The sequence below is a fragment of the Sinobaca sp. SA16-1 genome (assembly GCF_059510515.1).
This window is the reverse complement of sequence record NZ_JCAKFL010000007.1, coordinates 1-56,346: the sequence shown is the minus strand read 5'-3', so window position 1 is coordinate 56,346 and position 56,346 is coordinate 1. Positions and strand designations below refer to the sequence as shown.

Annotated in this window: 71 protein-coding genes and 2 other annotated features (1 of these 73 only partly in view); all 71 genes read left to right on the top strand. The window is 44.4% G+C overall.

Annotation, left to right across the window (positions count from 1 at the left end; translation table 11 throughout):
• Positions 1-1,583, top strand: partial view of an ATP-dependent protease ATP-binding subunit ClpC gene (clpC, locus tag AC5W2J_RS16870; protein ID WP_496060626.1) — the 3' portion only. Its footprint begins 868 nt before the window's first position; the window shows 1,583 of its 2,451 coding nt (coding positions 869-2,451); its start codon lies beyond the left edge, outside the window; the stop codon is at positions 1,581-1,583.
• Positions 1,584-1,701: 118 nt separating this feature from the next.
• A complete protein-coding gene (radA, locus tag AC5W2J_RS16865) occupies positions 1,702-3,075 on the top strand; it encodes a DNA repair protein RadA (protein ID WP_496060625.1) in 1,374 nt (457 codons plus the stop codon).
• A gap of 27 nt (positions 3,076-3,102) precedes the next feature.
• Positions 3,103-4,188 carry a DNA integrity scanning diadenylate cyclase DisA gene (gene disA / locus AC5W2J_RS16860; protein ID WP_496060624.1) on the top strand — a complete coding sequence of 362 codons (1,086 nt, stop codon included), beginning with the start codon at positions 3,103-3,105 and terminating at the stop codon, positions 4,186-4,188.
• A gap of 58 nt (positions 4,189-4,246) precedes the next feature.
• Positions 4,247-5,341, top strand: a complete 1,095-nt coding sequence (locus AC5W2J_RS16855) for a PIN/TRAM domain-containing protein (protein WP_496060623.1) — start codon at positions 4,247-4,249, stop codon at positions 5,339-5,341.
• Between the two features lie 191 nt (positions 5,342-5,532).
• The gene (gene ispD / locus AC5W2J_RS16850; RefSeq protein ID WP_496060622.1) at positions 5,533-6,219 is read left to right on the top strand and encodes a 2-C-methyl-D-erythritol 4-phosphate cytidylyltransferase; all 687 of its coding nucleotides are present in this window, start codon (positions 5,533-5,535) and stop codon (positions 6,217-6,219) included.
• A 3-nt stretch (positions 6,220-6,222) separates the two neighbouring features.
• Positions 6,223-6,699, top strand: a complete 477-nt coding sequence (gene ispF / locus AC5W2J_RS16845) for a 2-C-methyl-D-erythritol 2,4-cyclodiphosphate synthase (protein ID WP_496060621.1) — start codon at positions 6,223-6,225, stop codon at positions 6,697-6,699.
• 19 nt (positions 6,700-6,718) lie between these two features.
• Positions 6,719-8,182, top strand: a complete 1,464-nt coding sequence (gene gltX, locus AC5W2J_RS16840; RefSeq protein WP_496060620.1) for a glutamate--tRNA ligase — start codon at positions 6,719-6,721, stop codon at positions 8,180-8,182.
• Positions 8,183-8,301: 119 nt separating this feature from the next.
• Positions 8,302-8,519: a binding site (T-box leader), on the top strand.
• A gap of 65 nt (positions 8,520-8,584) precedes the next feature.
• Positions 8,585-9,259, top strand: a complete 675-nt coding sequence (gene cysE, locus AC5W2J_RS16835) for a serine O-acetyltransferase (RefSeq protein ID WP_496060619.1) — start codon at positions 8,585-8,587, stop codon at positions 9,257-9,259.
• Complete coding sequence (gene cysS / locus AC5W2J_RS16830; RefSeq protein WP_496060618.1) at positions 9,259-10,656, top strand: cysteine--tRNA ligase; 1,398 nt, start codon at positions 9,259-9,261, stop codon at positions 10,654-10,656. Before cysE ends, cysS begins: the two co-directional genes overlap by 1 nt.
• 4 nt (positions 10,657-10,660) lie before the next feature.
• On the top strand, positions 10,661-11,086 hold the full coding sequence (locus tag AC5W2J_RS16825; RefSeq protein ID WP_496060617.1) for a Mini-ribonuclease 3: 426 nt from the start codon (positions 10,661-10,663) through the stop codon (positions 11,084-11,086).
• Complete coding sequence (rlmB, locus tag AC5W2J_RS16820; RefSeq protein WP_496060616.1) at positions 11,086-11,838, top strand: 23S rRNA (guanosine(2251)-2'-O)-methyltransferase RlmB; 753 nt, start codon at positions 11,086-11,088, stop codon at positions 11,836-11,838. The genes AC5W2J_RS16825 and rlmB overlap by 1 nt, the downstream gene beginning before the upstream one ends.
• Positions 11,835-12,347, top strand: coding sequence for an NYN domain-containing protein (locus AC5W2J_RS16815; protein ID WP_496060615.1), 513 nt, complete (start codon positions 11,835-11,837; stop codon positions 12,345-12,347). Before rlmB ends, AC5W2J_RS16815 begins: the two co-directional genes overlap by 4 nt.
• A 225-nt stretch (positions 12,348-12,572) precedes the next feature.
• Positions 12,573-13,244 (top strand): RNA polymerase sporulation sigma factor SigH, encoded by a 672-nt coding sequence (gene sigH / locus AC5W2J_RS16810; protein ID WP_496060614.1) that lies wholly within the window; start codon positions 12,573-12,575, stop codon positions 13,242-13,244.
• A gap of 200 nt (positions 13,245-13,444) precedes the next feature.
• Entirely contained in the window at positions 13,445-14,272 is an 828-nt protein-coding gene (locus AC5W2J_RS16805; protein WP_496060613.1) for an MIP/aquaporin family protein, read from the top strand.
• An 18-nt stretch (positions 14,273-14,290) separates the two neighbouring features.
• Positions 14,291-15,787, top strand: a complete 1,497-nt coding sequence (gene glpK, locus AC5W2J_RS16800; RefSeq protein WP_496060612.1) for a glycerol kinase GlpK — start codon at positions 14,291-14,293, stop codon at positions 15,785-15,787.
• A 171-nt stretch (positions 15,788-15,958) separates the two neighbouring features.
• Positions 15,959-16,108, top strand: coding sequence for a 50S ribosomal protein L33 (gene rpmG, locus AC5W2J_RS16795; RefSeq protein WP_120194569.1), 150 nt, complete (start codon positions 15,959-15,961; stop codon positions 16,106-16,108).
• A gap of 111 nt (positions 16,109-16,219) precedes the next feature.
• Positions 16,220-16,411, top strand: a complete 192-nt coding sequence (gene secE / locus AC5W2J_RS16790) for a preprotein translocase subunit SecE (RefSeq protein WP_496060611.1) — start codon at positions 16,220-16,222, stop codon at positions 16,409-16,411.
• A 56-nt stretch (positions 16,412-16,467) separates the two neighbouring features.
• Positions 16,468-17,001, top strand: a complete 534-nt coding sequence (gene nusG / locus AC5W2J_RS16785; RefSeq protein WP_120194571.1) for a transcription termination/antitermination protein NusG — start codon at positions 16,468-16,470, stop codon at positions 16,999-17,001.
• A gap of 153 nt (positions 17,002-17,154) precedes the next feature.
• On the top strand, positions 17,155-17,580 hold the full coding sequence (gene rplK, locus AC5W2J_RS16780) for a 50S ribosomal protein L11 (RefSeq protein WP_147419369.1): 426 nt from the start codon (positions 17,155-17,157) through the stop codon (positions 17,578-17,580).
• Positions 17,581-17,700: 120 nt separating this feature from the next.
• Entirely contained in the window at positions 17,701-18,402 is a 702-nt protein-coding gene (rplA, locus tag AC5W2J_RS16775) for a 50S ribosomal protein L1 (RefSeq protein ID WP_496060610.1), read from the top strand.
• A gap of 43 nt (positions 18,403-18,445) precedes the next feature.
• Positions 18,446-18,598 (top strand) — a sequence feature (ribosomal protein L10 leader region).
• 60 nt (positions 18,599-18,658) lie between these two features.
• Positions 18,659-19,159 carry a 50S ribosomal protein L10 gene (rplJ, locus tag AC5W2J_RS16770; RefSeq protein WP_496060609.1) on the top strand — a complete coding sequence of 167 codons (501 nt, stop codon included), beginning with the start codon at positions 18,659-18,661 and terminating at the stop codon, positions 19,157-19,159.
• 53 nt (positions 19,160-19,212) lie between these two features.
• On the top strand, positions 19,213-19,572 hold the full coding sequence (gene rplL / locus AC5W2J_RS16765; RefSeq protein WP_496060608.1) for a 50S ribosomal protein L7/L12: 360 nt from the start codon (positions 19,213-19,215) through the stop codon (positions 19,570-19,572).
• Between the two features lie 168 nt (positions 19,573-19,740).
• A complete protein-coding gene (locus tag AC5W2J_RS16760) occupies positions 19,741-20,340 on the top strand; it encodes a class I SAM-dependent methyltransferase (protein WP_496060607.1) in 600 nt (199 codons plus the stop codon).
• A gap of 380 nt (positions 20,341-20,720) precedes the next feature.
• Positions 20,721-24,260: a DNA-directed RNA polymerase subunit beta gene (gene rpoB, locus AC5W2J_RS16755; RefSeq protein ID WP_496060606.1), complete on the top strand. Its 3,540-nt coding sequence runs from the start codon at positions 20,721-20,723 to the stop codon at positions 24,258-24,260.
• A gap of 108 nt (positions 24,261-24,368) precedes the next feature.
• Positions 24,369-27,983 (top strand): DNA-directed RNA polymerase subunit beta', encoded by a 3,615-nt coding sequence (rpoC, locus tag AC5W2J_RS16750; RefSeq protein WP_496060605.1) that lies wholly within the window; start codon positions 24,369-24,371, stop codon positions 27,981-27,983.
• A 74-nt stretch (positions 27,984-28,057) separates the two neighbouring features.
• Positions 28,058-28,306, top strand: coding sequence for a 50S ribosomal protein L7ae-like protein (locus AC5W2J_RS16745; RefSeq protein ID WP_496060604.1), 249 nt, complete (start codon positions 28,058-28,060; stop codon positions 28,304-28,306).
• A gap of 109 nt (positions 28,307-28,415) precedes the next feature.
• Positions 28,416-28,826, top strand: coding sequence for a 30S ribosomal protein S12 (rpsL, locus tag AC5W2J_RS16740; protein WP_120194580.1), 411 nt, complete (start codon positions 28,416-28,418; stop codon positions 28,824-28,826).
• 42 nt (positions 28,827-28,868) lie between these two features.
• Positions 28,869-29,339, top strand: coding sequence for a 30S ribosomal protein S7 (gene rpsG / locus AC5W2J_RS16735; protein WP_120194581.1), 471 nt, complete (start codon positions 28,869-28,871; stop codon positions 29,337-29,339).
• A 98-nt stretch (positions 29,340-29,437) separates the two neighbouring features.
• Positions 29,438-31,513 (top strand): elongation factor G, encoded by a 2,076-nt coding sequence (gene fusA / locus AC5W2J_RS16730; RefSeq protein WP_496060603.1) that lies wholly within the window; start codon positions 29,438-29,440, stop codon positions 31,511-31,513.
• A gap of 120 nt (positions 31,514-31,633) precedes the next feature.
• Positions 31,634-32,824 (top strand): elongation factor Tu, encoded by a 1,191-nt coding sequence (gene tuf, locus AC5W2J_RS16725; protein WP_496060602.1) that lies wholly within the window; start codon positions 31,634-31,636, stop codon positions 32,822-32,824.
• A 609-nt stretch (positions 32,825-33,433) separates the two neighbouring features.
• A complete protein-coding gene (gene rpsJ, locus AC5W2J_RS16720) occupies positions 33,434-33,742 on the top strand; it encodes a 30S ribosomal protein S10 (RefSeq protein WP_120194585.1) in 309 nt (102 codons plus the stop codon).
• Between the two features lie 40 nt (positions 33,743-33,782).
• Positions 33,783-34,415 carry a 50S ribosomal protein L3 gene (gene rplC / locus AC5W2J_RS16715; protein ID WP_496060601.1) on the top strand — a complete coding sequence of 211 codons (633 nt, stop codon included), beginning with the start codon at positions 33,783-33,785 and terminating at the stop codon, positions 34,413-34,415.
• 26 nt (positions 34,416-34,441) lie between these two features.
• A complete protein-coding gene (rplD, locus tag AC5W2J_RS16710; RefSeq protein WP_496060600.1) occupies positions 34,442-35,065 on the top strand; it encodes a 50S ribosomal protein L4 in 624 nt (207 codons plus the stop codon).
• Positions 35,062-35,352, top strand: a complete 291-nt coding sequence (gene rplW, locus AC5W2J_RS16705) for a 50S ribosomal protein L23 (protein ID WP_496060632.1) — start codon at positions 35,062-35,064, stop codon at positions 35,350-35,352. Before rplD ends, rplW begins: the two co-directional genes overlap by 4 nt.
• Before the next feature lie 26 nt (positions 35,353-35,378).
• Positions 35,379-36,215, top strand: coding sequence for a 50S ribosomal protein L2 (rplB, locus tag AC5W2J_RS16700; protein WP_496060599.1), 837 nt, complete (start codon positions 35,379-35,381; stop codon positions 36,213-36,215).
• 57 nt (positions 36,216-36,272) lie between these two features.
• On the top strand, positions 36,273-36,551 hold the full coding sequence (gene rpsS / locus AC5W2J_RS16695; RefSeq protein ID WP_496060598.1) for a 30S ribosomal protein S19: 279 nt from the start codon (positions 36,273-36,275) through the stop codon (positions 36,549-36,551).
• 20 nt (positions 36,552-36,571) lie between these two features.
• Positions 36,572-36,913 carry a 50S ribosomal protein L22 gene (gene rplV, locus AC5W2J_RS16690; protein ID WP_496060597.1) on the top strand — a complete coding sequence of 114 codons (342 nt, stop codon included), beginning with the start codon at positions 36,572-36,574 and terminating at the stop codon, positions 36,911-36,913.
• 3 nt (positions 36,914-36,916) lie between these two features.
• Positions 36,917-37,576: a 30S ribosomal protein S3 gene (gene rpsC / locus AC5W2J_RS16685; protein ID WP_120194592.1), complete on the top strand. Its 660-nt coding sequence runs from the start codon at positions 36,917-36,919 to the stop codon at positions 37,574-37,576.
• 2 nt (positions 37,577-37,578) lie between these two features.
• Positions 37,579-38,013 (top strand): 50S ribosomal protein L16, encoded by a 435-nt coding sequence (gene rplP / locus AC5W2J_RS16680; protein ID WP_496060596.1) that lies wholly within the window; start codon positions 37,579-37,581, stop codon positions 38,011-38,013.
• Complete coding sequence (rpmC, locus tag AC5W2J_RS16675; RefSeq protein WP_120194594.1) at positions 38,003-38,206, top strand: 50S ribosomal protein L29; 204 nt, start codon at positions 38,003-38,005, stop codon at positions 38,204-38,206. Before rplP ends, rpmC begins: the two co-directional genes overlap by 11 nt.
• Positions 38,207-38,232: 26 nt before the next feature.
• Complete coding sequence (gene rpsQ / locus AC5W2J_RS16670) at positions 38,233-38,496, top strand: 30S ribosomal protein S17 (RefSeq protein ID WP_496060595.1); 264 nt, start codon at positions 38,233-38,235, stop codon at positions 38,494-38,496.
• 33 nt (positions 38,497-38,529) lie between these two features.
• Entirely contained in the window at positions 38,530-38,898 is a 369-nt protein-coding gene (rplN, locus tag AC5W2J_RS16665) for a 50S ribosomal protein L14 (protein ID WP_496060594.1), read from the top strand.
• Between the two features lie 43 nt (positions 38,899-38,941).
• Positions 38,942-39,268: a 50S ribosomal protein L24 gene (gene rplX / locus AC5W2J_RS16660; protein ID WP_496060593.1), complete on the top strand. Its 327-nt coding sequence runs from the start codon at positions 38,942-38,944 to the stop codon at positions 39,266-39,268.
• A 27-nt stretch (positions 39,269-39,295) separates the two neighbouring features.
• Complete coding sequence (rplE, locus tag AC5W2J_RS16655; protein ID WP_496060592.1) at positions 39,296-39,835, top strand: 50S ribosomal protein L5; 540 nt, start codon at positions 39,296-39,298, stop codon at positions 39,833-39,835.
• Between the two features lie 33 nt (positions 39,836-39,868).
• On the top strand, positions 39,869-40,054 hold the full coding sequence (locus tag AC5W2J_RS16650) for a type Z 30S ribosomal protein S14 (RefSeq protein WP_120194599.1): 186 nt from the start codon (positions 39,869-39,871) through the stop codon (positions 40,052-40,054).
• Positions 40,055-40,084: 30 nt separating this feature from the next.
• Positions 40,085-40,483 carry a 30S ribosomal protein S8 gene (gene rpsH, locus AC5W2J_RS16645; RefSeq protein ID WP_120194600.1) on the top strand — a complete coding sequence of 133 codons (399 nt, stop codon included), beginning with the start codon at positions 40,085-40,087 and terminating at the stop codon, positions 40,481-40,483.
• A 31-nt stretch (positions 40,484-40,514) separates the two neighbouring features.
• Positions 40,515-41,051 carry a 50S ribosomal protein L6 gene (gene rplF / locus AC5W2J_RS16640; protein WP_496060591.1) on the top strand — a complete coding sequence of 179 codons (537 nt, stop codon included), beginning with the start codon at positions 40,515-40,517 and terminating at the stop codon, positions 41,049-41,051.
• A 35-nt stretch (positions 41,052-41,086) separates the two neighbouring features.
• On the top strand, positions 41,087-41,449 hold the full coding sequence (gene rplR / locus AC5W2J_RS16635; RefSeq protein ID WP_496060590.1) for a 50S ribosomal protein L18: 363 nt from the start codon (positions 41,087-41,089) through the stop codon (positions 41,447-41,449).
• Between the two features lie 18 nt (positions 41,450-41,467).
• The gene (gene rpsE, locus AC5W2J_RS16630) at positions 41,468-41,965 is read left to right on the top strand and encodes a 30S ribosomal protein S5 (protein WP_120194603.1); all 498 of its coding nucleotides are present in this window, start codon (positions 41,468-41,470) and stop codon (positions 41,963-41,965) included.
• A gap of 13 nt (positions 41,966-41,978) precedes the next feature.
• Complete coding sequence (gene rpmD / locus AC5W2J_RS16625; protein ID WP_496060589.1) at positions 41,979-42,167, top strand: 50S ribosomal protein L30; 189 nt, start codon at positions 41,979-41,981, stop codon at positions 42,165-42,167.
• Positions 42,168-42,198: 31 nt separating this feature from the next.
• On the top strand, positions 42,199-42,639 hold the full coding sequence (gene rplO, locus AC5W2J_RS16620) for a 50S ribosomal protein L15 (RefSeq protein WP_496060588.1): 441 nt from the start codon (positions 42,199-42,201) through the stop codon (positions 42,637-42,639).
• Positions 42,639-43,931 (top strand): preprotein translocase subunit SecY, encoded by a 1,293-nt coding sequence (gene secY / locus AC5W2J_RS16615; RefSeq protein WP_496060587.1) that lies wholly within the window; start codon positions 42,639-42,641, stop codon positions 43,929-43,931. The genes rplO and secY overlap by 1 nt, the downstream gene beginning before the upstream one ends.
• A gap of 74 nt (positions 43,932-44,005) precedes the next feature.
• Positions 44,006-44,659 carry an adenylate kinase gene (locus tag AC5W2J_RS16610; RefSeq protein ID WP_496060586.1) on the top strand — a complete coding sequence of 218 codons (654 nt, stop codon included), beginning with the start codon at positions 44,006-44,008 and terminating at the stop codon, positions 44,657-44,659.
• Complete coding sequence (gene map / locus AC5W2J_RS16605) at positions 44,656-45,402, top strand: type I methionyl aminopeptidase (protein ID WP_496060585.1); 747 nt, start codon at positions 44,656-44,658, stop codon at positions 45,400-45,402. The genes AC5W2J_RS16610 and map overlap by 4 nt, the downstream gene beginning before the upstream one ends.
• A 22-nt stretch (positions 45,403-45,424) precedes the next feature.
• Entirely contained in the window at positions 45,425-45,754 is a 330-nt protein-coding gene (locus tag AC5W2J_RS16600) for a KOW domain-containing RNA-binding protein (protein WP_496060584.1), read from the top strand.
• Positions 45,741-45,959, top strand: a complete 219-nt coding sequence (gene infA, locus AC5W2J_RS16595) for a translation initiation factor IF-1 (protein ID WP_091663629.1) — start codon at positions 45,741-45,743, stop codon at positions 45,957-45,959. The genes AC5W2J_RS16600 and infA overlap by 14 nt, the downstream gene beginning before the upstream one ends.
• 70 nt (positions 45,960-46,029) lie before the next feature.
• On the top strand, positions 46,030-46,143 hold the full coding sequence (rpmJ, locus tag AC5W2J_RS16590; protein WP_120194610.1) for a 50S ribosomal protein L36: 114 nt from the start codon (positions 46,030-46,032) through the stop codon (positions 46,141-46,143).
• A gap of 19 nt (positions 46,144-46,162) precedes the next feature.
• A complete protein-coding gene (gene rpsM, locus AC5W2J_RS16585; RefSeq protein ID WP_496060583.1) occupies positions 46,163-46,528 on the top strand; it encodes a 30S ribosomal protein S13 in 366 nt (121 codons plus the stop codon).
• 28 nt (positions 46,529-46,556) lie between these two features.
• The gene (gene rpsK, locus AC5W2J_RS16580) at positions 46,557-46,949 is read left to right on the top strand and encodes a 30S ribosomal protein S11 (protein WP_120194612.1); all 393 of its coding nucleotides are present in this window, start codon (positions 46,557-46,559) and stop codon (positions 46,947-46,949) included.
• A 185-nt stretch (positions 46,950-47,134) separates the two neighbouring features.
• Positions 47,135-48,079 carry a DNA-directed RNA polymerase subunit alpha gene (locus AC5W2J_RS16575; RefSeq protein WP_496060582.1) on the top strand — a complete coding sequence of 315 codons (945 nt, stop codon included), beginning with the start codon at positions 47,135-47,137 and terminating at the stop codon, positions 48,077-48,079.
• 36 nt (positions 48,080-48,115) lie between these two features.
• On the top strand, positions 48,116-48,481 hold the full coding sequence (rplQ, locus tag AC5W2J_RS16570) for a 50S ribosomal protein L17 (protein ID WP_496060581.1): 366 nt from the start codon (positions 48,116-48,118) through the stop codon (positions 48,479-48,481).
• 229 nt (positions 48,482-48,710) lie between these two features.
• Positions 48,711-49,523 carry an energy-coupling factor transporter ATPase gene (locus AC5W2J_RS16565; protein WP_496060580.1) on the top strand — a complete coding sequence of 271 codons (813 nt, stop codon included), beginning with the start codon at positions 48,711-48,713 and terminating at the stop codon, positions 49,521-49,523.
• Positions 49,520-50,398, top strand: a complete 879-nt coding sequence (locus tag AC5W2J_RS16560) for an energy-coupling factor transporter ATPase (RefSeq protein WP_496060579.1) — start codon at positions 49,520-49,522, stop codon at positions 50,396-50,398. Before AC5W2J_RS16565 ends, AC5W2J_RS16560 begins: the two co-directional genes overlap by 4 nt.
• Entirely contained in the window at positions 50,391-51,188 is a 798-nt protein-coding gene (locus AC5W2J_RS16555; RefSeq protein WP_496060578.1) for an energy-coupling factor transporter transmembrane component T family protein, read from the top strand. The genes AC5W2J_RS16560 and AC5W2J_RS16555 overlap by 8 nt, the downstream gene beginning before the upstream one ends.
• A 7-nt stretch (positions 51,189-51,195) precedes the next feature.
• Positions 51,196-51,951: a tRNA pseudouridine(38-40) synthase TruA gene (gene truA / locus AC5W2J_RS16550; RefSeq protein WP_496060577.1), complete on the top strand. Its 756-nt coding sequence runs from the start codon at positions 51,196-51,198 to the stop codon at positions 51,949-51,951.
• Positions 51,952-52,148: 197 nt separating this feature from the next.
• A complete protein-coding gene (gene rplM / locus AC5W2J_RS16545) occupies positions 52,149-52,586 on the top strand; it encodes a 50S ribosomal protein L13 (RefSeq protein WP_496060576.1) in 438 nt (145 codons plus the stop codon).
• A 23-nt stretch (positions 52,587-52,609) separates the two neighbouring features.
• The gene (rpsI, locus tag AC5W2J_RS16540) at positions 52,610-53,002 is read left to right on the top strand and encodes a 30S ribosomal protein S9 (RefSeq protein WP_120194620.1); all 393 of its coding nucleotides are present in this window, start codon (positions 52,610-52,612) and stop codon (positions 53,000-53,002) included.
• A 124-nt stretch (positions 53,003-53,126) separates the two neighbouring features.
• Positions 53,127-53,441 carry a hypothetical protein gene (locus tag AC5W2J_RS16535; RefSeq protein ID WP_496060575.1) on the top strand — a complete coding sequence of 105 codons (315 nt, stop codon included), beginning with the start codon at positions 53,127-53,129 and terminating at the stop codon, positions 53,439-53,441.
• Positions 53,442-53,643: 202 nt separating this feature from the next.
• Complete coding sequence (locus AC5W2J_RS16530; RefSeq protein ID WP_496060574.1) at positions 53,644-54,033, top strand: PilZ domain-containing protein; 390 nt, start codon at positions 53,644-53,646, stop codon at positions 54,031-54,033.
• Positions 54,034-54,134: 101 nt separating this feature from the next.
• Positions 54,135-55,181, top strand: coding sequence for an Mrp/NBP35 family ATP-binding protein (locus AC5W2J_RS16525; protein WP_496060631.1), 1,047 nt, complete (start codon positions 54,135-54,137; stop codon positions 55,179-55,181).
• A 152-nt stretch (positions 55,182-55,333) separates the two neighbouring features.
• Entirely contained in the window at positions 55,334-55,957 is a 624-nt protein-coding gene (locus tag AC5W2J_RS16520) for a KinB-signaling pathway activation protein (protein ID WP_496060573.1), read from the top strand.
• Positions 55,958-56,346: the final 389 nt, after the last annotated feature.

The following is a 56,346-nucleotide window of genomic DNA, read 5'->3' as shown; positions in this document are numbered from 1 at the left end:
GTGCCGGTGGAGCGGAAGGTGCTATTGATGCATCGAACATCTTAAAGCCTTCTCTTGCACGTGGAGAACTGCAGTGTATCGGTGCAACCACTTTAGATGAATATAGAAAGTATATTGAAAAAGATGCGGCACTTGAACGTCGTTTCCAGCCTATTCAAGTAAATGAGCCGACTACAGACGAGTCCGTTCAGATCCTTGCCGGACTGCGCGACCGTTACGAAGCTCATCACCGCGTAAAAATCACCGATGATGCGATTGCAGAAGCTGTAAAGCTGTCTGACCGCTATATTCCGGATCGCTTCCTGCCGGACAAAGCGATCGACCTGATTGATGAAGCAGCTTCAAGAGTGAGGCTTCGCTCCTATACAGCTCCTCCAAACCTTAAAGAGCTGGAGCAGAACCTTGAAGAAACAAGAAAAGAAAAAGATGCGGCTGTCCAGAGCCAGGAGTTCGAAAAGGCAGCATCTCTTCGTGACAGCGAACAGCGCCTGCGTGAAGAAGTAGAAGACATGAAAAACAAATGGAAAGAAAAGCAGGGCCAGGAAAACACGGAAGTAACGACAGAAGATATTGCACAAATCGTTGCAAGCTGGACTGGTATTCCTGTTTCGAAAGTGGCAGAAGAAGAAACCGACCGCCTCTTAAGAATGGAAGAAATCCTCCACGGCCGTGTCATTGGCCAGGATGAAGCAGTAAAAGCTGTTTCCAAAGCGGTCAGAAGAGCAAGAGCCGGACTGAAAGATCCGAAACGCCCAATTGGTTCCTTTATTTTCCTTGGCCCTACCGGTGTTGGTAAAACTGAACTGGCCCGTGCCGTTTCTGAAACACTGTTCGGCGACGAGGAATCCGTTATTCGGATAGACATGTCCGAGTACATGGAACGCCACTCCACTTCACGTTTGGTCGGTTCTCCTCCAGGCTATGTAGGATATGAAGACGGCGGACAGCTTACAGAGAAAGTACGCCGCAATCCATACTCTGTTATCCTGCTGGATGAAATTGAGAAAGCCCACCCTGAAGTATTTAATATTCTGCTGCAGGTGCTTGAAGATGGTTTTCTTACCGATTCCAAGGGTCGCAGAGTCGATTTTAGAAACACGGCTATTATCATGACATCAAACGTCGGTGCGAGCATGCTGAAGAAGAACAAGTACGTTGGTTTTACTACGCACACAGATGAAAACAAAGATTATAATAATATGCGTGATAAGGTTATGGGAGAATTAAAAAATACATTCCGCCCGGAATTCTTAAACCGTATTGATGAAATTATTGTGTTCCACAGCCTGGAAAAAGAGCACATTGAAAAAATTATTGTCCTCATGGCTGCTGAACTGAAAAAGCGTGTTGCTGAACAAGGCATTGTTTTTGATCTTACTCAAAGCGCTCAGCAGAAAATTGCAGACGAAGGGTACGATCCGGAGTACGGAGCAAGACCACTGCGCCGCTCGCTTCAAAAGAACGTTGAAGACCGCCTCTCAGAGGAGCTTCTGCGTGGAACGATTGAAAAAGGAAGCACCGTTGTTATTGACGTACAAGACGGAGAATTCATCGTGGATACAAAATCAGGAGCGAAAGCATAAAACAGTTTTCCTGGAACAACTGTCCGGAAGTGCGTGTTCGCACTACGGACAGTTTTTTTCATCACAAAGCATGCTTAAGGTTATAAAAACGTACACCTAAGAGAACGGGAGAGTATATATGGCCAAAACAAAAACAAAATTCGTCTGTCAGGAATGTGGATACGAAACGACCAAATGGATGGGACGCTGTCCTTCTTGCAATCAATGGAATACGCTCGTGGAAGAAATGGAGACTCCTTCTGCCGGCAAGGGAGAGCGTCGGTCATTTAATGAAAACAATAACCAGCAGCCTCAATCCATTACCAAAATAGCAGGAGATCAGGAGCCTCGTATTAAAACGTCCATGGAAGAATTAAACCGGGTGCTTGGAGGCGGAATTGTTCCAGGCTCGCTTGTGCTGGTAGGGGGAGATCCGGGTATTGGTAAATCGACCCTGCTGCTGCAGGTTTCTGCCATTTTGGCAGCCAGGCAGAAAAAAGTACTGTACATTTCAGGGGAAGAATCGATCAAACAGACAAAGCTCCGGGCTGACAGGCTTCACGTGACGTCAGATACGCTGTACGTTTACGCGGAGACCGACATGGATTATATCGAAAAAGCGATAGATAATATCAAACCGGATCTGGTTATTATTGATTCCATTCAAACGGTTCACCAGCCGGCCGTCACCTCAGCACCGGGGAGTGTGGCCCAGGTCAGAGAATCAACCTCTGCCTTTATGAGAATTGCCAAAAGCCGTAATATTGCGATATTTATTGTCGGACACGTTACAAAACAAGGTTCCATTGCCGGACCAAAGCTGCTTGAACACATGGTGGATTCGGTGTTGTATTTTGAAGGAGAACGGCATCATACGTTTCGGATTCTCCGGGCCGTAAAAAATAGATTTGGCTCTACAAATGAGATTGGTATTTTTGAAATGAAAGAAGCCGGGCTGGAAGAAGTGAAAAATCCGTCGGAGATTTTCCTGGAAGAACGCACGAATGGGATGGCAGGATCTGTCGTTGTTGCTTCGTTGGAAGGCACCCGGCCGATTCTAGTGGAAATGCAGGCTTTGATCGCGCCGTCGAGTTTTGCTTACCCAAGGCGTACCGCAACAGGCGTGGATCAGAATCGTATTGCTCTCTTAATGGCGGTGCTTGAAAAACGCCTCGGCATGCTGCTTCAAAATCAGGATGCATATATAAATGTTGCCGGCGGAGTAAAGCTGGACGAACCCGCAGTTGATCTCGGAATTGCGGTCAGCATTGCGTCGAGTTTTCGAAATCACGCTACGTATCCGGGAGATATTGTTATCGGCGAAATTGGCTTAACGGGTGAAATTCGTCGGGTATCGAGAATTGAAGAAAGAGTGCGGGAAGCCGCTAAGCTTGGTTTCACGAGAGCTATTATCCCCAAAAAAAATATGGACGGCTGGACGCCTCCTGCTAAAATAAAAGTCATAGGTGTCACGACATTAGAAGAAGCACTGGATACAGCCATATCCAGGTAATGTCTGCAGAAAAGGAAGAAACAGATCATGGAGGTCATAGAAATGGAAGAAAGCCGTCATACATTTATGAGAGAGGTGCTGCGCTATATTGCTCCAGGGACTGAATTAAGGCGTGGTATAGACAATGTGCTTAGAGCCAACACAGGAGGGCTTATAGTTTTAGGATATACAGATCAGCTGAAAGAAATGGTAGATGGCGGCTTTTACATTAACTGCGCGTTTTCCCCTGCGTATTTATATGAGCTTTCCAAAATGGACGGCGCGATTATTTTAACAGCGGACGGTGCTAAAATTTTATATGCCAATACTCAGCTTGTTCCCAATAATGATATCCCTTCGAGTGAAACCGGTATCCGCCACCGGACAGCCCAGCGTGTGGCAAAGCAGACCGGCAGCCTGGTCGTTTCCGTATCGCAGAGACGAAGGGTTATTACTCTTTATAAAGGGGAACACCGCTATTCCCTGCGCGAAATGGAAATGATTTTAACAAAAGCCAACCAGGGCATTCAAACCCTTGATAAATACAAATCGGCTTTGGATCAAAGCATCATTAATCTCGGGGCACTGGAATTTGAAGAAACTGTTTCGTTTCAGGATATCGCCCAGGTGCTCCACCGTGCAGAACTTGTGTTGCGCATTAAAGAGGAAATTCTTAATTATGTGCTCGAACTAGGTACGGAAGGTCGTCTGATTACAATGCAGCTTGATGAACTGCTGGCCGGTATGGAACAGGAAACAAATGACCTTATCAAAGATTATGTTAGAGATCCCCATACCAGTCCGGAAGCGGTATTAAAAGGACTTTCCAAATTGAACCGAAACGAACTGCTCAACGATAACGTAATAATGAGAGTACTAGGACACCCAGAGGCAGCTACTATACAAGATCAGTCGATATCCCCGCGCGGCTATCGCATTTTAAATAAAATTAAGCGCCTTCCTCCATATATTATTGAAAATGTCGTGCAGGGATATGGAAGCCTCTCGCTGATTACCGAATCAACCATTGAGGAACTGGACGAAATTGAAGGAATTGGAAGTGCCAGGGCGAAGAAGATTAAAGAGGGCCTGCAGCAGATCCAGGAACAGTTATTTTTAGAAAGGCATGTATAAACTAGTAGTAAAACAAAGAAATTAGGGTATTTATTCTAATAAGGAGGTGGATGGCACGGTGTTACGACTTATTGTACAGCTTTTTTTGATTTTGGCTGGGGCTACGCTGGGATTTATTTTTATTCCTGATATTATATTTTTATTTAATCTTACATCGATTCCTACGTGGCTGGCCAGCCCGTATATTGGTGGTATAGTAGGGGCGGTTATTTTCTTTGGAGCTACTTTTTGGCTTGCGGACTACATTGTAAAATGGATGAAGCGGTTGGAAGAAGCTATCTTACGTGCGCCTATTACAGATGTTTTATTTGGAACACTTGGGCTGGTTTTTGGCTTATTTATTGCGTTTTTGGTTACGATTCAGCTAAACACCCTTCAGATTCCTGTAGTAAATTCGGTACTGCCTGGATTTATCAGCTTTTTTCTCGGGTATTTCGGCTTTCAGCTTGGATTTAAGAAAAAAGATGAGCTGATGGGTCTTTTTACTTCCACCCGTAACGCAGAGAAGGATAAAGAAAAACCGGAAGTTGCTGCTGGCTGGGGAAGCAAAGACAAAATTCTCGACACAAGCGTTATTATTGATGGACGAATTGCTGATATCTGCCAGACCGGATTTATTGAAGGGAAAATGGTTATTCCGGAATTTGTGCTCGAAGAGCTGCAGCATATTGCCGATTCTTCGGACGTGTTAAAGCGTAATCGCGGAAGACGCGGTCTTGATATTTTAAACCGCATCCAAAAAGAGCTTGATAATGAAGTGGAAATTTTCGAAGGAGACTTCGAGGACATACAGGAAGTCGACAGCAAGCTCGTGAAGCTGGCTAAAGTAAGAGAAGGCATCGTTGTGACAAATGATTTTAATTTAAATAAAGTCTGCGATCTGCAGGGCGTGGCGGTGCTCAATATTAATGATTTGGCCAACGCTGTAAAACCGGTGCTTCTGCCGGGCGAGGAATTAGCTGTGCAGGTGATTAAAGATGGAAAAGAACATAATCAAGGCGTGGCCTATTTAGACGATGGAACGATGATTGTCGTCGAAGGCGGGCGGGACTATATTGGAAAAACGCTGCAGGTGCTCGTAACCAGCGTGCTTCAAACGAGTGCCGGCCGGATGATTTTTGCAAAACCTAAATTAATAGAAAAAGCGTTATAACGCCCTTTCCTGCCATGCAGCCGCTGCGGCCGCCGGGCAGGATTTTTTTATGCAGGCAGATAAACATACACTCCGTTTGGGCAGAGAGCATAGAGGACGGAGCAGATACACCATTGCTTTCCTGCCGCTAACAAGTGTATTATAATATGGGACTTTACGTAATGATAAAAGCATGTAATTGGAGAGGTTTTATGAAGTATGCGGTAGTAATTCCGGCAGCGGGACAAGGAAAACGAATGGGAGCAGGCCATAATAAGCAATTTTTGATGCTGGAGGACCGACCTCTTATTATTCACACGGTTTCTGTTTTTGAAAAGGATCCGAACTGTGTCAGAATAATTGTTGTAGCTAATCCATCAGAAATTACTGATATGCGCGTGTTATTTGAAAAATGGAACATAAAAAAAGTTACCGATGTGATTGCAGGGGGAAAAGAAAGACAGGACAGCGTCTACGAAGGACTCAAAGTGTTAAAAGATGAAGGCATTGTTCTCGTCCATGACGGGGCCCGTCCGTTCATTGAGGCTTCCCGCCTGAAAGACCTTGTCCAAAAAGCTTCGGAAACCGGTGCTGCCGTTTTAGGTGTACGCATGAAAGATACGGTCAAGCGTGCAGCGAACGGCCTGGTCATTGAAACGATTGACCGCAGCAGCCTCTGGGCTGTCCAGACGCCACAGGCTTTTCACCTTCCTATCGTACTGGAAGCCTACCGGAGAGCAGAGGAGCAGAAGATTGTTGGCACCGACGACACCAGCCTCGTAGAAAAAATGGGGCATCCGGTTCATATCGTGGAAGGGGGCTATGATAATATCAAGCTCACGACACCAGAAGATATGATCACGGCCATCGGCATTTTACAGAAAAGACGAGGGGAATAATACATGAGAATTGGACACGGATTTGATGTACACCAGCTGGATGCGTCTCGTCCACTTATTATAGGGGGCGTAACCGTTCCGCACAGCAAAGGGCTGATCGGGCACTCCGACGCGGACGTGCTGCTTCATGCGGTAACGGATGCTATATTGGGCGCGATTGGAGAAGGAGATATTGGTAAACACTTTCCCGACACCGATCAGGCGTTTAAAGATGCTGATTCTGCCGTACTGCTTGAAAAAGTGATGGAAACCGTCACAGAGCGCGGGTATCAGATTGGAAACATAGATGGCACGATATTAGCTGAAAAACCTAAAATGGCTCCTCATATTCAAAGCATGCGGGAACGGATTGCCCAAATTACAAAAGCAGACGTGTCCCAGGTGAATGTGAAAGCAACTACAACGGAAAAGCTTGGATTTACAGGCAGAGAAGAAGGCATTGCAGCCCATGCGGTAGTGTTGTTAAAAGAACAAGCGTAATAAGAGAGGGGATCATGGCATGAGCAGGGAAGTAAGAGTAAGATTTGCACCAAGCCCTACAGGACATCTTCATATCGGCGGAGCACGTTCGGCTTTATTTAATTATCTATATGCAAAAAGCCAGGGCGGGAAGTTTGTTATTCGGATTGAAGATACCGACCAGGCCCGCAATGTAGAAGATGCTACGGAAAAGTTAATGGAGAGCATGAAATGGCTCGGCATCGAGTGGGATGAAAGTATGGATATCGGCGGCCCGCACGAGCCCTACCGCTCCATGGAACGTTTGGATACGTATGAGAAGCACCTTCAGCAGCTGCTTGACGAAGGAAAAGCATACTATGACTATATGACAGAAGCAGATCTGGAAAAAGAAAGAGAAGCCCAGCTGGCTAAAGGAGAAGCTCCTAAATACAGCGGACGCGACCGCGACTTGACACCGGAACAGCAGAAAGCTTATGAGGACCAGGGCTTAAAGCCGGTTGTCCGTTTTAAAGTACCGCAGGGACGAAACGTAGTAGTAGAAGATGCCGTACGGGGAAATGTAACATTTGAAACGGATGGTATCGGTGATTTTGTTATAGCCAGACGGGACAGAATTCCCACCTACAACTTTGCTGTAGTCATTGATGACTATTTAATGGAAATCAGCCATGTGATCCGGGGAGAAGAGCACTTATCCAATGCTCCGCGCCAGGCATTATTATTTGAAGCTTTCGGCTGGGAAAAGCCGACGTTTGCTCACGCGTCTTTAATCTTAAATCCGGACCGCCAGAAAATGAGCAAGCGGGATGAATCAATCATTCAGTTTGTCGAGCAGTACAAAGATCTGGGATACCTCCCGGAAGCACTGGTAAACTTCCTCGCGCTTCTTGGCTGGTCGCCGGTAGGAGAAGAAGAATTGTTTGACCTGAAGGAACTTGAGAAGCAGTTCACGCTCGACCGTGTTTCCAAGGCGCCTGCCGTTTTTGATAAAGATAAGCTGGCATGGATGAACAATCAGTACGTGAAGAAAGCCGACGTAGATCGGCTGACTGTTCTGGCCCTCCCTCATCTGCAAAAAGCGGGCCGGGTATCGGAAAATCCTTCAAAAGAAGAATACGAATGGATTACGCAGCTCGTTGCTTTATATCAGGAGCAGATGCATTACGCAGCAGAACTGGTTGAGCTGACGGACTTGTTTTTTAAAGAAGAAATTTCGTATAATGAAGAAGCACAGACAGTGCTTAGTGGAGAAGCGGTGCCGGAAGTGCTGAAGCAGTTCTCTGAAGAACTTGAGGCGCTGGACACATTTGAGCCGCAGGAAATCAAAACTGCTATCAAAGCAACGCAGAAAGCAACAGGCCAAAAAGGTAAAAATTTATTTATGCCGATACGCATAGCAGTCACAGGCCAGGCCCACGGACCGGATCTGCCGAATACTATTGCACTGCTCGGAAAAGAAACCGTGCAGAAACGCCTGGAACAGGCGGTTCACGTATCGTAATTTTATAAGTAGAGCATAGATGGGAAAAAGTATGAAACGCTTTTCTATACAGAGAAAACCACACAGGCTGAGAGTGGTTTTGGAAAAAGTTTCTGAACATGCCTCCCGGAGCCTTCTGTTGAATAANATAGATGGGAAAAAGTATGAAACGCTTTTCTATACAGAGAAAACCACACAGGCTGAGAGTGGTTTTGGAAAAAGTTTCTGAACATGCCTCCCGGAGCCTTCTGTTGAATAAAGTAGGCAGAAGCGGCAGCGATGCCGTTATGACATCATGAAGAAGAGCCGAAAACAGTGCTCTTAAAACAGAGTGGAACCACGCGAGAGCGTCTCTGTGCCGAGGGCACAGAGACGCTCTTTTTCATTAGTGGTGCAGCGCAAGAGGAAGGGAGACAGATTAGTATGTGGAGAACGTTTAAAAATGATATTGATGTTGTGTTCGATCAAGACCCGGCTGCAAGAGGCAGAATTGAAGTAGTGCTGACGTATTCCGGCGTCCATGCTATTTGGTTTCACCGAATCGCTCATTGGATGTGGAAGCGCAAGCTGTATTTTCTCGCCCGGCTGCTTTCCCAGTTCAGCCGTTTTATTACAGGAATTGAAATCCATCCGGGGGCAGTTATCGGTCAGCGTTTATTTATTGACCACGGAATGGGTGTAGTGATAGGTGAAACATGCGAAATCGGGGACAATGTGACAATTTATCAGGGAGTGACACTCGGTGGAACGGGAAAAGAAAAAGGAAAACGACATCCCACCATTGAAGATCATGTGTTAATCGCCACTGGAGCAAAAATTCTCGGTTCTATGACCATTGGCCAGCATTCCCGTATCGGTGCAGGGTCCGTTGTCTTAAAAGAAGTGCCGGCCAATTCCACCGTAGTAGGAATACCCGGTCGGGTCGTCGTACAAAATGGAATTAAAGTAGAGCAGGATGGACTTGATCATAGTAACCTTCCGGACCCGGTGGCTGACCGATTTAAAGAATTGGAACAGGAACTGACACAGCTGAAAAAAGAACTAGAAGCATATACGCAGACGGAAACGGTCCGTTCATCACAGGGGAGAGAAAGATAATGGCAATCCATTTATATAATACGCTGTCACGAAAAAAAGAAAAATTTGTTCCGCTCGAGGGGAACACAGTCAAAATGTATGTATGCGGCCCTACTGTATACAACTATATTCATATAGGCAATGCCCGGCCGGCTATTGTGTTTGATATGATCCGTCAGTATTTAACGTATTCCGGCTACGAAGTCCAGTATATGTCTAATTTTACGGATGTAGATGACAAAATTATTCGGGCAGCTAAAGAGCTGGGAGAAGAGGTTCCGGCGCTGGCAGAGAAATTTATTGAAGCGTATCATGAAGATACCGCAGCATTAGGGGTGAAAAAGGCAGATCTTCATCCGAGAGTGATGGACACAATGCCCGAAATCATTACGTTTATTGCCTTGCTGATTGAAAAAGGCTATGCCTACGAATCGCAGGGAGATGTATACTTTCATACACGTTCCTTTAAGAATTACGGCCAGCTTTCGACCCAGTCGATTGAAGACCTGCAGGCGGGAGCCCGTATTGAAGTAGGCGATAAAAAGAAAGATCCACTGGATTTTGCGCTGTGGAAAGCGGCAAAGCCTGATGAGATTTCCTGGAAAAGCCCATGGGGAGAAGGACGTCCCGGCTGGCATATTGAGTGTTCTGCCATGGTAAAGAAATACCTCGGGGATACGATTGATATTCATGCCGGAGGCCAGGATCTTTCTTTCCCCCACCATGAAAATGAACTGGCACAGTCGGAGGCATTGAATGAAAAAAAGATGGCCAACTACTGGATGCACAACGGCTATATTCAGATTGACAACGAAAAAATGTCCAAGTCCCTGGGCAACTTCATTCTGGTTCATGACTTAGTTAAGCACCACAAGCCGGAAGTGATCCGCTTTTTTATTCTGCAGTCTCATTACCGGAGCCCGCTTAATTTCAGTGAATCGCTGCTGGAAAGTGCAAAAAGCGGATTGGAGCGGATTCAGACTACGGTGCGCAACTTAAAGCACCGGATGAAAGAGAGCGCGGATCTGGGAGAAGCAAAGCCGTGGCTTGCGCTGGCTGCAGAAAAGAAGCAGGCTTTTCTTAAAGAGATGGATGATGATTTTAACACAGCCAATGCAGTGAGCGTTCTTTTTGACTTGGCGAAAGCGGCTAATCAGTATCTGCAGGAACCGCATTCTTCCAAGCTGGCTCTTGAAACGTTTATTTCCACCATTACTGAATTAGGAAAGATCCTGAGCGTGCCGATGGAAGCTGAAGAGCAGCTGTTGGATGAAGATATTGAACAATTAATAGAGGAAAGAACAACAGCCAGAAAATCCAAAGATTTCGCAAGAGCGGATGAGATACGGGATCAGTTGAAAAACATGGGGATTATACTGGAAGACACACCTCAGGGTATCCGTTGGAAAAGGGAGTAGGGCTATGCTGGAAACGTTACGCAAAAAAATAGATGCAAAGCAGCTCAATGCCCTCGCTCTTGCTTATATGGGCGATGCTGTTCTGGATTTGTACATTCGTCAGTATTTAATTGCCGAGGGGAAAGTGCGGCCGCACCGTCTTCATTCTCAGGCAGTTTCCTACGTCTCAGCCAACTCCCAGGCAAAAGTAATCCAGGAACTGTGGGACAACGAACAGCTGAGTGAGGAAGAAGACCGGATTTCAAAAAGAGGGAGAAACGCCAAATCGGGAAGTGTTCCTAAAAATGTTGACGTCTCTATCTACAAAAAGAGTACGGCATTTGAGGCGCTTCTCGGCTATTTGTATTTTCAGAATCAAACAGAACGAATGGAAGAAATTATTGCATTTGCTATTGAAATGTCAACAGCAGGTGGAGAGGCGGATAAATAATGGAAGAGTGGATTTCCGGAAAAAATGCAGTGCTGGAAGCTTTAAAAGCCGGCAGGGATATTAATAAAATATGGCTGGCCGAAGGGACGGGAAAAGCCCAGACCCTTGCTGTACAGGAAGCGGCAAAAGAAAAAGGCGTGCTCGTGCAAAGTGCCCCAAGAAAAAAGCTGGATGATCTCAGTGGAAATCAAAAGCATCAGGGAATAGTGGCCTCCGTAGCGGCCTACAGCTATGCAGAAATGGAAGATTTGTTTGCAAAAGCAGATAAAGCCGGAGAAGATCCGTTTTTTCTTATCCTTGATGAGATCGAAGACCCACATAACTTAGGGTCTATTCTGAGGACAGCGGATGCTGCCGGCGTGCACGGGGTGATTATTCCAAAAAGACGGTCGGTCAGCCTCACGCAGACGGTAGCGAAAACATCAACCGGCGCGATTGAACATATCCCCGTAGCGAGAGTAACCAATCTGGTTCGAACGATGAAGGACTTAAAAGACAGAGGTGTATGGATAGCAGGGACCGATGCTTCAGCAAAAGAAGATTACCGGCAGATGCAGGCAGATATGCCGCTTGCTCTTGTGATCGGCAGTGAAGGAAAAGGGATCAGCAGGCTCGTAAAAGAAACGTGTGATTTCTTAGTGGAAATCCCTATGAAAGGGCATGTTACCTCCTTGAATGCCTCCGTGGCAGCCAGTCTTCTTATTTATGAAGTGTACCGAAGCCGCTATCCTAAAGGCAGCTCTGCCCGATGAAAGATATTCTGTTAGTGGACGGCTATAACGTTATCGGAGATTGGCCGGAACTCAAAGAACTGAAAGAATATGATCTGGCAGGAGCCAGAGATAAGCTGATTCAGGACATGGCGGAATATCAGGCATTTAAAGGCTGGACGGTTAAAGTAATCTTTGACGCGCATATGGTACCGGGACTGGGAAAGAAATATCATGACTTTCTTCTTGATATTATTTATACAAAAGAAAAAGAAACCGCTGACGAACGAATTGAACGTCTCGTCAGCGAACTAAAAAATGTGGAAACAAGAGTACATGTGGCTACTTCCGATTATGCCGAGCAGTCCCACATATTTGGAAGCGGAGCCCTCCGCAAGTCATCCAGGGAACTGCGCCTGGAAATGCAGGTCGTAAAAGAAGGAATTGCCAAACGGGTACGGGAACAACGAGAAGAAAATAAGCGGTCGGAACTGCCTTTGTCAGATGAATTGACAAAAATTTTTGATAAATGGCGGCGTGGAGACAGATGAAGTATTGACGCTTTTGTGAACATTACTATATACTGGATTTATATTAAATTTTGATAAGTGCAATTATTTAGAGAATTTCAATTGTCTTTTATGTCATAAGTTACAAGCTTAAAAAAGGAAAAAATTACTTTTTTTAAGCTCCTTTTGTATCACTTCGCTAAACACCAAGTATTGGAAACAAAGGTCCTGTACGGCAGGCCGGCTTTTTCTACACATATTTGATTTATGAAGGGCGGAGGGATTGTATTGGGTGCAGACCTCAAGGAGTTAAAACATCGGTATTTTGAGACAAATGCAGACGAGATGCTGGTAGCGAAAGCAAAAATTGGTGACGTTGTATCCCAGGAACTGCTTATTAATAAGTACAAAGGTTTTGTACGGGCCAAGTCGAAATCCTACTTTCTTATCGGTGGAGATCATGATGATATCGTCCAGGAAGGCATGATTGGCTTATACAAAGCAATCCGGGATTTCAATAGTGAAAAGCTGTCCTCATTCAGGGCATTTGCAGAGCTTTGTGTGACAAGGCAGATTATTACCGCCATCAAGACAGCAACCAGGCAGAAACACGGACCTTTGAATTCGTATATATCACTTGATAAACCATTATACGACGAAGAATCCGAACGGACGCTGTTAGACGTCGTTTGTGTGTCCAAATTCAGCAACCCTGAAGAATTACTCATCAATCAGGAAGCATTTTCTGATATTGAAGAGAAGATTAACGAAATTTTAAGTGATTTTGAACAACGTGTGCTTGCTCTTTATCTGGACGGAAAATCCTATCAGGAAATATCGATGGAGCTTAACCGTCATATAAAGTCAATCGACAATGCGCTTCAGCGGGTGAAGCGGAAAATGGAAAAATATGTTGAAATGAAAAGCCTCATTTGTTGAAAATGGGCTGTTATTATTATTTCCATTGACAGCGCTTTCCTGCGTTGTTAAGATAAACCTACAAGTTAAACAGCGGATGGAGTCCATGATAACCGTACATTTCCTACTTTAGAGGAGTGTGCGGTTTTTTGCTCTATCCAATTTCCAAATTATAGAAACATAAGGCGGAAATGGATGTACGATAAACGAGGAGGCTAACGATGTTCGAATTCGTCGCCGAAGCATTCGGCACAATGATTTTAATTATTTTTGGAGGTGGTGTAGTAGCCAATGTAAACTTGAACAAATCTAAAGCACAGAACGGCGGATGGATAGTAGTCGCTATCGGCTGGGGTCTTGGGGTTATGCTGGCTGTGTACGCGGTTGGGCAGTTTACAGATGCTCACGTAAATCCTGCCGTAACATTAAGTTTCGCTCTGATTGGGGAATTTCCATGGAGTATGGTCGCTACTTATGTAGCCGGACAGCTTCTAGGAGCCTTTTTAGGCGGTGTTGTTGTTTATTTTCACTTTCTACAGCATTTTAAAGCAACGGATGATCCGAATGTGAAACTGGGTGTATTTGCTACAGACCCTGCTATTCCACACCCATTCTCCAACGTACTTAGTGAATTTATTGGAACCGCTGTCTTGATTGTCGGGCTGCTAACGATTGGTGCCAATGAATTCAGTGAGGGTTTAAATCCTTTAATTGTCGGACTTCTGATCGTAGCTATTGGTATTTCACTTGGCGGGCCGACAGGATATGCTATTAATCCGGCGCGTGACCTTGGACCGAGAATTGCTCACTTTCTGCTCCCTATTGAAGGCAAGCGCGATTCGAACTGGCAGTACGCCTGGATACCGATTGTCGGGCCAATAACCGGAGGCATGTTTGGAGCCTGTTTATATCAGGTAATATTTACAGAGGCCGGTACGGCTTTGTTTGTAGGTTATTCTATTTTCACCATCATTTTTCTCGCAGCTGTATACTTTATTGGGGCGCGCGCTCAGCGTTCTCAGCATGGCAATACGAAAACACAAAACTAAACTGAGGGGGACATAGAAATGGCAGACAAGTATATTATGGCAATTGATCAGGGGACGACGAGTTCGAGGGCTATTTTATTTAATAAAAAAGGATTAATTGTAGGAACGTCCCAGCGTGAATTTAAACAATATTTCCCAAAATCCGGCTGGGTGGAACATAACGCTCAGGAAATCTGGAGCTCCGTGCTTGCCTGCGTGGCGCAGGTCCTTTCGGAAAATGATATTTCTGCAGAGCAGGTGGCCGGTATTGGTATTACAAACCAGCGTGAAACAACCGTTGTCTGGGATAAGCATACAGGCAAGCCTGTTTACCACGCTATCGTATGGCAGTCCAGACAGACAATGGACATATGTAATGAGCTTAAAGAGCAGGGGCATAACGAGACCTTCCGCAACAAAACCGGCCTGTTAATTGATGCTTATTTTTCCGGTACGAAAATCAAATGGATTTTGGATAATGTAGAAGGAGCAAGAGAAAAAGCAGAAAACGGTGACCTTCTTTTTGGTACGATGGACACCTGGCTCATTTGGAAGCTGACCGGCGGCAAAGAGCACGTAACAGACTATACAAACGCGTCCAGAACATTAATTTATAACATTTACGATCTGCAGTGGGATGATGAACTATTGAAGATTTTGGACATTCCTAAGCAGATGCTGCCGGAAGTAAAGCCTTCTTCAGAAGTGTATGGCAAAACCATCGACTATCATTTCTTCGGCCAGGAAATTCCAATAGCCGGCGTAGCCGGGGATCAGCAGGCGGCATTATTTGGACAGGCCTGCTTTGAGAAAGGAATGGCGAAGAACACGTACGGCACCGGGTGCTTTATGTTGATGAATACAGGGGAAAAGGCAGTGTCTTCTGATCACGGCCTGCTGACAACGATTGCCTGGGGAATCGATGGAAAAGTCGAATATGCCCTGGAAGGAAGTATTTTCGTAGCAGGTTCCGCTATTCAATGGCTCCGCGATGGCCTTCGTATGTTCAGTGACGCTGCAGCCAGTGAGCGCTATGCAGAGCGGGTGGATTCCACAGAAGGCGTGTATGTTGTACCGGCTTTTGTTGGTCTGGGTACCCCGTATTGGGACAGTGAAATGCGCGGTGCAGTATTTGGCATCACAAGAGGCACGGAAAAAGAACACTTTGTACGAGCTACGCTTGAATCGCTTGCCTACCAGACCAAGGATGTTCTTGCCGCAATGGAAGCAGACTCCAATATTGAAGTAAGGACACTCCGTGTGGATGGAGGCGCTGTAACAAATGAATTCTTAATGCAGTTTCAAAGCGATATTCTTAATGTGCCGGTGGAACGTCCCGGCGTGAACGAAACAACGGCGCTTGGTGCAGCGTACCTTGCTGGACTTGCGATCGGGTTCTGGAAAGATAAGAGCGAAATTGCAGAGCAGTGGAATCAGGATAAACTCTTTAAACCTGCAATGACAACAGAAACTAGAGACAGTCTCTATAAAGGATGGAAGAAAGCGGTAGAAGCCGCCCAGGTATTTAAGCCTTAATGACTCTCCTGGTTAAAATAAGAAGAACCGGCGCGAAATACTTCGACCCGGTTCTTTTTTTATGTCAGGAAAAGAGAGGGGAGGTACCAGGCTGCATTGACAATGGCCTCCTGATATGATAAATTAACTGAGCGTATGCAATCCACGTGAAGAGATTCAAGGAGGCACTTAATGCGGGAGAAGGTAGGCTTAGCGTGTACGACTTGTTTATCTAGAAACCACATAACAGAAAAGAACAAACAAACGCAGACACACCGCATTGAGATGAAGAAGTTTTGCAAACACTGCAATGCGCACACTCTTCATCGAGAGACGAAATAAGCGGTTGTTTTTTTATTGACTAAAAACAGACGTAAACATGAATGTAATGGAAATTATCATATACAAGCAGGATACTTTACATGCTGGTTGAATATACAGGGAGGTGCCACTATGGCAGAAAGTACGAAAAACCCAGTGAAATTTCTAAAAGAAGTCGGCAGCGAGATGAAGCGTGTAACATGGCCGACCCGCAAAGAGCTGACAAAGTACACTATTGTCGTAATTATTACTATTATTTTCTTTGTTATCTTCTTTGCAATCATAGATCTTGGGCTGTCTGAATTGGTGCGTATTTTCCTATAATCACCTGTTACAAAGAGTGAAATGAATTGTTAGAAAAGGAGGTCGTCCGCGACCACATGGAAAAAAGCTGGTTTGTTGTTCATACTTATTCCGGATACGAGAATAAAGTAAAAACCAATTTGGAAAAGCGTGTAGAATCAATGGAGATGACAGACAAAATCTTCAGAGTGCTCGTTCCAGTTGAAGAAGAAACAGAAATAAAAGACGGAAAAAGTAAGTCTGTCACAAGAAAAGTGTTCCCCGGCTATGTTATCGTAGAGATGATTATGACCGACGATTCCTGGTATGTTGTACGAAACACGCCTGGCGTTACCGGATTTGTCGGATCTTCCGGAGCGGGCTCAAAACCAACTCCGCTTTTACCGGATGAAGTAGACCGCATTCTCAAACAAATGGGTGTGGCTGAGCCGAAGTCGGAAATCGACCTTGTGCTTAAAGAAACGGTAAAAGTAAAAGAAGGTCCGTTTGCAGACTTTACAGGAAGCATCGAAGACATTAACATGGAGAAACGCAAAGTGAAAGTCTTTGTAAACATGTTTGGAAGAGAGACTCCTGTAGAGCTTGAGTTTAACCAAGTGGAAAAGATTTAAAATCATCCCTTGCAGTTATTGACTACAGGTGGTAAGATTTTAATGTTTGGTAAGTATTTAAATTAAAATCGGCTGTAAAACAGCTGTTTTTTAAATGAGTGGGAGGACTTAAATGTCCGATGAACCACATCACGGACTAAGGAGGTGTGTCGCGTGGCTAAAAGAGTCGACAGAGTAGTTAAATTGCAAATTCCAGCTGGTAAAGCAAATCCAGCTCCGCCGGTAGGTCCAGCATTGGGTCAAGCAGGTGTGAATATTATGGGATTCTGTAAAGAGTTCAATGCTCGTACTCAGGACGAAGCTGGAATGATTATTCCGGTAGAAATCACTGTATATGAGGATCGTTCCTTTACATTTATTACGAAAACGCCGCCGGCTGCTATTTTGCTTAAAAAAGCAGCAGGAATCGAAAGTGGTTCTGGTGAACCGAATCGCAATAAAGTAGCAACGGTTAAGCGTGATCAAGTACGTGAAATCGCAGAAACGAAAATGCCCGATCTTAATGCTTCTGACGTAGATTCAGCGATGCTCATGATTGAGGGTACAGCTCGCAGCATGGGTATTACTGTAGAAGACTAAGAACTGACGATAGGCCTTGCGAAGGTTGCGACACTGTTGCCGGTATGGGACGGATAATGTTGCAACCTTTCATAGTGGGAGGTATAACCGCTAAAACCACAATCGAGGAGGAAAAATAAATTGGCTAAAAAAGGTAAAAAGTATCAAGACGCCATCAAGCTCGTTGACCGCGATCAGCAGTACAGCGCGGAGGAAGCAATCGAGCTTGTGAAAAAGACGTCCATTGCAAAATTCGATGAGACAGTAGAACTAGCTACTCGTCTTGGTGTAGACCCTCGTAAAAACGATCAGCAGATCCGCGGAGCAGTAGTCCTTCCACACGGAACGGGCAAGACGCAGCGCGTGCTTGTTTTTGCAAAAGGCGAAAAAGCTCAGGAAGCTGAAGCAGCAGGAGCAGATTTCGTTGGAGAAGATGATCTTGTTACTAAGATCCAGCAGGGATGGTTTGATTTTGACGTAGTTGTTGCTACTCCGGACATGATGGCACAGGTTGGTAAATTAGGACGTACGCTTGGACCAAAAGGTCTTATGCCAAACCCTAAAACTGGTACTGTAACAATGGACGTAACAAAAGCTATTGAAGAAATTAAAGCTGGTAAAGTGGAGTATCGCGTTGATAAATCCGGTAACATTCACGCACCAATCGGCAAAGTATCATTTGGTACAGAGCAGTTGGTCGAGAACCTGACTACGATTATTGACACGTTGATCAAAGCAAAGCCGGCAGCATCTAAAGGCACGTACGTAAAGAACGTAGCTGTTGCTTCTACAATGGGACCTGGTGTGAAAATCAGCAGGAGCACATTGAAAAACATCAGATAATGATTGACATTCGTCGTTATTGCCGCTATGCTAAGTAGCGTTATAAATATAACTGTATATGCCGCAGACAGCAGGAGCGATTCATTCGCTTAAAATATCCTGCCGAGGTGTTTTCTTCAATTTCATTCGAAATTGAATTATAGAGAACAAAGCCCTCCAGTCTGTGTTATGACGAAGGGGCTTTTTCTTATGGTATTTCCATAGGAAGTCTGGCTGTCATACATGTACGAAGATGAAAAAGCAGGAGGTGTAGCAGATGAGTAAAATGATTGAAAAGAAAGAAACGGTCGTTAATGAAATCGCTGAAAAGCTTGAAAGCAGTGTTTCAACTATCGTTGTCGATTACCGTGGGTTAAACGTTACGGAGGTTACTGAACTTCGCCAAAAGCTTCGTGAGGCTGGAGTAGATTTCAAAGTCTACAAAAACACGATGACGCGCCGTGCGACTGAAAAAACAAACCTTACTGACCTTGATGAGCATTTACTTGGCCCTACAGCCATTGCCACAAGCAAAGAAGATGTTATTGCACCGGCTAAAGTGTTGAGCAACTTCGCTAAAGATCATAATGCCCTGGAAATCAAAACGGGAATTATCGAAGGCCGTGTTGTTTCTCTTGAAGAAATTACGCAATTGGCTTCTCTTCCTTCCTACGATGGAATGGTATCTATGCTTCTTAGCGTACTTCAGGCTCCAATCCGCAACCTTGCTCTTGCAACAAAAGCAGTGGCAGAGCAAAAGGAAGAAAATGCATCGTAATCACCGAAAGGTGTCGTAACAAAAATACAAATTATATTGAAGGAGGATTAACAATGAGTAAAGAAACAATCATTGAAGAAGTAAAAGGAATGTCCGTTCTAGAACTAAACGACCTTGTAAAAGCAATCGAAGAAGAGTTTGGTGTAACAGCAGCAGCACCGGTAGCAGCAGGTGGCGGAGCAGCTGAAGTTGAAGAAGAGCAGACTGAATTCGACGTAATCCTTGAATCTCCAGGCGCTTCTAAAATCAACGTAATCAAAGTAGTCCGCGGACTTACTGGTCTTGGCTTGAAAGAAGCTAAAGCACTAGTTGATGGTGCTCCAGAAACAATCAAAGAAGGCGTAAGCAAAGAAGACGCTGAAGCAGTTAAAGCTCAGCTTGAAGAAGCTGGCGCAGCTGTAGAAGTTAAGTAATACCCAGAGACAAAGATAAAAGGAGTTTTCTCTGCTTAGCGCAGAGGAGGCTCCTTTTTTAACTTTCTGCTGAAACAGGTAATTAGTTGCCCAAATTCATGTAATTGATTATGATAAACTATACGCTATGTCATAAACCAGAATAAACGATAAAAATGGGGTGCAGCAGTGAGTGATCAATACTTTAAAGATCGGCCGCAGGTAAAAAGTGAAGAAATCACTATTACGAGTTACCTTCGGGGAGAAGAGAAAAAGTGGATCAGCGACCGAGGGGTATTTTCCCGAAAAGAAGTGGACTTCGGCACAAAAACCATGCTTGATGCTTTTGTATGGCCGGAAGCAGAAGGCAATCTGCTTGATATCGGATGCGGCTACGGCGTAGTTGGTATAACGCTTGCCGGGGAAACAGATCAAAACGTGTACCTGACTGATGTAAATGAGCGTGCGCTGGAGCTTGCCCGCAAAAATGCGGATAAGTACAGAGTAAATAATGTGCAGGTCCTGCAGAGTGATTTGTATCAAGAGCTGGAGACTCAGACTTTTGCTGCGATTTTAAGTAACCCTCCCATCCGTGCCGGGAAGAAAATCGTGCATGCGATTATCGAAGGGGGCTACAGCCGCCTAAAGGCCGGCGGTGAAATGTGGGTCGTTATCCAAAAGAAGCAAGGGGCGCCTTCGGCAAAAGAAAAAATGGAAGCTGTGTACGATGAAGTAGAATTAATAAAAAAAACTAAAGGCTATTACGTTCTCAAAGGAAAAAAATATTGACCTCTCTTGCTATTTGTGATATTATCATTTAATGCGTACATCTATATACTATGCTACAATGATCTAACGTAGATCAACTTCAATTTACTTCCACACGAGCCCTAAAAGAATAAAAACGTTAAGCATTCTTCGTTTCCCAGTTAATATAGTGGTTTTCCAAAAGAAACCATTATTTTTTGATGCGTGGAAATAGACACGGGCGCTTTCCATCCATCAGTGCACTACCAAATATTACTTAAACGAGTGATACCATATAAGACCTCTTGCCTTGGAATAGGGAACGGGTCTTCTATGTTTCTATAATATTTATCGCTAACCGACATGGGTCCATCATCTGGACAACCAGATGAACATTATGTGAGATTTGAGGGGTGAAGCAGTTGGCAGGTCAATTAATTCAATTTGGACGTCACCGCCAGAGAAGAAGCTATGCAAGAATCAATGAGGTACTGGAGCTTCCAAACCTTATCGAGATTCAAACTTCTTCCTATCAGTGGTTCCTTGATGTAGGAATCAGAGAGATGTTTCAGGATATCTCTCCAATTGAGGATTTCACTGGAAATCTGATTCTAGAATTCATCGATTACAGCTTAGGAGAACCTAAATATTCAATAGACGAGTCGAAAGAACGCGATGTAACTTACAACGCGCCGCTTCGTGTAAAGGTTCGCTTAATGAATAAAGAAACAGGCGAAGTAAAAGAACAAGAAGTATTTATGGGTGATTTCCCACTCATGACAGATACTGGTACGTTTATTATAAACGGGGCAGAGCGTGTTATTGTATCTCAGCTCGTTCGTTCCCCAAGCGTATATTATAACGAAAAAGTAGACAAAAACGGAAAGCGTGGCTATACGGCAACGGTTATTCCTAACCGCGGAGCATGGCTTGAACTGGAAACAGACGCTAAAGATATTGTCTACGTCCGTATTGACCGTACAAGAAAGATCCCAGTCACGGTTCTTCTTCGTGCGATTGGTTTTGGCTCCGACCAGGAGATTATAGATCTTCTGGGAGAAGACGAATACCTGCGCAACACGCTTGAAAAAGACAACACAGATGGCATTGATAAAGCGCTTTTGGAAATTTACGAGCGTCTTCGTCCTGGTGAGCCGCCTACTGTTGATAGTGCAAAAAGCCTGCTTAACACTCGTTTCTTCGATCCGAAGCGTTATGACCTCGCCAATGTAGGCCGTTATAAAATGAATAAAAAGCTTCACATTCAAAATAGATTATTTAACCAGCGCCTGGCGGAAACGCTGGCAGATCCGGAAACCGGCGAAATTATTGCTGAAGAAGGTGTTCTGCTTGATCGTCGTACGCTTGACCGCATTCTTCCTTACCTTGATAACGGCCTCGGCTTCAAGAAATTTTCTGTTGCCGGCGGTGTAATCGAGGACTCAGAGCTGGATGTGCAGTCCATTAAAATTTACTCTCCAACCGACCAGGAGCAGGAACAGGTAATTAACGTGATCAGCAACGGTAATATTGATACAAGCATTAAAAATATTACACCTGAAGATATCGTTGCTTCTATTAATCACTTCTTTAACCTGCTTCACAGAGTAGGAAGAACAGATGACATTGACCACTTAGGCAACAGACGTCTGCGTTCTGTAGGGGAGCTTCTTCAAAACCAATTCAGAATTGGTTTATCCCGTATGGAAAGAGTAGTACGGGAACGTATGTCTATTCAGGACCCAAGTGCGATTACGCCGCAGGCCCTTATTAACATTCGTCCTGTTATTGCATCCATTAAAGAGTTCTTCGGAAGTTCTCAGCTTTCCCAGTTTATGGATCAGACCAACCCTCTTGCAGAACTGACGCATAAGCGTCGTCTCTCTGCCTTAGGACCCGGCGGCCTGACAAGGGAACGTGCCGGCTTTGAAGTTCGTGACGTACATTACTCCCACTATGGAAGAATGTGTCCGATTGAAACGCCGGAAGGTCCAAACATCGGCTTGATCAACTCTTTATCCAGCTATGCCCGGGTAAACGAATTTGGATTTATTGAAACGGCCTACCGCCGCGTAGATCCGGAGACGGGCATTGTGACAGAACAGTGTGATTACCTGACAGCGGATGAAGAAGACAACTACGTTGTAGCACAGGCAAATGCAAAGCTTGCCGACGATGGACAATTTGCTGATGATAATATTATTGCCCGCTTCCGTGGAGAGAACACCATCGTGCCTAAAGCCAAAATTGATTACATGGACGTTTCACCAAAGCAGGTAGTATCTGCTGCGACCGCGTGTATTCCTTTCTTGGAAAACGATGACTCCAACCGTGCTCTTATGGGAGCAAACATGCAGAGGCAGGCAGTGCCGCTTCTTGAGCCGGAAGCCCCTATTGTCGGAACAGGCATGGAATATGTTTCGGCCCGTGACTCCGGAGCTGCAATCGTAGCCCGTACCAATGGTGTAGTTGAAAGAGTAACTGCCCGTGAAGTACAGCTGCGCAGAGTAGAGACGGTAGATGGAAAAGAAGTAAAAACAGACGTTGACCGCTATAAATTATCAAAATATATTCGTTCCAACCAGGGAACAAGCTATAACCAGCGCCCAATTGTAAGCGAAGGCGACGAGATTGAAAAAGGCGAAGTGCTTGCTGACGGCCCATCGATGGATAAAGGCGAAATGGCCCTTGGCCGTAACGTACTTGTAGGATTTATGACGTGGGACGGCTACAACTATGAGGATGCGATCATTTTGAGTGAGCGCCTTGTAAAAGATGACGTCTATACTTCTGTCCACATCGAGGAGTACGAATCAGAAGCGCGGGATACGAAGCTTGGACCTGAAGAAATTACCAGAGATATTCCTAACGTAAGTGAAGATGCTCTTAAAAATCTTGATGACCGCGGTATTATCCGTGTTGGTGCAGAAGTGAAAGATGGAGATATTCTTGTAGGTAAGGTAACACCTAAAGGTGTAACAGAACTTACGGCAGAAGAAAGACTTCTTCATGCTATCTTCGGGGAAAAAGCCCGTGAAGTGAGAGATACTTCCCTTCGAGTGCCACACGGTGCAGACGGTATCGTGCTGGATGTAAAAATATTTAACCGTGAAGACGGAGACGAACTGCCACCTGGTGTGAATCAGCTTGTACGTGCTTATATTGTACAAAAGCGGAAAATTCACGAAGGGGATAAAATGGCCGGACGTCACGGAAATAAAGGTGTTATTTCCCGTATACTTCCAGAAGAAGATATGCCGTATCTTCCAGATGGAACGCCTATAGATATTATGCTTAACCCGCTTGGTGTACCTTCCCGTATGAACATTGGACAGGTACTTGAACTTCACTTGGGAATGGCGGCCCGTGCTTTAAACATGCACGTGGCAACACCGGTATTTGATGGTGCCAACGAGGATGACGTATGGGAAACAATTGAAGAAGCCGGTATGGCAAGAGACGGAAAAACAGTTCTCTATGACGGCAGAACAGGTGAACCATTTGATAATCGTGTCTCCGTTGGTGTCAGCTATATGATCAAGCTTGCCCACATGGTAGATGACAAACTTCACGCTCGTTCTACAGGGCCGTATTCACTTGTAACGCAGCAGCCACTGGGCGGTAAAGCGCAGTTCGGCGGCCAGCGTTTTGGTGAGATGGAAGTATGGGCACTTGAAGCATATGGTGCAGCTTACACGCTTCAGGAAATTCTGACTGTTAAATCAGATGACGTAGTGGGACGTGTAAAAACGTATGAAGCTATCGTTAAAGGGGAAAACGTACCGGAACCGGGCGTACCTGAGTCCTTTAAAGTATTAATAAAAGAACTTCAAAGTCTGGGAATGGATGTCAAAATGCTTTCCAGCAATGAAGAAGAGATCGAATTGAGAGATCTTGACGATGAAGATGAACAATCTGGAGATAAGCTGAACTTGAAAATGGAATCCAGTGAAAATGCTTAAAGACGGTTTTAGTCAAGAGAACGGAAAAGAGCAAGGGTCTGTCCCGGCTCTTTTTCCTGCCTTTTTGCCTGCACCGCCATCCCATAGTTCGAAAGGGAGGTCTACCTCTTGATAGATGTGAATAATTTCGAGTACATGAAAATTGGTCTTGCCTCACCGAATAAGATCCGCTCCTGGTCCCGCGGCGAAGTAAAAAAGCCGGAAACAATTAACTATAGAACGTTAAAACCAGAAAAAGACGGCTTATTCTGTGAGCGTATTTTTGGTCCTCAAAAAGACTGGGAATGCCACTGTGGAAAATATAAGCGTGTCCGTTATAAAGGTGTTGTCTGTGACCGCTGTGGAGTGGAAGTAACACGTTCAAAAGTTCGCCGCGAGCGTATGGGCCACATTGAACTAGCAGCGCCTGTTTCACATATCTGGTACTTCAAAGGTATTCCGAGCCGTATGGGCCTTGTGCTTGATATGTCTCCGCGTTCACTTGAAGAAGTCATTTATTTTGCTTCCTATATTGTGACAGAACCTGGAGAAACATCGCTTGAATACAAGCAGCTTCTCTCTGAAAAAGAATATCGTGCCTACTACGATAAGTACGGCCGCGGCTTCTCTGCACAAATGGGCGCAGAAGCGATCCGCAAACTATTGATGGATATCGATATGGATAAAGAAGTAAAGCTTCTGAAAGAAGAGCTGGAAACAGCTCAGGGCCAGCGTCGTACTCGTGCAATCAAGCGCCTGGAAGTGCTTGAAGCATTCCGTCATTCCGGAAACGATCCGTTCTGGATGATCCTGGATGTACTTCCGGTTATCCCTCCAGAACTTCGTCCAATGGTTCAATTAGACGGCGGACGTTTTGCAACATCTGATTTAAATGACTTGTACCGCCGGGTTATCAACAGAAATAACCGTTTGAAGCGCCTGCTTGATTTAGGAGCTCCAAACATCATCGTTCAAAACGAAAAGAGAATGCTGCAGGAAGCAGTAGATGCTCTTATCGATAACGGGCGCCGTGGACGTCCGGTTACCGGTCCTGGTAACCGTCCATTAAAGTCCCTTTCCCACATGCTGAAAGGAAAGCAGGGACGCTTCCGTCAGAACCTTCTTGGTAAGCGTGTCGACTATTCCGGACGTTCTGTTATTGTGGTAGGGCCTGCATTGAAGATGTATCAGTGCGGACTTCCTAAAGAAATGGCATTGGAGCTTTTCAAGCCATTTGTTATGAAAGAGCTAGTAGGCCGCGGCCTTGCTCACAACATTAAGAGTGCCAAGCGCAAAGTGGAAAGAGTGCATCCTGAAGTATGGGACGTTCTTGAAGAAGTAATCCGCGAGCACCCTGTATTGTTAAACCGTGCTCCAACGCTTCACCGTCTTGGTATTCAGGCTTTTGAACCGATCCTTGTAGAAGGACGCGCTATCAAACTGCACCCGCTTGTATGTACAGCATATAATGCCGACTTTGACGGGGACCAGATGGCTGTACACGTACCCTTATCAGCAGAAGCGCAGGCAGAAGCAAGAATTCTTATGCTTGCCGCCCAGAACATTCTGAATCCAAAAGACGGAAAGCCCGTTGTTACTCCTTCCCAGGATATGGTATTAGGTAACTATTACCTTACGCTGGAAAGAAAAGGGGCTATTGGAGAGGGCACGATTTTCAACGATACCGATGAAGCTATTACCGCGTATCAGAATGGATATGTCCATCTTCATACAAGAGTGGCACTTCCTGTTTCTTCATTAACAAAAACCAATTTTGCTGAAGAACAGAGAAGCAAGCTTCTTCTTACGACAGTAGGTAAGCTGATTTTTAACGAAATTCTTCCTCTGTCATTCCCGTATATTAATGAGCCGACTGCTTCTAACCTTGAAGTAGCTACGCCGAACAAATATATTGTTTCAAAAACAACAGATATCAAAAAGGCCTTTGAAGAGCGCGACTTAGTTCTTCCATTTAAAAAAGGATTCCTTGGAGATATCATTGCAGAAGTATTTAAGAGATTCCAGATTATTGAAACATCCAAAATGCTCGACCGTATGAAAGACCTCGGTTTTGCTTATTCTACAAAAGCAGGTATCACTGTTGGTATCTCTGATATCGTTGTTCTTCCGGAAAAGCAGGTTATTCTGGACGAAGCGGACAGCAAAGTGGACCGTGTGATGCAGCAGTTCCGCCGTGGTTTGATTACCGAAGAAGAGCGTTATGCAAAAGTTATTGCTATATGGAGTGAAGCAAAAGATATTATCCAGAATAAGCTTATGGGTACATTGGACCGCTCCAACCCTATCTTTATGATGAGTGACTCTGGTGCCCGTGGTAACGCCTCAAACTTTACGCAGCTTGCTGGTATGCGTGGCTTGATGGCTAACCCGTCCGGCCGTATCATTGAACTTCCAATCAAGTCCAGTTTCCGTGAAGGCCTGACAGTGCTTGAGTACTTTATTTCCACACACGGTGCCCGTAAAGGTCTGGCCGATACGGCTCTTAAAACAGCCGACTCTGGTTACCTTACACGCCGTCTGGTGGATGTGGCTCAGGATGTTATCGTACGTGAGGACGACTGCGGCACAGATAAAGGTCTTGAAGTATTTGCCCTTCGCGAAGGAAATGAATTGATTGAAAACCTTCATGATAGAGTACTTGGACGTGTAGCCTTTAAAACAGTCCGTCATCCGGAAACACAGGATGTTATTGTGAAAAAAGGTGAGCAGATTAATGAAGAGCTTACTAAAGCAATCGATGAATCCGGTGTGGAAATAGTAACGATCCGCTCTGCCTTTACGTGTGATACTAGACACGGGGTATGTAAGAAGTGCTACGGTAAAAACCTTGCTACTGGTGCAGACGTAGAAGTGGGAGAAGCAGTAGGAATCATTGCTGCCCAATCCATCGGTGAGCCGGGTACACAGCTTACAATGCGTACGTTCCACACAGGTGGTGTAGCCGGAGACGATATCACGCAGGGTCTTCCGCGTATCCAGGAACTATTTGAAGCAAGAAACCCTAAAGGTCAGGCTCTTATCTCTGAACTTATTGGAGAAGTAGTTGACATTAAAGACCTTCAGGACAAAAAAGAAGTTACGATTAAAGGCGAAAAAGAAACAAGAACCTATACAACAGCTTACGGTGCCCGTTTGAAAGTGGGACTGGGAGATAAAGTAATAGCCGGCTTCCCGCTGACTGAAGGTTCTATTGACCCTAAAGAACTTCTAAAAGTAACAGGCCTGCAGGAAGTACAGGAATACCTTCTAAAAGAAGTACAGAAAGTATACCGTATGCAGGGTGTAGAAATTGGAGACAAGCACGTAGAGGTAATGGTCCGCCAAATGCTTCGTAAAGTGCGTGTTGTTGATTCCGGTGACACAACTGTTCTTCCAGGAAGCCTTGTAGAAATTCACGCATTTGATCATGCAAATGAACAGGTGCTTGAAGACAACAAAATGCCTGCAGTTGGTAATCCGGTTATTCTCGGTATTACTAAAGCATCTCTCGAAACAGAATCTTTCCTTTCTGCAGCTTCGTTCCAGGAAACAACAAGAGTCCTGACTGATGCAGCGATTAAAGGAAAAAGAGATGAACTGCTCGGCCTGAAGGAAAATGTTATTATAGGTAAACTTGTTCCGGCAGGTACAGGAATGCATCGTTACCGTAATTTAAAGAGTGTCTATCCCGGTGCTTCAGCACCCGCTGAAACACCGAAAGAACAGGTTTTAACTAAAGAATAATAGGTGTTGACATCTCATTTTAGCGGTGATATGCTATCAAAGTGTGCTTGGCAACCTGTGCTTTGGAGGATAAAATGTCTTATGAAAAAGTAAAGCAGGCGGAAGATGTTCTTATAGGAACAAAACAGACGCTTAAAGCTCTTGAATCGAACATTGCTTTGGAAATTGTTTTAGCAGAAGATGCTGATCCGGTGATCAAAAGCCGAATTTTGCAGCATGCTGAAAGCAAAGAGGTATCGGTTCAAACAGTAGAATCAATGAAGCAGCTTGGAAAAGCCTGCGGCATTGATGTCGGAGCAGCCGTAGTAACATTAAAAAAGTAATAGGGTTTTTGCTGGAAGGCTTGGTCTTCCGGCAAAAACTTTCCTTTTGCTTTAAAATGAACCACCTGGAACGGTGGTCTTAAAAAAGCTATGGAAAGGAGGAAAAACATTGCCTACTATTAATCAATTAGTACGTAAAGGACGTCAAGTTAAAGGAAGAAAGTCTGACTCTCCTGCATTGAACAAAGGCTTTAACAGCTATAAAAAGTTCCAGACAGACCAGTCTTCTCCCCAGAAACGTGGAGTTTGTACTCGTGTAGGAACAATGACACCAAAGAAGCCGAACTCAGCACTTCGTAAATATGCTCGTGTGCGCTTGACTAACCAGATTGAGGTAACAGCCTACATTCCTGGTATCGGGCACAACCTGCAGGAGCACAGTGTGGTTCTTATTCGCGGAGGCCGTGTAAAAGACCTTCCGGGTGTGCGTTATCACATTGTTCGTGGAGCGCTTGATACAGCAGGAGTTCAAAACAGAAAGCAAAGCCGTTCTAAATACGGTACGAAGCGTTCGAAGTAATACAAACAAAAATATGATTTCTTTTTGAAAGGAGGAATTCACATGCCTCGTAAAGGACCAGTCCCACGCAGGGATGTACTGCCAGACCCAATTTACAAATCCAAGCTAATCACGCGTCTTATAAACCGCATTATGCTTGAAGGTAAAAAAGGAAAAGCTCAAAACATTTTGTATAATGCTTTTGACCTTATCCGTGAGCGTTCTGGACAGGATCCAATGGAAGTATTTGATCAAGCAATGAAAAACGTTATGCCGGTATTGGAAGTTAAAGCCCGCCGCGTTGGGGGAGCAAACTATCAGGTGCCGATCGAAGTAAAGCCTGAGCGCCGTACTACTCTTGCTCTACGTTGGGTCGTAAGCTACGCTAGACTCCGCGGAGAAAAGACAATGGAAGAGCGCCTTGCTAATGAAATTCTTGATGCTTCAAACAACACTGGATCAGCAGTGAAGAAGCGTGAAGATGTACACCGCATGGCTGAAGCGAACAAAGCTTTCGCTCACTATCGCTGGTAGAATGGTTATCCCTGCCTGTGAAAACAGGCAGTTATGGATTACCATAGAATGACAAACCCTTTTATAAATAAGGAAAGAAGAAAGGAGAAAGAGAGTCCATGCCAAGAGAGTTCTCCTTAGATAAAACTCGTAATATCGGTATCATGGCTCACATTGACGCTGGTAAGACTACGGCAACAGAACGTATTCTTTACTATACCGGACGTATTCATAAAATTGGCGAAACGCACGAAGGTGCATCGCAAATGGACTGGATGGCACAAGAGCAGGAGCGTGGAATTACAATCACCTCTGCTGCAACAACTGCCCAGTGGAAAGACCATAGAATTAATATTATTGATACACCAGGTCACGTGGATTTTACCGTGGAAGTGGAACGGTCCCTTCGTGTACTTGATGGAGCAGTAGCCGTACTTGACGCACAGTCAGGTGTGGAGCCGCAGACAGAAACTGTTTGGCGCCAGGCTACAACTTATCATGTACCGCGTATCGTTTTCATTAACAAAATGGATAAAATCGGTGCTGACTTTATTTACTCCTTGGGAACGTTGAAAGATCGCCTTGGTGCTAACGCCCATGCTGTTCAACTTCCAATTGGTGCAGAAGATGATTTTGAAGGCATTATTGATCTAATCAATATGGAAGCTTTCTTTTATCTAGATGACCTTGGTACTCGTACAGAAGCAAGAGAAATTCCTGAAGAGTACAAAGCACAGGCTGAAGAATACCACGAAAAATTAGTTGAAGCTGTATCAGAGCTTGATGAAGACCTAACAATGAAGTACCTTGAAGGGGAAGCATTAACTCCAGCTGAACTAAAAGAGGGTATCCGTAAGGGTACGCTTAACGTTGAATTCTATCCGGTTCTTTGCGGATCTGCTTTTAAAAACAAAGGTGTACAGCTTATGATTGATTCAGTCATAGACTACCTTCCGTCCCCGCTTGACGTGCCTGCTATCAAAGGTATCCTTCCGGATACTGAAGAAGAAGTAGAACGTCCAGCTGACGATAATGGCCCGTTTGCTGCACTTGCATTTAAAGTAGCAACAGACCCTTATGTTGGTAAGCTTACTTTCTTCCGCGTATATTCCGGTACACTTGATTCTGGTTCTTATGTTCGTAACACAACGAAAGAAAAGCGTGAGCGCGTTGGACGTATCCTTCAAATGCACGCTAACTCCAGAGAAGAGATTGCAACCGTATATGCAGGAGACATTGCTGCGGGTGTTGGTTTAAAAGATACTTCAACAGGGGATACGCTTTGTGATGACAAGAGTCGCGTTATTCTTGAATCCATGGACTTCCCTGAGCCGGTTATCTCTCTTTCTGTAGAGCCTAAGTCAAAAGCAGACCATGATAAAATGGGTATTGCTCTTGCCAAGCTTGCTGAAGAAGATCCAACATTCCAGACAGAAACAGACGAAGAAACGGGACAGACAATTATCAAAGGTATGGGTGAACTTCACCTTGATATCATCGTGGACCGGATGAAGCGCGAATTTAAGGTAGAGGCCACTGTTGGTGCGCCGCAGGTATCTTATCGTGAAACAATCCGTACCGATGCTAAATGTGAAGGTAAATTCGTACGTCAGTCCGGTGGACGCGGTCAGTACGGCCACGTATGGGTCGAGTTTGGTCCAAACGAAGAAGGTGCCGGATTTGAATTTACAAATGCTGTCGTTGGTGGATCTGTTCCCCGCGAATACATCGCTTCCGTTGAGCAGGGGATCAAAGAATCTCTTCAAAACGGACTTGTAGCAGGTTATCCTGTTATTGATGTAAAAGCAAAGCTGTATGATGGTTCTTACCACGATGTTGACTCTAACGAGATGGCATTTAAGGTAGCTGCATCTATGGCATTTAAGAAAGCAAAGGAAAAATGTTCACCAGTACTGCTTGAGCCTCTAATGAAGGTTGAAGTCGTTGTTCCAGAAGAGTATATGGGCGACGTAATGGGTGACATCACTTCCCGCCGTGGACGTGTAGACGGCATGGAAGCACGCGCTAATACACAAGCTATTAGAGCTTATGTACCGCTTGCTGAGATGTTCGGCTATGCCACAAACCTTCGTTCAAACACTCAGGGACGTGGAAACTACAGCATGTTCTTCGATCATTACGAAGAAGTTCCTAAGAGTGTTTCCGAAGAAATCATCAAGAAAAACGTTGGCTAAAATGCTTTTCTGATGATTGTTTGGTAGAATATTTTACTGTAAGCTAAAAGGTGATGACAGCACGATGCGCATTGCCTTTTATAATAAATTAAATGACCTGATTTAAGGAGGAATTTCATAATGGGAAAAGAAAAATTCGACCGTTCAAAAGCGCATGCCAATATCGGAACTATCGGGCATGTTGACCACGGTAAAACAACATTAACTGCAGCAATCACAACAGTTCTTCACAAGAAATCCGGTAAAGGTACAGCCATGGCTTATGATGCTATCGATGGTGCTCCTGAAGAGCGCGAGCGCGGTATCACAATTTCCACGGCACACGTAGAGTACGAAACTGAAACTCGTCACTACGCACACGTGGATTGCCCAGGACACGCCGACTATGTTAAAAACATGATCACAGGTGCTGCACAGATGGATGGAGCTATCCTAGTTGTATCCGCAGCTGATGGCCCAATGCCACAGACTCGTGAGCACATCCTTCTTTCCCGTCAAGTAGGTGTACCAACTATGGTTGTTTTCTTAAACAAAGTAGATATGGTAGACGACGAGGAGCTTCTTGAGCTTGTTGAGATGGAAGTCCGCGACCTTCTTACAGAGTATGACTTCCCAGGTGATGATATTCCAATCATCAGCGGTTCTGCTCTTAAAGCACTTGAAGGAGTAGAAGAGTACGAAGAGAAAATCATCGAGCTTATGCAAGCTGTAGATGATTATATCCCAACTCCAGAGCGTGACAAAGACAAGCCATTCATGATGCCTGTTGAGGATGTATTCTCTATCACTGGACGCGGAACAGTAGCAACTGGCCGTGTTGAGCGTGGAGTTCTTAACGTAGGGGATGAAGTTGAAATCATCGGTATCGATGAGACAGCTAGAAAAACAACTGTAACTGGTGTTGAAATGTTCCGTAAGCTTCTTGACTATGCAGAAGCAGGCGACAACATTGGCGCACTTCTTCGTGGTGTAAGCCGCGACGACATCAAGCGTGGACAAGTACTTGCTAAGCCCGGTACAATCACTCCACACACAAACTTCAAAGCTGAAGTTTATGTTCTATCAAAAGAAGAAGGTGGACGTCACACTCCATTCTTCACTAACTATCGTCCACAGTTCTATTTCCGTACAACGGACGTTACTGGTATCTGCCATCTTCCAGAAGGCGTAGAAATGGTTATGCCTGGCGATAACGTTGAAATGACTGTAGAGCTTATTTCTCCAATCGCTATCGAAGAAGGTACAAAGTTCTCTATCCGTGAGGGTGGACGTACTGTTGGTGCCGGTGTTGTAGCAACAATCCAGAAGTAATAACTTATGAACTCCCCGGCTGTCTCAGCTGGGGAGTTTTTTGTTTTTCATCTCTCAGCATATTTTTGGAGAAGGCGAAAAAGAAGGGTAGATAAAGAAAAATTAAAGTATATAGCAAAATCGCTGTCCGGCAGCCTGGCCTTTAACCTGTGCTGTTCATGATGGAACTACTATACTAGAATGGCGGCCTGATTTCGTTTTAGCCCGTTCCCGGCTTCACTCAAGCCTTCTCAAGCAGTGAGTGCGATGAAAGCTGCCGATCAGTATGCTTCTGAGTATAAAAAGACGAGCTGATTAATAGAGCAACAGCAGAAGGCGTAAGCTTTCTGCTGTTTTTTTGCTTCGCCGGTTTTCTTGTTTCTTCTATTGTATAGCTGCAGTACAGCAAATAATTTTTTATCAAAAAACCCTTGCAATAAGTAGAACAAGTCCTTATAATAGATAAAGTGTGACCGCGGCCTGTAGAGAGTACGATAAGTATTCTTATGCGGCGGTTAAGGCGATGATGTGAAAGGTTACCGACACGCCAGGCCCCTTTGCCATGGCTGGGTGTTGGAAAATTTTCATGGAGTATGTCTGTACAAATTCGGGCGAAAAGGAGGGCTCAGCATGGCAAAAGAAAAGATTCGTATTCGTTTAAAGGCTTATGACCACCGTGTTTTAGATCAATCAGCAGAAAAGATCGTTGATACAGCGAAAAGATCAGGTGCAGGAATTTCCGGACCTATCCCGCTTCCTACTGAAAAATCTATCTACACAGTACTTCGTGCAACGCACAAGTATAAGGATGCACGTGAGCAGTTTGAAATGCGCACACATAAGCGTTTAATTGATATTGTAAGTCCAACACCACAGACGGTAGATGCGCTTATGCGTCTTGATTTACCATCCGGTGTCGACATTGAAATCAAATTATAATCAAAAATAAAAATATAAACTAATATAGGAGGTGTGACTGATGGCCAAAGGAATCTTGGGAAGAAAAGTAGGAATGACTCAATTGTTCAGTGAAAATGGAGAACTTGTACCGGTCACAGTTATCGAAGCAGCGCCGAACGTAGTGCTTCAAACAAAAACATCTGAATCGGATGGTTATGAAGCAGTTCAGCTGGGCTTTTTTGACAAAAAAGAATCACGCTCTAACAAACCGGAAAAAGGGAATGCCGCTAAAGCTGATACAAAGCCCAAGCGCTACGTTAAAGAGATCCTTGATGTTACATTAGAGGATTACACTGTTGGTCAGGAAGTCAAAGTTGACTCGTTCGCTGACGGAGATATCGTAGACGTGACAGGAACTTCAAAAGGTAAAGGATTCCAGGGTGCTATCAAGCGCCATAACCAATCCCGCGGACCTATGTCCCACGGTTCTCGTTATCACCGTCGTCCAGGTTCAATGGGTCCAACTGACCCGAACCACGTATTGAAGGGTAAAAAGCTTCCAGGACGTATGGGTGGCAAAAAAGTAACAGTTCAAAACCTTGAAATCGTAAAAGTGGATGCAGAACGCAACTTAATCCTCGTGAAGGGCAATGTGCCTGGACCAAATAAAAATCTTGTTACCATCAAATCTGCTGTTAAAGCAGCGAAATAAAAGTCACCAAGGAAGGAGGCCCTACTATGCCTAAAGTAGACGTATTGAATCAATCCGGATCGAAAGTCGGAGATGTAGAACTAGCCGAAGGGATTTTCGGCATTGAACCAAACCAGCATGTTCTTCATGAAGCAGTCGTGATGCAGCAAGCATCTATGCGTCAGGGAACACATGCTGTAAAGAACCGCTCTGACAGACGAGGCGGCGGTCGTAAGCCGTGGCGTCAAAAAGGAACAGGACGCGCGCGTCAAGGTACTATCCGTGCACCACAATGGGTAGGCGGCGGTGTCGTTTTTGGACCAACACCTAGAAGTTATGCTTATAAGCTTCCAAAGAAAGTACGCAGACTTGCTATCAAATCTGCTCTTTCCACTAGAGCAAAGGACGGGGACATCGTTGTTCTTGATAACCTTTCTTTAGAAGCACCAAAGACAAAAGAAATGATGACTGTACTATCAAGCCTTTCTGTTGATCGGAAAGCGTTAGTAGTAACAGCTGATTATAATGAGCAAGTAGCATTATCCATTGGAAACATTCCTGGAATCACCTTTGCAACTGTTAAAGACGTGAACGTACTTGAAGTGCTTAAGCACGACAAGCTCGTAATCACGAAAGAAGCGGTAGAAAAGGTAGAGGAGGTGCTCGCATAATGGAAGCACGCGACATTATTAAAAACCCCGTAATCACTGAACGTACTGCTGAATTAATGGAATTAAGACAGTATACTTTTGAAGTGAATGTAAAAGCTAACAAGATACAGATCAAAAAAGCTATCGAAGAAATTTTTGGAGTAAAAGTATCTAGAGTTAATACAATGAACTATAAAGGGAAATTCCGTCGTTTTGGCCGTTATACAGGATTTAAGCCTAACCGTAAAAAGGCGATAATCACGCTAACTGAAGATAGCCAGGAAATTGAGTTTTTCGAAGGAGCATAATTGCTAAGTAAAGGAGGGAAATAAGCATGCCTATTAAAAAGTTTAAGCCGATTACTAACGGTATTCGTCACATGACTGTAAGTGATTTCGGTGAAATAACAACAGACAAGCCGGAAAAATCTTTGACTGCACCACTTTATAAGAAAGCTGGTAGAAACAACCACGGCCGCATTACTATGCGTCACCAGGGTGGCGGACACAAGCGCCAATACCGCATTATTGATTTTAAGCGTGAAAAGGACGGAGTTCCAGGTAAAGTCGCTACTGTAGAGTACGATCCAAACCGTTCCGCAAACATCGCCCTCATCCATTACGTAGATGGAGAAAAGCGTTATATCCTTGCACCTAAAGGAATCAAAGTAGGACAGATGATCGAATCTGGTTCTGAAGCTGATATCAAAGTTGGGAACGCACTTCCATTGGTAAACATTCCAGTTGGTACAATCATTCACAACATTGAGCTGAAGCCAGGACGCGGAGGACAGCTTGTCCGTTCTGCTGGAGCAGAAGCACAGATTCTTGGTAAAGAAGGCAAATACGTTCTTGTTCGTCTTAGATCAGGCGAAACACGCCTTATCCTTGCTACCTGCCGTGCAACGATAGGACAAGTAGGAAACGTTGAGCACGAGCTTATCAGCATTGGTAAAGCCGGACGCTCCCGTTGGTTGAACAGACGTCCAACTGTACGTGGTTCCGCAATGAACCCAAGTGATCACCCACACGGTGGTGGTGAAGGCCGCGCTCCAATCGGACGTGTTGCACCAGTATCTCCATGGGGTACACCGGCACTTGGTTACAAAACACGCAAGAAAAACAAAGACACTGATAAATATATCGTTCGTCGCCGTCGCAACAAAAAATAATCGTGTTGTTCTGCGGTTCGTTGGAATCGCAGCGCAATTGCGAAGGGAGGTACTCTCATGAGCAGAAGTTTGAAAAAAGGACCTTTCATTGATGATCATTTGATGAAAAAAGTCGAAGCACTTAATGAAACAGATGATAAAAAGGTAATCAGAACCTGGTCCAGACGTTCTACTATCTTTCCAAATTTCGTAGGCCATACTATTGCAGTCTATGACGGACGCAAGCACGTTCCGGTTTACGTTCAGGAAGATATGGTCGGTCATAAGCTTGGTGAGTTCGCGCCAACAAGAACATTTAAAGGTCACAGACAAGATGACAAGAAGACAAGACGCTAATAAGAGGGGAGGTTCTTTAAATGCAAGCTAAAGCAGTTGCTAAACAAATTCGCATTGCCCCTCGTAAGGCACGGTTAGTCATTGACCTCATTCGGGGCAAAAAGGCTGGAGAGGCCATTGGTATCCTTAAAAATACTACTAAAGGCGCTTCGCCAATTGTCGAAAAAGTACTAAATTCTGCCATCGCAAACGCAGAACACAACTACGAGCTGGAGCCGGAAGATCTTTACATCACGGAAGCATTCGTTGATGAAGGCGTAACGCTGAAAAGATTTCGTCCGCGCGCACAAGGCCGTGCAACTAGAATCAACAAAAGAACAAGCCACATCACAATCGTGGTAGCAGAAAAGAAGGAGGGATAACACGTGGGTCAAAAAGTTAATCCTATAGGACTACGCGTTGGTGTCATTCGTGACTGGGATTCTAAATGGTACGCCGAAAAAGAATATGCAACCCTTTTACACGAAGACATTAAAGTGCGTGAGTACATTGAAAATAGACTAAAAGAAGCTTCTGTTTCTAAAATTGAAATTGAACGCGCAGCAAAGCGTGTAAACATTACGATTCACACTGCTAAGCCAGGTATGGTTATTGGTAAGGGTGGTTCTGAAGTGGAATCCCTTCGTAAAAACCTTAACAATCTAACTGGTAAAAGAGTTCATATCAACATCGCTGAAATTAAGCAGGCAGATATGGACGCTCGTCTTGTAGCAGAGAACATCGCTCGTCAATTGGAAAACCGTGTTTCTTTCCGTCGTGCAATGAAGCAAACAATTCAACGCACAATGCGCGCAGGCGCGAAAGGGATCAAAACACAGGTATCCGGACGTCTTGGCGGCGCTGATATCGCTCGTGATGAAAGCTATAACGAAGGAACGGTTCCTCTTCACACACTACGTGCCGACATTGATTACGGTACAGCGGAAGCAGATACAACCTACGGCAAGCTCGGAGTTAAGATCTGGATCTACCGTGGAGAAGTCCTTCCAACGAAAGGTACGAAAAAACAGGAAGGGGGCAATTAATAATGTTGTTACCAAAACGTGTTAAATATCGTCGCGAACATCGCGGCAAAATGAGAGGCCGTGCAAAAGGCGGCACAGAAGTAACATTTGGTGAATACGGTCTTCAGGCTATCGAAGCTTCCTGGATCACAAACCGCCAAATTGAATCAGCTCGTATTGCAATGACTCGTCACATGAAGCGTGGCGGTAAGGTTTGGATTAAAATCTTTCCAGATAAACCTTACACAGCTAAGCCTCTAGAAGTTCGGATGGGTTCCGGTAAAGGTGCTCCTGAAGGATGGGTAGCAGTTGTAAAACCAGGAAAAATTATGTTTGAAATCGCAGGTGTTTCTGAAGAGGTAGCTCGTGAAGCACTTAGACTTGCGTCTCATAAACTTCCAATCAAAACGAAGTTTGTTAAGCGCGAAGAATTGGGTGGTGAGGCAAATGAAAGTTAATGAATTCAGAAACTTAACCACAGCAGAAGTGGAAGCACAGACTGTTTCGTTAAAAGAAGAGTTGTTTAATCTTCGTTTCCAACTGGCGACTGGTCAGCTTGAAAATCCAGGTCGCATTCGCAATGTTCGTAAAGACATCGCTCGTGCCAAAACCGTTTTACGTGAACGTGAACTCGGTATAAATAAAGGTTAATAACGATCGAGAGGAGGCCCATTTACATGGCTGAACGCAATCAGCGCAAAGTATATACTGGACGTGTCGTTTCTGACAAAATGGATAAAACCATTACAGTTGTTGTTGAAACGTACAAAACAGATTCTCTATACGGCAAGCGCGTAAGATATTCCAAAAAATTAAAAGCACATGATGAAAATAATCAAGCCAAAAAAGGCGATGTTGTTAGTATTATGGAAACTCGTCCACTTTCTAAAGACAAGAGATTCCGTCTGTTGGAAGTAGTAGAGGAATCCGTAATTATCTAACATCTTTTCTGAGGAAGGGAGGTTACGTAACCTATGATACAACAAGAGAGTAGATTAAAAGTTGCTGATAATTCAGGTGCACGTCAAGTACAGTGCATTAAAGTTCTAGGCGGATCCGGACGTAAGACAGCTAATATCGGTGATATGATCGTTTGTTCTGTTAAACAAGCAACACCAGGTGGCGTTGTCAAAAAAGGTGAAGTAGTAAGAGCAGTAATCGTTCGTTCAAAAAGCGGAGCTCGTCGCAAAGATGGTTCTTATATCAGCTTTGACGAAAATGCAGCAGTAATTGTTCGTCCAGATAAAAGCCCAAGAGGAACTCGTATTTTTGGACCAGTTGCAAGAGAACTACGTGAAGAGCAGTACATGAAAATTGTATCGCTTGCTCCAGAAGTACTTTAATACTAGAAAACGAATAGATAGGCCTTGTTAAGGAGGTGCGATTATGTCTCAGAAAAGTCTTAATGTAAAAAAAGGCGACAAAGTGAAAGTAATTACCGGCAAAGATAAAGGTAAAGAGGGTGTTATTTTACAAGCTTTCCCTAAAAAAGAACGTGTTCTTGTTGAGGGGATTAATATTGTAAAAAAGCATGCTAAGCCTTCCCAGGATAACCCACAAGGTGGAATCCTAACTCAGGAAGCTGCTATTCACGTGTCCAATGTAATGCCTCTTGACCCGAAAACTGGAGAACCTACCCGTGTAGGATCCAAAGTGGTGGACGGCAAAAAAGTACGCATCGCTAAAAAATCCGGCGAAGCACTTGATAAATAAGTCATCTGACGAAAGGAGGCTAACAGTATGAACGCCTTGAAAGAGAAATACAAAGGAACGATTGTTCCTCACATGCATGAAAAGTTCGCTTATTCTTCTGTAATGGGAGTTCCTAAGCTAGATAAAATTGTTATTAACATGGGTGTCGGCGAAGCAGTTCAAAACCCAAAAGCATTGGATAAAGCAGTAGAAGAGCTTGGTGCCATCAGTGGTCAAAAGCCTCTTGTAACAAAAGCTAAAAAATCCATTGCTGGTTTCAAACTTCGTGAAGGTATGCCAATCGGTACAAAAGTTACTCTTAGAGGAGACCGCATGTATGACTTCCTTGAGAAGCTAATCAATGTATCTCTTCCACGTGTACGTGACTTCCGTGGTGTATCAAGTAAGTCTTTTGACGGCCGTGGAAACTACACTCTTGGAGTAAGAGAGCAGCTTATTTTCCCGGAAGTTGATTATGATAAAGTAGACAAAGTTCGTGGAATGGATATTGTCATCGTTACAACAGCTAATTCCGACGAGGAATCCAGAGAGCTGCTAACACAGATGGGAATGCCTTTCAAAAAGTAGTACAAATAATAATTTGAAGAGGAGGCATCGACCTTGGCAAAGAAATCGATGATAGCCAAACAGCAGCGTACTCCCAAGTACAATGTGCAAGCATATACAAGATGTGAACGTTGCGGACGTCCTCATTCCGTAATCCGTAAATTTAAGTTGTGCAGAATTTGTTTCCGCGAACTCGCGTATAAAGGACAAATTCCAGGCGTTAGAAAAGCAAGCTGGTAAGCCCGAGATAAGGGAAGGAGGTAAAACATTATGGTCATGACAGATCCAATTGCAGATATGCTGACTCGCATTCGTAACTCGAACATCGTTCGTCACGAAAAGCTGGAGATGCCTGCATCTAACATTAAAAAAGAAATAGCTGAAATTCTAAAGAACGAAGGTTTTGTTCGCGACGTAGAATTTGTTGATGATAAAAAGCAAGGTCTTATCCGTATCTTCCTTAAGTACGGTGCAGAGAACCAACGCGTTATCACTGGATTGAAGAGAATCAGTAAGCCTGGACTTCGTGTATACGCTAAGTCTGATGAAGTTCCTCGTGTACTTGGCGGTCTTGGAATCGCAGTTATCTCTACATCACACGGTGTGATGAGCGATAAGCAGGCACGTAAAATGGAAATCGGCGGCGAAGTACTCGCTTACGTTTGGTAAGAATAATAAATAAGAACGGAGGTGGAAACATATGTCTCGTATTGGTCTAAAGCCTATAGAAATTCCTGAAGGAGTTACAGTCAGCTTGAACGGTCGACACGTAACGGTAAAAGGCCCTAAGGGTGAATTAAGCCGTGAGCTTCATCCGGATATTAAAGTTAATGTTGGTGATGCAGAAGTTACCTTCGAGCGCCCTTCTGACCACAAAGAGCACCGCTCTTTGCATGGAACAACCAGAAGTGTTGTAAACAACATGGTGGAAGGTGTAACAAAAGGTTATGAGAAAGGCTTGGAGCTTGTTGGTGTTGGTTATCGTGCCAGCAAACAAGGTACAAAACTTATCCTTAACGTTGGTTATTCCCACCCTATAGAAATGGTACCAGAAGATGGTATCGAGATTGATGTTCCATCAAACACAAAGGTAATTGTAAAAGGAATCGATAAAGAGCGCGTTGGAGCTGTTGCTTCAAACATCCGTGCCACTAGAAAACCAGAACCTTACAAAGGCAAAGGCGTTCGTTATGAAGGCGAATTTGTTAGACGTAAAGAAGGTAAAACTGGTAAATAACGCTTAATGTAAGGTTAAGAGAGGAGGAGCGTTTCATGATTACTAAATCTACGAAATACGCCAAGCGTAAGAAGCGCCATATGAGCATTCGCAGAAAAATCAAAGGCACTTCTGAACGTCCGCGTCTGAACGTATTCCGTTCTTCCAAGCATATTTATGTACAGCTTATCGACGATGTAAAAGGAGCTACACTAGTGGCTGCCTCTACAACTGAGAAAGAATTAAATATCGAGAACGGTGGAAATGTGGAAGCTGCAAAAACGATCGGTGAACTTGTAGCAAAACGCGCGAAAGACAAAGGCTACGAAAGTGTAGTATTTGACCGTGGCGGATTTATCTATCACGGACGTGTACAGGCATTAGCTGACGCGGCACGTGAAAATGGACTGAAATTTTAAGAGTAAGGAGGGGACAGTATGCAAATTGATGCTAGCAAGCTTGAACTAGAAGAAAGAGTAGTTACAATCAACCGCGTTGCCAAGGTTGTTAAAGGTGGACGTCGTTTCCGTTTTGCAGCGCTTGTAGTCGTTGGGGATCGTAACGGACACGTAGGTTTTGGCATGGGGAAAGCACTTGAAGTTCCTGAAGCTATCCGCAAAGCGGTAGAAGCTGCCAAGAAAAACCTTGTGGAAGTGCCAATCGTAAGAACAACTATTCCTCACGTAATCGTAGGACATTTCGGAGCTGGTAACGTACTATTGAAGCCTGCTTCTGAAGGTACTGGAGTTATCGCGGGCGGACCTGTACGTGCTGTACTTGAGCTTTCCGGCGTTCAGGATATTCTCTCTAAATCACTGGGTTCTAATAACCCAATTAACATGGTTCGCGCAACCATCCAAGGGCTAACTGAGCTGAAAACAGCTGAAGAAGTTGCCAAATTACGTGGAAAAAGCGTGCAAGAATTGTTAGGATAAGGAGGGAAACAACATGGCCAAAAAAGTGGAAATTACCCTCAGCCGTAGTTTAATTGGTCGTCCCAAGGATCAGCGTGTGACGGTTAATACTCTGGGTCTTCGTCAAATGCACCACACTGTGGTGCACGAAGACAACGCTGCTATTCGTGGAATGATTAACAAAGTATCTCATCTATTAACTGTAAAAGAACTAGACGCATAATACGATTTCTAAAGGACAGGGAGGTGTCAACATGAAACTTCATGAGTTGAAGCCTGCAAAAGGATCTACGAAAACACGCAATCGCGTTGGACGTGGAGTCGCAACCGGAAATGGAAAAACTTCCGGTCGCGGTCAAAAAGGGCAGAATTCTCGTTCTGGCGGCGGTGTACGTCTTGGATTTGAGGGTGGTCAAAACCCAATTTTCAAACGCCTTCCAAAACGTGGATTCACTAACTATACAAGAAAAGAGTACGCAATCGTTAACATCGAAACATTAAACCGTTTTGATTCCGGTACAGAAGTTACACCGGAACTTCTTATTAAAGAAGGTGTCGTAAGCAAAACTAAAAATGGTGTGAAAATCCTTGGGGATGGAAACGTCATTAAAGATCTAACGGTGAAAGCGAACAAGTTCTCAGCTTCTGCTAAAAGTGCAATTGAAGCGGCTGGTGGAAAAACAGAGGTGATCTAATGTTTCGCGCGCTCTCTAACATTTTTCGTGTGAGTGATTTAAGAAATAAGATTTTCTTTACTCTTCTCATGCTAGTAGTATTTCGAATAGGAAGCTTTATACCAGTTCCTGGATCTAATCAAGATGTCTTGAATTTCCAGGACCAAGCAAATGCTTTCGGGTTCCTTAACACTTTTGGTGGTGGAGCCCTTTCGAATTACTCTATCTTTGCTATGGGCGTTATGCCCTACATTACTGCATCTATTGTAGTTCAGCTTTTAAGAATGGATGTTGTGCCAAAGTTTACAGAGTGGGCGAAAGAAGGGGAAGCAGGAAGAAGGAAGCTGGCGCAGTTTACGCGCTACTTTACCGTTATTCTTGCCTTTATCCAAGGGCTTGGAATGTCTATTGGATTTAATAACTTATTTCCAGGACTTATTCCGAATCCAAGTGTTCCCCAATACATTTTTATAGCACTAATTATGACCACTGGAACAGCATTTTTGATGTGGCTGGGTGAGCAGATTACGGCAAAAGGAGTAGGGAATGGTATATCCATCCTTATTTTTGCTGGAATCGCGGCCGGGATCCCCGGCGGGTTAAACCAGATCTATGCCACACAAATCGAAGATGCCGGCCAGCAGTTGTTTATGGGAATTGTTACGCTTGCGCTTTTGGCATTAGCGGTACTCATTATTATCGTGGGTGTTATTTTCGTGCAGCAGGCAATTCGCAAAGTGGCGATTCAGTATGCTAAACGTTTAACAGGACGCAGCCAGGTAGGCGGACAATCAACGCATATTCCGTTGAAAGTTAACTCTGCCGGTGTTATTCCCGTTATTTTTGCATTATCTCTCTTTATTTTCCCACCAACGGTAGCCGGGTTAATTGGAGAAGACAACGCAGTGGCAAACTGGATTGTGCAAAACTTTGATTATACGCAGCCATTTGGCATGATTATATATGCAGCTTTAATTATCGGATTCACGTACTTCTATACATTTGTCCAGGTTAATCCTGAACAGATGGCAGAGAACCTGAAAAAACAAGGCGGTTACGTGCCGGGAATCCGCCCGGGCAAAACCACTGAAACGTATATCCGTCGTATTTTGTATCGTTTAACGTTTGTAGGGGCTTTGTTCCTTACGGCGGTATCTCTTATTCCTGTGTTTTTCACAGCACAGATGGGACTTCCACAGACGATTCAAATTGGCGGTACTGGCCTTCTCATCGTTGTTGGTGTGGCATTAGATACAATGAAACAGATCGAGAGCCAGCTTATTAAGAGAAGTTATAAAGGGTTTATCAAATAGATAAGCCGCGCATTAGGGGATGAGGAAGAAAGCCGCCTTGCCCCTCACGAAATCGTAAAGATGGAGGAGATATCGTGAATTTGATATTAATGGGGCTTCCAGGTGCCGGTAAAGGTACACAAGCCGAAAAGATTGTAGCAAAGTACAACATTCCTCATATTTCAACAGGTGACATGTTTCGTGCAGCCATTAAAGACGGTACCGAACTTGGTAAAGAAGCAAAGTCTTATATGGATGCAGGGAACCTTGTCCCAGATGAGGTAACGATCGGCATTGTGCGGGAGCGGCTAAGTAAAAGCGACTGCGAAAGCGGCTTTCTTCTCGATGGTTTCCCCCGTACTGTGGCTCAAGCAGAGGCCTTGGAAGATATACTAAGCTCTTTAGGCAAAAATCTTGATTATGTTCTTAACGTTGACGTTCCTAAGGAAAAGCTGGAAGAGCGCCTGACGGGACGCCGTGTATCGCCGACTTCAGGCAAAACGTACCATGTAACTTATAATCCTCCTAAACAGGAAGGCATTTGTGATGTTGATGGAAGTGAGCTTGTGCAGCGCGATGATGATAAGCCGGAAACGGTCAGAAAACGCCTTGAAGTGAATATCGAACAACAGCAGCCTCTTATTGATTTCTATACAGACAAAGGCTACATCCGTAATGTCAGGGGCGACCAGGATATTAATGTAGTATTTGATGAAATAGATGCTTTGTTGAAAGGAATTCATGAATGATCATTTGTAAAACAGAACGAGAGCTTGATATTATGCGCGAGGCTGGCAAAATCGTTGCGTTGACGCATCAAGAGCTGCAAAAGCACATTAAGCCCGGGGTTACTACCCGGGAACTTGATGGCATTGCCGATAAAAAAATACGTCAGCATGACGCGATTCCATCCTTTAAAGGGTATAATGGATTCTCCGGAAGTATCTGTGTATCAGTCAATGAAGAATTGGTGCATGGCATACCGGGTAAAAAAGTATTAAAAGATGGCGACATCATTTCTATAGATATCGGAGCCGAATATAAGGGCTATCATGGTGATTCTGCCTGGACTTATGCAGTAGGAACGATTACGGACGCTGATCAGCAGCTGCTTGATGTAACGGAACAAGCGTTATACGAAGGGCTGAAGGAAGCGAAGCCGGGAGAGCGCCTTACTAACATGTCCCACGCGATTCAAGCATATGCAGAGAAGCACGGCTTTTCAGTTGTGCGTGAATACGTGGGTCATGGGGTTGGGCAGAATCTGCATGAAGACCCGCAGATCCCTCATTATGGTCCTCCAGGAAAAGGGCCGCGCTTAAAGCCTGGCATGGTACTTGCCGTTGAACCAATGATCAATGCGGGAGAACGTTATGTTCATACTCTTTCTGACAACTGGACAGTCGTAACGACTGACGGGAAAAACTGTGCTCACTTTGAGCATACTATTGCCATTACCAATGAAGGATATGAGATACTAACAAAAGCCTGATTAACAATAAAGGTGATGATGAATGACAGAATCAGAGTCGCTGCCCGGGATCGGCCAGATTGTCCGGATTCGCAAAGGGCGGGAAGCCGGTAATTTTGCCGTAGTCATTGGTTTAGTAGATGATCGTTTTATTTTAGTAGCAGATGGAGAAAAGCGGAAATCCGACCGTGGGAAAAAGAAAAACAAAAACCACGTAGAGTTTCTGCCGCACATTTCTGAAGAGGTAAAGCGAAGTTTAATGGAAACCGGACGTGTGACCAATGCTAAGTTGAGATATGCTCTGATAATCTATAAAACAAAGCATAGCACAGAGTTACTGAAGGAAGGAGAATACATGCATGGCCAAAGATGATGTTATTGAAATGGAAGGCACTGTTCTTGAACCTCTTCCAAACGCAATGTTTCGCGTAGAGCTTGAGAATGGGCATAAAATTCTAGCGCACGTTTCTGGTAAGATCCGGATGCACTTTATCCGCATACTCCCAGGAGACAAAGTAACCGTTGAAATTTCCCCATATGATTTGTCACGCGGACGTATTACGTACCGCTATAAATAAAAACCGGCAGGATGAGTCGTAGCACGTTTACTCTCGCATGTACTCCAAGCGGTTAAGGAGGTAAATAAACATGAAGGTGAGACCGTCAGTCAAACCAATGTGTGAAAAATGTAAAGTAATCCGCCGTAAAGGTACGGTTATGGTTATTTGCTCCAATCCAAAGCACAAGCAAAAACAAGGCTAAATAAAAAGGAGGTGCTCAAATGGCACGTATTGCAGGTATAGATGTTCCACGCGATAAGCGTATTGTAATTTCTTTAACGTATGTTTATGGTATCGGTAAATCCGCGGCACAAAAGATTCTTAAAGAAGCTAACATTGATGAAAGCACGCGTACTCGCGATCTTACAGAAGATGAACTTGCTAACATTCGTACTGTAGTTGAAAACTTTACAGTGGAAGGTGACCTTCGTCGTGAAAAGTCACTAAACATTAAGCGTCTTATTGAAATCGGAAGCTATCGTGGCATTCGTCATCGCCGTGGTCTTCCTGTAAGAGGACAGAACACGAAGAACAACGCCCGTGGCCGTAAAGGTGCACGTCGTACAGTAGCAAACAAGAAAAAATAATCATTTACGAAAAGGAGGTTAACTTACTATGGCTAAGCCAAAAACAAACAACCGTAAACGCCGTCAACGTAAGAATATAGAGACTGGAATCGCGCACATCCGTTCAACATTCAACAACACGATCGTGACGATTACAGACACACAGGGAAATGCTTTATCCTGGGCAAGTGCTGGAGCATTAGGTTTTAGAGGCTCACGTAAATCTACTCCTTTCGCTGCACAGATGGCTGCTGAAACAGCTACTAAAGCTGCAATGGAGCACGGTCTTAAAAGCGTAGAAGTAGCTGTTAAAGGACCAGGTTCCGGACGCGAAGCTGCTATTCGTTCTTTACAGGCAACTGGACTTGAGGTAAACATGATTCGTGATGTAACCCCAGTTCCTCATAACGGATGCCGTCCGCCAAAACGCCGTAGAGTATAATTTTCAGAAGTTGGTGCAACGCCTAGCTTTATGATGGATACAGATTTCCTTGTAAAAGCTTATGCATTATAAAGAAACAGGTTCGTCGCTTAATCGGAAGCTGACTAAATGAAAATGCCCGAATCGCTTACCTATGTAAGCCGATGACAGGAAATTCTACGTTTTGAAGGAGGGTATATTGTTAAATGATCGAAATCGAGAAGCCTAATATCGAAACGGTTGAAGTAAGCGAGGATGCCAAATATGGCAAGTTTGTTGTAGAACCACTAGAGCGTGGGTATGGAACAACACTTGGAAACTCCTTACGCCGCATCCTTTTATCCTCTCTTCCAGGTTCAGCTGTCACAACAGTACAGATTGACAGCGTCCTGCATGAGTTCTCCACTATTGAAGGTGTGGTAGAGGATGTTACAACCATCATATTAAACCTAAAAAAGCTGGCTCTGAAGATTTATTCAGATGAAGAAAAAGTATTGGAAATTGAACAAACGGGCGACGGCATTATCAAGGCGAAAGATATTACCCATGATAGTGACGTAGACATTTTAAACCCGGATCTTCATATCGCTACTCTTACAGAAGGAGCCAATCTTCACATGCGTTTAACTGCTAAACGCGGAAGAGGGTATGTTCCAGCTGAAGGAAACAATGCGGATGACCTTCCAATTGGTGTTCTTCCTATCGATTCCATCTACACTCCGGTATCACGTGTGAACTACCAGGTAGAAAACACACGTGTCGGGCAGATCACTAACTATGATAAGCTCACTATGGATGTATGGACAGACGGTAGTATTCGCCCTGAAGAAGCTGTTTCGCTTGGAGCGAAGATTCTTAACGAACATTTAAATATCTTCATCGGATTAACAGACCAGGCTCAAAACGCAGAAATTATGGTGGAAAAAGAAGAAGATCAGAAAGAAAAAGTGCTTGAGATGACTATCGAAGAGCTTGATCTATCTGTTCGTTCTTATAACTGCCTGAAGCGTGCCGGCATTAACACCGTGCAGGAGCTTACCCAGAAATCCGAAGATGATATGATGAAAGTTCGTAACCTTGGACGTAAATCATTAGAGGAAGTTCAAGAAAAACTAGCGGAACTTGGTTTAGGTCTTCGTAAAGAAGAATAGAACAAGCCACGCAATATTTATGAAGGAGGGAATTAAATGACTGCATATGCAAAGCTTGGACGTGACAGTTCAGCAAGAAAAGCACTATTTCGTGACTTGGCTACAGACTTGATCATCAATGAAAGAATTGAGACAACTGTATCTAAAGCAAAAGTATTGCGCCCTATTATCGAGAAGATGGTAACCCTTGGCAAGCGCGGAGATCTTCACGCACGCCGTCAGGTTGCTGCTTATATTCGTAAAGAGGTAGCTAACGAAGAAACAGGACAGGATGCTATTCAAAAGTTATTCGATGAGATTGCTCCTCGTTTTGAAGACCGCCAAGGCGGATACACTCGCGTGCTTAAAGCAGGTCCCCGCCGCGGAGACGCAGCTGAACTTGCTATTATCGAGTTCGTATAAGTAATTTTTCACGGGCTGATAAAAAAGGGCTGGACGGATCTTTAGAGGATTGCGTCTACGCCCTTTTTTAAAAACCGAAAAGACATTTAATCAAGAGACCAGGTTCTTTCTTTCAGAAAGGCCTGGAGCCTCTCTTTTTTTCTAAAAAAGCAGGCTCCTTTAAAACCTGGATGCAAATGTGCTGTATGGTGAAAAGGACGATGCATGTTTGAGAAAAGAGGACTAATCAATGAAGGCAGTAACGTTAAAAAATGTTCATTTTCAATATGAAGAAGACGGCCCCGTCGTACTATCTGACGTAAGTGCCTCTGTTCAACATGGAGAATGGATTGCTGTTATTGGCCCGAATGGTTCAGGGAAATCTACGTTGTCACGATTATTTAACGGATTGCTTCTTCCCCAGTCAGGAGATATTCATATTAATGGAAAATCCATTTTTTCCGATGAAGACCTGCCTGTTATTCGAAGAGAAGTGGGAATGGTCTTTCAAAATCCGGATCATCAATTTGTAGCACCTACTGTTAGGGATGATATCGCATTTGGAATGGAAAATGCCGGTGTACCTAGAGAAGACATGCTTCAACGTATTGAAACAGTAGCCCGTCAGACGGGAGTAGAAGATATTTTAGATAAAGAACCACATCGGTTATCCGGTGGACAGAAACAGCGTGTTGCTATCGCTGGGGTATTAGCTCTTTATCCATCCATCATGGTATTGGATGAAGCAACCTCTATGCTGGATCCAAATGGAAAACAAGAAGTCTTACATACTATTCGTTCTCTGCATGCCTCAAGTGATGTGACGATCTTATCCGTTACGCACCAGCTGCATGAAGCCCTCATGGCGGACCGCGTATGGTATATGGAAAACGGACGCATTATTCATGATGTTACAGCAGAAGAGCTGCTGAACAATTTAGATTGGCTGCAAGAGAAGAACATCCCATTGCCTTATGCTGCATCCTTGTATCAGTCTCTAGCACACAAAGGGATTTCCTCCCGGTCATTAGAAGCATTTCTTTGGAGGGAAAAAAGCAGATGAAGGTATCATTAAAAAACATAGAGCACACTTATATGAAAAAGACGCCGTTTGAAAAACAGGCATTAGCGAACGTTAATGTTGATTTCGAAAAGGGGTCTTTTACTGCTATCATCGGGCATACCGGTTCAGGAAAATCCACCCTTGTCCAGCACATAAACGGTCTTTTAAAACCCCACAGCGGACAGGTAACGGTAGGAAGCCGGACAATTGATGCCAAATCCAGGCGCAGACAGATTAAAGCACTGCGCGAGCATACGGGCATGGTGTTTCAATACCCGGAGCATCAGCTGTTTGAAGAAACAGTAGAAAAGGATTTATTGTTTGGTCCCCGTAATGCGGGCAAAGAAGAAGCCCGGACGAAAAAAAGACTTCCGGAACTGCTGGAGCTGGTTGGATTGGATAAAAGCTTTCTGGGCCGGTCTCCTTTTGAGCTGAGCGGGGGACAGATGCGGCGTGTGGCAATAGCGGGGGTGCTGGCCGTGGAGCCGCAAGTGCTCATTCTGGATGAGCCGACTGCCGGCCTGGATCCGCAGGGACAGGAGGAAATCCTTTCCTTGTTCAAAACCTGGCAGGAGCAGTATCAGACAACGACTATTATGATCACGCATCAAATGGAAGAAGCTGCGCGTCTGGCAGACCGGATTATTGTTATGAGCGAAGGGCGGATTACGATGGAAGGGGCTCCTTCTGTCATTTATGAAAAACAGGCCGAACTGAAGGCTCTTCATTTAGATGTGCCGGAACAGGTCAAAGTATTAAAGCAGATCGAGCAGGAAATGGGAGTAGCATTTTCCAGCTACCACTTGAGACCGGAAGAAGCAGCCCGGGAATTGGAAGAGAAACTTCAACAGAAAAAAGGCGATACCCATGTTTGAACACGTGATTATAGGCCAGTATCTCCCGGGCCGCTCCATTCTTCACCGAATGGATGCGAGAGCGAAGCTGGCTTCTATCTTTCTATTGATCGCGGCAATTTTCCTGACTAATTCCTGGAGCGGCTATGCCGTATTAGGCGGCACAGCTGCAGCAATATATCTTTCGTCCGGCGTGCCGTTTCGTTATATACGAAAAGGGATGGCTCCTATTTTTCTGCTGGTGCTGTTCACCTTTTTTATTCATGCCCTGTTTACGAGGGAAGGAGAGGTGCTCTTTTCACTCGGAGCTTTTCAGTTTTATGAAGATGGAGTGATCCAAGGATTGTTTATTGCTCTTCGACTGCTGCTGCTGGTGTTTCTGACCTCGCTGTTGACCTTGACGACGAGTCCGATTGAGTTAACAGATGCGATGGAGCAGTTTTTATCGCCCCTGCGTCGTTTTCGCTTCCCGGCCCACGACGTAGCAATGATGATGTCTATTGCAATCCGATTTATTCCAACACTGATGCAGGAAACCGAAAAAATTATCAAAGCACAGACTGCACGCGGCGCTGATTTTAACAAAGGGTCTCTAAAAGACAGGGCCCAGGCGTTCGTTGCCCTGCTGGTGCCGTTATTTGTACGCTCTTTTAAACGAGCGGAGGATTTAGCGTATGCAATGGAAGCAAGAGGCTATAACAGCGGAGCGGAGCGTACAAAGCTTCGTCAGCTGATTTGGAAAACAAGAGATACGGCTGCCTGCGTGCTGGTCGTGGTGCTGGTGGCAGCATTATTTTTATTAAGGGAGTAACAAAAGGATGAAGTACAGAGTAAAAGCGGTGATCGCTTATGATGGAACGAATTATTCCGGCTGGCAGATGCAGCAAAACAGCAAAACCCTTCAAGAAGTCATAGAAAAAGGTCTGACTAAAATGCACCGGGGCAGAAAAGTAACGATTTTTGCTTCCGGACGGACCGATGCCGGTGTTCATGCCAATGGACAGACCATTCATTTCGACACCGACTATTATGTTCCGGAAGAGCGGTGGCCGATTACCTCCTCCGGCTTATTTCCATCTGATATCCAAATACTGTCGGCAGAATACGTGGATCCTTCTTTTCATGCCCGTTACGACGCCCTTGGTAAAGAGTACCGCTACCGGGTGCTCACGGGAAGAACAAGAGATGTGTTCCGACGCCATTATACGTATTTTTATCCCAAGCCGGTGGAAGTGGAGAAAATGAGAGAGGCGCTGCCTTTTATCGAAGGAACGCATAACTTTTCCTCTTTCTGTTCTACCGGGACGGGCGTAACAAGCATGGTGCGGACCATTTATGAGGCACGTATTGAAACACATGGGGATGAACTGCATTTTGTTTTTAAGGGCAGCGGCTTTTTGTATAATATGGTACGTATCTTAGTAGGTACGTTTCTGTTAGTCGGCAATGGCCGTATCGAACCAGGAAAAATCAAGTCTATTCTGGAAGCAGAAGACCGGTCCAAAGCAGGACAAACCGCACCGGGGCATGGTCTTTATCTGGAACGTGTAGTATACGAGGAAGGCCCGTTCTAACAGTGATTAAGCGGATAGTGAAAAATCTTTTAAAAAACAACGATTCCTGGTGTACATTGCATTGACATTAAGGAAGGCATGTTATATGATAGTTGTTGGCATTTCAAAGTCCCACAGCCCCGGGATACGGAATGATAATGGACGATGACAACTGACAAAAACCAATAAAAAAAGAACTAATTAGGAGGGAAAAAATAATGCGTACAACATACATGGCAAAGCCAAAAGAAATTGAACAAAAATGGCACGTTGTAGATGCTGACGGACAAACTCTTGGACGTCTTTCCAGCGAAGTAGCATCCATCCTTCGCGGCAAGAACAAGCCTCAGTTTACTCCTCACGTTGATATGGGAGACCACGTTATTATTATTAATGCAAGCAAGATTCACCTTACAGGAAAGAAGCTCCGTGATAAGATTTACTACAAGCACAGCGGACATCCAGGCGGCCTGAAAGAAACAACTGCCGGAGACATGCGTGCAAACAAGCCGGAGAGAATGCTTGAGCTTGCTATCAAAGGCATGCTTCCAAAGACATCTCTTGGACGCGTACAATCTAGAAAACTTCACGTATTCGCAGGTTCTGAACACAATCATCAAGCACAACAGCCAGAGAAGTACGAACTTCGCGGCTAAATTAGAAGGAGGGAAATTATATTATGGCACAAGTGCAATACTACGGTACCGGACGTCGTAAAAATTCTGTTGCTCGTGTTTTTGTCGTACCAGGCGATGGCCGTGTGACGATAAACAACCGCGACATTGATGAATACTTCAACTTTGAAACACTTAAGCTTATTGTAAACCAACCACTCGTAGAAACGGGAACTGAAGGTCAGTATGACCTTAAAGTGAACGTAAACGGCGGTGGATTCACAGGACAGGCCGGCGCTATCCGCCACGGTGTAGCCCGTGCGCTTTTAGACGTTGACCCTGATTTCCGTAAGTCTCTTAAGGCTGCCGGATTCCTTACTCGTGACCCACGTATGAAAGAACGTAAGAAGCCCGGTCTTAAATCAGCCCGTCGTGCTCCTCAGTTCTCAAAGCGTTAATCATTTCAATGCAAAACCTTTCGGCCCTATTGGCTGGAAGGTTTTTTTGCGGTCAGACAATGTAGTTGACTTTCTGGAGAGTTCGGGATAAATTACGAACATAACCTACTAGGAGGGAAACGCCATGATCAGCGGACAGTTAGAAAAGTGTGTACGAAAAGCTCTGCACTGTAATGAAGGCAGTACGTACGGGGGAAATGTGACGGCTTCGTTTATAGAAGGCAGAGGAGGCGTTTTCACAGCGGCTTCGATCGCACTGGCTCATTATTACAGAGTAGGCAGTGAAGCTTCTAAGAAAAAGATAGAAGATATTTTAAATAAAGCTTCTTTTTTTCAAGAACATCCATTGGAAGATAATCAGGAGCTCGCCGAAGAAATTTTAAATGAAATTAAGCTGATTCAGGAAGAAATTTTTATTGACCGCTATCAGGTTGATTAAAAGCCAGGCACCGGTAAGGTGTCTTTTTTACGACTGTTTGTAAGAGAGTCTTAATCTTTTATATTAATACACATACTTTAGTTGTAATACTAAGTAATCATAATATATACTTAATATGTAAATAATTGATCGTAATATAGTGCGTTGCAGGGCGGTGTTTACTGGACGTTATGCAGCTGCCATATGAGCAGGAGGAAAAAATATGAGCAACCAAAGGCGGGATGTCCGTTTTAATTTTGAATCTCACCCTATTGAAGGAATGTTTTCTATATATAAAATGCAGGAAAAGATTATTGAAAGCAAACCGGCCCGTATGTATCTTCAGGATTTATCAGCCGGCGGTCTGCGGTTTTCCACCAGGCTGGATATTCCCTTAGCAGAGGAAGTAATGTACTGTTTTACTTTTCAGGTGCTGCAGACGCCTTTTAAACTGTATGGCACAATCGAGCGTAAAGAAAAAGAGGGAAGCCGCTATTATTACGGGGTGAAGCTTGTACACAGTGACCGGCAGATGCGTCTGAAAATCATTCAGATTGTTAACCGGCTTGCTATTAACAGAAGAAAGAGAGAGCGGCTGATTAAAGGTAGATAGGATTTATTTTGCCTGTTTGTATAGCAAACGTTTGAAAAGAACCTAGAAAACAATGTATGCTAGGAGCAGAACAAATTGCTGCTAAAAGGATGGTGTCCGTTTTGATCACAGAAGAGCAGGTCCTCGAGGCCTTAAAAAGCATAGAGGATCCCGATTTAAATAAAAGCGTTACGGAAACAGGTGGAGTAAGAAGCGTTCGAATTAAAAATGGCAATGTAAGCGTTAAGATTGCCCTTGCCCGCACAGGTACGCCTGAACAAATGAAAGTACAGCAGGACGTAGTTAAATTGTTAAAAGATGCCGGAGCGGAGTCCGTTGGTCTTCGTTTTGAAGCATTAGAGGAAGAGGAAATAGAAAAGCACGGCGGCGGGTCTCCCGCTTCTGCGTCTCTATTATCCAAAGACAATAAAGCTGAGTTTATCGCAGTAACAAGTGGTAAAGGCGGCGTAGGGAAATCAACCGTTTCTGTTAACCTTGCAGTGGCGCTGGCCAGAGCAGGGAAAAAAGTTGGTATTATTGATGCAGACATATATGGCTTCAGTGTGCCGGACATGATGGGCATCGATACGCGTCCAAAGGTAGAAAACGACCGTATCTTCCCAGTAGAGAGATTCGGTGTGAAAGTAATGTCAATGGGCTTTTTCGTAGAAGACAATGCTCCAGTTATCTGGAGAGGTCCGATGCTTGGAAAAATGTTAAATAACTTCTTTAACGAAGTAGAGTGGGGTGAGTTGGACTACATCGTGCTGGATCTTCCGCCGGGTACCGGGGATGTGGCTCTTGATATCCACACGATGCTTCCGGAATGTAAAGAAATCGTTGTAACCACCCCTCACGCAACAGCAGCATTTGTCGCAGCGCGTGCAGGTGCAATGGCTATTCGTACCCACCATGAAATTCTGGGTATTGTTGAAAACATGGCCTACTTTGAAAGCAAGGTTACCGGTGAGAAAGAGTACGTGTTTGGTGAAGGCGGCGGGGAACGCCTGAAGGATGAGCTGAAAACAGAAATACTCGGCCGTATCCCACTCGGCCAGCCGACAGAAAATAAAGACATCTTTGCTCCTTCCGTATATGAAGAAGAGCATCAAATTGGATCTATCTATAAAGATATGGCCCAGCGGGTAGTGGAGAAAATCGGCAAATAATACAACAAAGCACTTCTTTTCTTTTACATAAAGAAAGGAAGTGTTTTTTTCTATTTGAATGAAGCGGTTTCAAATACCAGGTAGCTTTTTTAATGCCTGCTTGATAGAATTTACAAGAAGCCACATGTGAAGACATAAGGGGTGCAGCAATAGTGAATGCGAGGAAAGTAGTTTATTTGTTTTTTTCTACACTGCTTATAGGGGCGCTTAGCGGAGCAGTGGTAGGGATAGTAATAGACCCCTCTACATATTTCAACGGCGGGTTTTTAAATTTCCTGTTTGGATTGATCTGGATTCTAGGAATCAGCGCAGCGATCAGCCTGGTGGCCCAGATGGGGTACTTTGCGTATTTAACTCTTCATCGTTTTGCGCTGAGCCTGTTTAAAACGACAAGGCTTTGGAACCGGGTGCAGATGGTGCTGATTGCTTTTGTGTTTTTTGATCTCGTTTACTTTCGTTATATTGCTTTTGCAGAAGGAAACGAAACGATTCTCGACTATATGGTGATGCCGATTGTCTTTTTGGTCCTTGCAGGAGCGGTTGCTTATCGAAAGAAATTAGAAACGAACAGTCAGGCCTTCATTCCTGCTTTCTTCTTTATGTTTGTAGTCACGACGATAGAATGGCTTCCGGCTCTTACAGTAGGAACGGTAAACGACTCCAAATGGCTTTGGATTTATATTACCCCGCTGTTTGTCTCCAACGCCTGGCAGCTTCTTCTTCTTCACCGTCTAACGAAAGACAGCCGTTCGGCAGTTAAAAAGAAGCCTCTTTGATCCTAAAAAAGAGGCTTCTTTTCTTTTAAAAAAAGCGAGAGTGAAAAAAAGAAAAATACTGAATAAAATGATTTTGGGATAATATGAAAAAATAACGCATAACATGTTGACGTTTATTAATTGACCGTGGTACATTACTTCTTGCGCCACAAAAAGCGAAACAGTAAAGAAAAGTTGGAAAACAAAAAAACAAAAATAAAGTATTGACTTACTTTGACCAACTTGATATACTATAAAAGTCGCCAAAACACGACGGCAGCAAAAATAGTGTCCTTTGAAAATGGAATGAAAACAACGCGCGAATTATCAAGTCGCGGCAGGCAAGGCCTGCTGCGCAATGTAAGACCAGCATGACCTAAGCATCAACTTTCATGGAGAGTTTGATCTTG

Coding starts and splice junctions, on each gene's coding strand:
- radA (WP_496060625.1), top strand. CDS start 1,702: ATGGCCAAAACAAAAACAAAATTCGTCTGTCAGGAATGTGGATACGAA.
- disA (WP_496060624.1), top strand. CDS start 3,103: ATGGAGGTCATAGAAATGGAAGAAAGCCGTCATACATTTATGAGAGAG.
- ispD (WP_496060622.1), top strand. CDS start 5,533: ATGAAGTATGCGGTAGTAATTCCGGCAGCGGGACAAGGAAAACGAATG.
- ispF (WP_496060621.1), top strand. CDS start 6,223: ATGAGAATTGGACACGGATTTGATGTACACCAGCTGGATGCGTCTCGT.
- gltX (WP_496060620.1), top strand. CDS start 6,719: ATGAGCAGGGAAGTAAGAGTAAGATTTGCACCAAGCCCTACAGGACAT.
- cysE (WP_496060619.1), top strand. CDS start 8,585: ATGTGGAGAACGTTTAAAAATGATATTGATGTTGTGTTCGATCAAGAC.
- cysS (WP_496060618.1), top strand. CDS start 9,259: ATGGCAATCCATTTATATAATACGCTGTCACGAAAAAAAGAAAAATTT.
- AC5W2J_RS16825 (WP_496060617.1), top strand. CDS start 10,661: ATGCTGGAAACGTTACGCAAAAAAATAGATGCAAAGCAGCTCAATGCC.
- rlmB (WP_496060616.1), top strand. CDS start 11,086: ATGGAAGAGTGGATTTCCGGAAAAAATGCAGTGCTGGAAGCTTTAAAA.
- AC5W2J_RS16815 (WP_496060615.1), top strand. CDS start 11,835: ATGAAAGATATTCTGTTAGTGGACGGCTATAACGTTATCGGAGATTGG.
- sigH (WP_496060614.1), top strand. CDS start 12,573: ATGAAGGGCGGAGGGATTGTATTGGGTGCAGACCTCAAGGAGTTAAAA.
- AC5W2J_RS16805 (WP_496060613.1), top strand. CDS start 13,445: ATGTTCGAATTCGTCGCCGAAGCATTCGGCACAATGATTTTAATTATT.
- glpK (WP_496060612.1), top strand. CDS start 14,291: ATGGCAGACAAGTATATTATGGCAATTGATCAGGGGACGACGAGTTCG.
- rpmG (WP_120194569.1), top strand. CDS start 15,959: ATGCGGGAGAAGGTAGGCTTAGCGTGTACGACTTGTTTATCTAGAAAC.
- secE (WP_496060611.1), top strand. CDS start 16,220: ATGGCAGAAAGTACGAAAAACCCAGTGAAATTTCTAAAAGAAGTCGGC.
- nusG (WP_120194571.1), top strand. CDS start 16,468: ATGGAAAAAAGCTGGTTTGTTGTTCATACTTATTCCGGATACGAGAAT.
- rplJ (WP_496060609.1), top strand. CDS start 18,659: ATGAGTAAAATGATTGAAAAGAAAGAAACGGTCGTTAATGAAATCGCT.
- rplL (WP_496060608.1), top strand. CDS start 19,213: ATGAGTAAAGAAACAATCATTGAAGAAGTAAAAGGAATGTCCGTTCTA.
- AC5W2J_RS16745 (WP_496060604.1), top strand. CDS start 28,058: ATGTCTTATGAAAAAGTAAAGCAGGCGGAAGATGTTCTTATAGGAACA.
- rpsG (WP_120194581.1), top strand. CDS start 28,869: ATGCCTCGTAAAGGACCAGTCCCACGCAGGGATGTACTGCCAGACCCA.
- fusA (WP_496060603.1), top strand. CDS start 29,438: ATGCCAAGAGAGTTCTCCTTAGATAAAACTCGTAATATCGGTATCATG.
- tuf (WP_496060602.1), top strand. CDS start 31,634: ATGGGAAAAGAAAAATTCGACCGTTCAAAAGCGCATGCCAATATCGGA.
- rpsJ (WP_120194585.1), top strand. CDS start 33,434: ATGGCAAAAGAAAAGATTCGTATTCGTTTAAAGGCTTATGACCACCGT.
- rplC (WP_496060601.1), top strand. CDS start 33,783: ATGGCCAAAGGAATCTTGGGAAGAAAAGTAGGAATGACTCAATTGTTC.
- rplD (WP_496060600.1), top strand. CDS start 34,442: ATGCCTAAAGTAGACGTATTGAATCAATCCGGATCGAAAGTCGGAGAT.
- rplB (WP_496060599.1), top strand. CDS start 35,379: ATGCCTATTAAAAAGTTTAAGCCGATTACTAACGGTATTCGTCACATG.
- rpsS (WP_496060598.1), top strand. CDS start 36,273: ATGAGCAGAAGTTTGAAAAAAGGACCTTTCATTGATGATCATTTGATG.
- rplV (WP_496060597.1), top strand. CDS start 36,572: ATGCAAGCTAAAGCAGTTGCTAAACAAATTCGCATTGCCCCTCGTAAG.
- rplP (WP_496060596.1), top strand. CDS start 37,579: ATGTTGTTACCAAAACGTGTTAAATATCGTCGCGAACATCGCGGCAAA.
- rpmC (WP_120194594.1), top strand. CDS start 38,003: ATGAAAGTTAATGAATTCAGAAACTTAACCACAGCAGAAGTGGAAGCA.
- rpsQ (WP_496060595.1), top strand. CDS start 38,233: ATGGCTGAACGCAATCAGCGCAAAGTATATACTGGACGTGTCGTTTCT.
- rplN (WP_496060594.1), top strand. CDS start 38,530: ATGATACAACAAGAGAGTAGATTAAAAGTTGCTGATAATTCAGGTGCA.
- rplX (WP_496060593.1), top strand. CDS start 38,942: ATGTCTCAGAAAAGTCTTAATGTAAAAAAAGGCGACAAAGTGAAAGTA.
- rplE (WP_496060592.1), top strand. CDS start 39,296: ATGAACGCCTTGAAAGAGAAATACAAAGGAACGATTGTTCCTCACATG.
- rpsH (WP_120194600.1), top strand. CDS start 40,085: ATGGTCATGACAGATCCAATTGCAGATATGCTGACTCGCATTCGTAAC.
- rplF (WP_496060591.1), top strand. CDS start 40,515: ATGTCTCGTATTGGTCTAAAGCCTATAGAAATTCCTGAAGGAGTTACA.
- rplR (WP_496060590.1), top strand. CDS start 41,087: ATGATTACTAAATCTACGAAATACGCCAAGCGTAAGAAGCGCCATATG.
- rpsE (WP_120194603.1), top strand. CDS start 41,468: ATGCAAATTGATGCTAGCAAGCTTGAACTAGAAGAAAGAGTAGTTACA.
- rpmD (WP_496060589.1), top strand. CDS start 41,979: ATGGCCAAAAAAGTGGAAATTACCCTCAGCCGTAGTTTAATTGGTCGT.
- rplO (WP_496060588.1), top strand. CDS start 42,199: ATGAAACTTCATGAGTTGAAGCCTGCAAAAGGATCTACGAAAACACGC.
- secY (WP_496060587.1), top strand. CDS start 42,639: ATGTTTCGCGCGCTCTCTAACATTTTTCGTGTGAGTGATTTAAGAAAT.
- map (WP_496060585.1), top strand. CDS start 44,656: ATGATCATTTGTAAAACAGAACGAGAGCTTGATATTATGCGCGAGGCT.
- AC5W2J_RS16600 (WP_496060584.1), top strand. CDS start 45,425: ATGACAGAATCAGAGTCGCTGCCCGGGATCGGCCAGATTGTCCGGATT.
- infA (WP_091663629.1), top strand. CDS start 45,741: ATGGCCAAAGATGATGTTATTGAAATGGAAGGCACTGTTCTTGAACCT.
- rpmJ (WP_120194610.1), top strand. CDS start 46,030: ATGAAGGTGAGACCGTCAGTCAAACCAATGTGTGAAAAATGTAAAGTA.
- rpsM (WP_496060583.1), top strand. CDS start 46,163: ATGGCACGTATTGCAGGTATAGATGTTCCACGCGATAAGCGTATTGTA.
- rpsK (WP_120194612.1), top strand. CDS start 46,557: ATGGCTAAGCCAAAAACAAACAACCGTAAACGCCGTCAACGTAAGAAT.
- AC5W2J_RS16575 (WP_496060582.1), top strand. CDS start 47,135: ATGATCGAAATCGAGAAGCCTAATATCGAAACGGTTGAAGTAAGCGAG.
- rplQ (WP_496060581.1), top strand. CDS start 48,116: ATGACTGCATATGCAAAGCTTGGACGTGACAGTTCAGCAAGAAAAGCA.
- AC5W2J_RS16565 (WP_496060580.1), top strand. CDS start 48,711: ATGAAGGCAGTAACGTTAAAAAATGTTCATTTTCAATATGAAGAAGAC.
- AC5W2J_RS16560 (WP_496060579.1), top strand. CDS start 49,520: ATGAAGGTATCATTAAAAAACATAGAGCACACTTATATGAAAAAGACG.
- AC5W2J_RS16555 (WP_496060578.1), top strand. CDS start 50,391: ATGTTTGAACACGTGATTATAGGCCAGTATCTCCCGGGCCGCTCCATT.
- truA (WP_496060577.1), top strand. CDS start 51,196: ATGAAGTACAGAGTAAAAGCGGTGATCGCTTATGATGGAACGAATTAT.
- rplM (WP_496060576.1), top strand. CDS start 52,149: ATGCGTACAACATACATGGCAAAGCCAAAAGAAATTGAACAAAAATGG.
- rpsI (WP_120194620.1), top strand. CDS start 52,610: ATGGCACAAGTGCAATACTACGGTACCGGACGTCGTAAAAATTCTGTT.
- AC5W2J_RS16535 (WP_496060575.1), top strand. CDS start 53,127: ATGATCAGCGGACAGTTAGAAAAGTGTGTACGAAAAGCTCTGCACTGT.
- AC5W2J_RS16530 (WP_496060574.1), top strand. CDS start 53,644: ATGAGCAACCAAAGGCGGGATGTCCGTTTTAATTTTGAATCTCACCCT.